Consider the following 57671-nt stretch of genomic DNA (forward strand, 5'->3'; position numbering starts at 1 on the left):
CGGGCGCGGGCGCAGCGGTCACACGGGGCGGCCGCGCCTGAGGCCAGCCGGTCGCCAGATGCCAGGCATGGCCCGCGCGCAGCACCGCCGCATCCGCGCCCGCCCGCCCGATGAGCTGCATCCCCATCGGCAGTCCCCCATCGCCGAAGCCCACGGGGACAGAGAGGGCGGGCAGGCTCGCAAGGCTCGCGGGGATGACCACCTCCATCCAGCGGTGATAGGTGTCCATCTGCCGCCCCGCCACGGTCTCCGGCCAGCGCCACTCCGCCGGGAAGGGCCAGACCTGCGCGGAGGGCAGCACCAGCAGGTCGAACCGCTCGAACAGCCGCGCCGCATGGGCATACCAGCGGCTGCGGACCACGCTGGCATCATAGGCGGCCACGGCGGAAAGGCCCGCGCCGCGCTCCACCTCCCAGATGGTTTCCGGCTTGGTCAGGCGGCGCTTTTCCGGGTCGCTGGCGAGCGCGGCCTTGCTTCCGGCCGAGAGCATGGCCCGAAGGGTGATCCACGAGTCCCACAGTTTCTCCGCCGGGAACGGCGGGGGAAGCGGCTCCACATGGGCACCCATCGCTTCCATCTGCCGCAGTGCCGCCTCGCACAGCGGCAGGATGCCGGGTTCCATGGCATAGGCCCCGCCCCAGTCGCCCAGCCAGCCGATACGAAGTCCGGCGATCCCCCCGTCCAGCGTCGCGGCCCAGTCGGCATTCGGGCGCGGGAAGGGCTTTTCCGGGTTCTCGCCCGCGATCACGGTCAGCAGGCGGGCCAGATCCTCCACGTCGCGCGCCATCGGCCCGTTGGTGGCGAGCGTGGAGAAGAACCCGTCCCCCTCCGCCTCATCCGCTACAAGGCCCCATGTCGGGCGGAAGCCATAGACGTTGCAGAAGGCCGCGGGGTTGCGCAGTGACCCCATCATGTCCGATCCGTCCGCCGCCCAGACCATGCGCGCCGCCAGCGCCGCCGCCGCACCGCCGGAGGATCCGCCCGCGCTGCGCGACAGGTCGTAGGGGTTCAGCGTCGTGCCGTGGACGGGGTTGAACGTATGGCTGCCCTGCCCCCATTCGGGCACGTTTGTCTTGCCGGTCAGGATCGCGCCCGCCGCCCGGATCCGCTGGGCAAGCAGCCCGTCCTTCACCGGAACATGCCTGGCATGGAGCGGTGAACCCCAGGTGGTGCGGATCCCTGCGGTGAGCGCCAGGTCCTTGATCGCGAAGGGAATACCATGAAGCCATCCCTGCGGCGGCGTATCGTCCAGCGCCCGTGCCTCCGCCATCAGCACCTCCGGCTCGCGGGGGGAGACGATGGCGTTCACGCTTCCGTTCACGCTGTCGAGTCGCGCCAGATAGGCCGCCATCACCTCGGAGGGTGCGACGGATCGCGCATGGATCAGCGCCGACAGGCGGGTGGCGGACAGTTCGGTAAGTTCCATGTCGATGCGATGCCTTCTCTTTTCGGTCGCGTGCCGTAGCCGGTGTCAGATGAGCCTGAATCCGCCGCGCCGTCCAGCCCGGCGACGCGAAGGCTCTGGCCATATACCGCTCGCTGCCGCGCGGGGGGGAAGCGGTCCCTCCTTGGGAGGCTGACGAAGTGGCATGCCGATGCGCGGTAAATCGGCCCGGAATGGCTGGATTTCCGGGTGGATTCTTCAGATTGCGAACGATTTCCCCTCCAACGCAGACCTGTAGGGCGGCGGTCGGGCCGCAGGGGGATCCGCATTCCCGCGCCGGAACGTGCCTTGCCGCCAGCGCGCGCAAGGGGAAATCTTTGACGGGTCGGAACAGCCGGACTCTATGCATTCCCCGCGTGCCAAGGCGAAGCCGACGGATGCCCCAAGGCATGGTCCGCGGAACAACTCCCCGAGCGCGAGGCGAAGCCTCCTCCTTCCGGGAAGGCTCCATGATCTGCGATATGCAGCGCCGTCATGCGCCGTCATGCAGCGCCGTCGCGCGAGTACGAAATCCCACGCGATGACCGAGGGTGGCCGCGTGCATCCTGATCTCTCGCACATGAAGGGGATACCGATACCGGCCCGCAGCTCGTGAGAGCAGCCCGCTCCATCCCCCGCGCGCGGGCCAAAGGGCCCAGGCGGTCGAGAACACCGCGTACGGGGTGAGAGCGCTCCATCCCCCGCGCGCGGGCCAAAGGGCCCGCCAGCTTGGGTTCACGACCCTGGCCTCCGCCATCCCCGCGCGTGCGGGTCAAAGCCATTGGAGATCCACCCCTCGCGCCTGTCCGTCGGCCATGCTCACGCGCGCGGCCAAACGCCAGACAGAAGATACGCTATCCATGCACGTCAGCCACCCCCCCGCGCGTACGGGCCGAACCGGATCGTGCCGCCAACGCCGCCAGCCAGAAGGCCCATCCCCACGCGTGCGGCCCAAGCTGCCTATGCCAGGATCTAATGCCGCGCGCTCCGGGCCATCCCCACGCGCGTGCGGCCCAAGCCGCGGCAGCGGGAGGACGGCCATGGATTTCGAAGCGCGCGCGGGCCAAGCGCTCCATGCGCTGGCGCCATTCCCGTAGCGGTGCCATCCCCACGAGCGTGCGGGCCAACCTCCGTATTCTGGCGGCTGGCGCCTTGTGATGGACCATCCCCCGCACGCGCGGACCAAGCCTATGAGGCATCCTTGGCGTTCCCATCCAAGAACCATCCCGCGCGCGGGCCACGAGGGACGTTTATGGGGTATTCCGGGTGCTTCCTGTTGAACCATCCCGCGCGCGGGCCAAGAGCATGCGCTGGGGCCATTGCTGCAGCGGCGCCATCCCCGCACGCGTGGCCAAAAGCTTTGACATCGCGTTCGGCCTATGGACCCGCAGATGTTCTCCCGGAGCGTATCACGCCCGCGGTGCAGCTTGGACGCCGCTTGTTCCAGAGCAAATGGTGGGTGAGCGGCATGTCAGGTACTCCGGCATGTCCTTCTACCGGGAATGCCGGAGTACCTGACACGGTCGCCACCACAGCAAGGGATTCGCCCATACCGCGCGGCTGGCAGCCGGTTATCGCGATGGATGCCGTCAGGCCGTGGCAGCCGTATCCACGTCGCCCTTGTAGGAGTCTTTCAGGCTGGCGAGGTTCAGCAGCATCGTTGCTGCGGGCGCCGTCGTCCCGGGGCGGTAGATGGAGGAGCGGACCCACATGCTTTCCGTCCTGCGGCTGCCCGACAGGGCGACCACCTCCCGCGCGACCTCCAGAGGCTCGCCCACGAAGATCGGGCCGTCGAGCAGCCGGATCTCCTGATCCGCGAACAGGCCGATGGCGGGGCCGCGCACCGGGAAGGGATCCTGCTTGTTGGTGTAGCAGAACAGCACGCTCAACATCTCGAAAGGGATCACCGCCTCGCGCCAGGTCCCGACGGCACCCCGGTAGGCCGGCGACGGTTCGGTGATGCGGGACAGCTTCTCGGCCAGGCTGAACGGGTAGAGATGGCCCATGTTCTGATCGAAGCCCATGGAAATGGGGCGGCGGGGCGTCTGCATCCCCACCCGCACATCGGCGAGGATCCGCGCGCCCTCCAGCGGCGGCAGCGTCGCCATCCGTTCCTCCAGCGCCGAAACCGGATGATCGGGGCCGACGGAGAGGCTGCCGCGCAGAATCTCCGTCCCGTCCTCCCGCTCCATGCGGATCTCGGCCTTGTCGGGCGCGACCTGCCGCGCCATGGCGCGGAGCCGGTCACCCTCGAACGCGGGGTTGCGGAAATGGGCGGAGATACAGCCCGACGCCAGCCAGCGGTCTCCGAACAGGCGCACGGCCAGCGGGTCGAACTGGCTGAAATGGGTCGGCCCCTCGATCGTGCCGCCCTTGAAGCCCAGTGTCTGCGCCGCGCGGTCATCGTGGATGGAGGCGTGGCCGTCATAGTTCTGGGCAGAGAGCATCTGGACAGGCGCGCGAAGCGGCCCTGTCAGCCAACCATCGGTTTCGGTCAGTGGGGTGGGAAAGAGGCTGGTCATCTCATCTCCTTGCAAGGGTTGCGCGGCGGCTGGTCTGGAGCTGTCCGCTGGCAGGACTGGGGCGGGAGGCCGCGTCTCGGGCCGGGCGCCATGGAGAGATCGCTCCCCCTCCGGTTTCCGTGGGGCCGACATACCGGCGCGCCGCCTTTCCCAATGTCGGAGGCAGGGGCTCCGGGCGGTCGTGTCCCGCAGATCGAAGCACGGCCGCGAAGTGAGGCGGCTTCCGCAGGCAAAGGCTCCGGTCAGACGTTGAACGGCACAGGGGATGGCGGAGCGCGCTCACCTCCTGCCGCAGCCGGACACGCCCTTTCAGACTGGCATACCCTTTCAGGCTGGCACACCCGTTGAGACCGGCGTGCCCCTTCAGACTGGCGTGCCCCTTCGGACTGCCACGCCCCTTCACCGGGTCGCGGTCGCTCGACAGTTGACGCAGAGACCCGCCACGGCTCCATCGCCCGCCGGGCGCGAGCACCGGCATCGCCAGAGCCGCCATCAAGATCCGGCGGGTTCGGGCATGGGCAGGAACTGGGGCAGATCGGTCTTGCGGACCTTGCCCGTCGGCGTGAGCGGCAGGGCGGCGATCACCACGATCTCCGGCACCTTGTAGGCCGCGATACGCTCGCCCAGCCAGCCCGCAAGCTCCGCGGCAGAAACGCGGCCCCGGTGCTCCTCCTTCAGTTCGACGAAGGCCACGGGCACCTGGCCCTTCTCCGCATCGTCGCGCCCGATGACGCCGCTGCCGACGACGGCGGGGTGCTTGCCCAGCAGGCCCTCGATCTCCACGGGGAAGATGCTCATGCCCTTGACCTTCAGCATCTCCTTGCGGCGGCCGAGGTAGTGCAGGAACCCCGCGCTGTCGATCACCCCGATATCGCCGCTGTGCAGCCATCCGCCCCGCAGCGCGGCAGCGCTCTCCTCCGGCTTGTTCCAGTAGCCCTTGAGCAGCGCGGGTGTCCGCACGACGATCTCCCCCTCCGTATCCGGCGGCAGGATCTCCCCGGTGTCGAAGTCGCAGATCTTGAACTCCGTCCCCGGTATCGGCAGACCGACGAACACCGGCTGCGCCTTCAGATCGTAGTCGTCGTCCTGCATGCCGGTGGTGAAGGTGTTGGAGGTATGCGTCTCCGTCATCCCCCAGCTCGATTCCGCGAGCGTCGTGCCGGTCAGCTCACGCCAGCGCTGGCGGTAGTCCACGTTCAGCTTCTTGACGAAGGAGGTGACACGCAGGCGTTTCAGGCAGGACAGGTCGAACTCCCCGAAGCGGGGGTGGTCCATCAGCTCCACCGCGCCATCGACCATCATCGCCATGCTGGTCACCCGGTAGCGGTCCACCGCCTGCATCACACCCAGCGGATCCCAACGTGACAGCAGCACCAGAGGCCGCCCGGTCACTGCCGGAAACACCAGCGCCGCATTCTCCCCCGCGATCCAGAATTCGGGGAAGTAGCTCAGGAAGATCAGTGTCCGGTCGCCCGCCATGGCGACGGACCAGTTGGCGGCACCGGTATAGAGCATGTCGCGCTGTGTGTGGACGCAGCCCTTGGGCATGCCCGTCGTCCCGCCCGTATAGTTGAGCGCCGCGACCCCATCCAGATCCGCGCCGCCGACACGCTCCTTCGGGGCGGAGCGGACGGCGGGCAGGAACGGCTCCGCTCCTGCCATCGGCGCGGGCGGCTGGCGCACGAAGCCCGGCACGTTGAAGGCGGGTTCCTCCGGGACCAGCTCCGAGAGGCTGGTGGCGAACACCTTGCGCAGCCGGGTTTCCGCCCGCACCTCATCGACGACGGGCAGCAGGGTATCTTGCGCGACGATCACCTCCGCGCCGGAATCGTTGAGGTGGTAGGCAAGCTCATAGCCCTTGGAGAGCGGGCTGATCGGCACATGCGCCGCACCGAGCTTCAGGATGCCGAAGAACGCGATGTGGAACTGCGGACAGTTGGGCAGGAAGACCGCCACCCTGTCGCCCTTGCCGATGCCAAGGCCCTTGAGAAGATTGGCGAACCCCTCGCTCAGCCGGTCCAGCTCGCCCCAGGTGATCTCCGTCCCGTAGTAGATGAGCGCGGTCTCCGCCGCCTGCGTATCGCCCCAGTGGCGCAGATAGTCGGAAAGCGGCCGTTCCCCCAGCGGATAGGTGATTTCGGCGGGTATGTCCTTCGGCCACGACTTCGCCCGTCGCGCGGCCAGATCGGCCAGATATCCGGTTTCGTCTATCGTTGTGCTTGGCATCTCATTTCCCTTGTTCGGGCGCACGGTTCGGCTGGATGGTGGCAGCTCCCGCGTCACGGCGGGTCCGTGCGTCAACTCATGCGGGGGGCCGGAGGGCCGCCCGCCCCCTCCTCCCGCGCGTCTCACTGCTCGCGGGATGTCGGATCCAGCGCCTCGCGCAGCGACTCGCCGAGAGCGTTGAACGCCAGCGCGGTCACGAGGATGGCGATGCCCGGCGCATACATCTGGGCGGGTGCGATCTCCATGTAGAGATAGGCGCGCGCCAGCATGGAGCCCCAGCTCGAATCCGGCGGCTGCATGCCGAGGCCGAGGAAGCTCAGGCTTGCTTCCGCCAGCAGCGCCACGGCCATCAGCATGGTCATCTGCACGATCACCGGCTGGATCGCGTTGGGCAGGATGTGATGAAGCAGGATGCGCGGGGTGGATGCCCCGAAGCAGCGCGCGGCGTCCACATACAGCTCCTGCCGGAGCACCAGCGTCCGCGCCCGGACGAGCCGTGCAAGCTGCGGCGCAAAGACGATCCCCACGGAGATCATCGCATTGGTTAGCCCGATGCCGAGCGCGCCCGTCACCGCGATGGCGAGCACGATGGACGGGAAGGACAGGAAGGTGTCGATCACCCGGCTGATGATCGTATCCGTCCAGCCGCCCGCATAGCCCGCGATCAGCCCGATCGGGATCCCCAGCAGCGCGGCGACACCGACCGCAAGGAAAGAGGCATAGATGGAGGCGGAAGCGCCATAGACCAGCCGGCTGAAGATGTCGCGGCCAAGGTCGTCGGTGCCGAGCAGATGCGTCATGCTCGCCGGCTCCAGAATGGCCATGTAGTCCTGCGCCGTCGGATCGTAGGGCGCGATCCAGCGGGCCAGCAACGCCGCCCCCACGATGATCGCCAGCGCGATTGCCGACAGCAGCGTCCGGGTGTCGTGGCGCAGCCAGTTCCATACCGGCTTCCACCGGGTTTCCTGCCGCATCGGAGTGGTGGAAATATCGGTCATTTCTGGCTGATCCTCGGATCGAGAACGCTATAGAGCATGTCGGTGACGAGGTTCACGAGGATCACCGTCACCACCATCACGAGCACGATGCCCTGCACGACCGGGAAATCCCGCTGCAGCGCCGCATTGACGATGGAATTGCCCATGCCGGGGATGGCGAACACCACCTCCACCACCACCGTGGCGGCGAGCGTGCGGTTGATGAGCAGGCTGATCACGGTCAGCAGGTTGACGCTGACGTTGCGCAGACCGTGCTTCCACAGGATCACCGCCGGGGACAGGCCCTTGGCATGGAGGGTGCGGACATATTGCGAGGACAGGATCTCCGTCAGGGAGCTGCGAAGCTGACGGGACACCTCGGCGATCCCGCTGGAGGCGAGCGCCAGCGCCGGCAGCGTCGAATACCAGATCGCCTGCCAGATGTTGTCGAGCGGCGAGACAAAGCCCGTCGCCGGGAACCACATCCGGTTCAGGGCGAAGGTCGCGACGAAGATCATCGCGATCCAGAAGTTCGGCAGCGCGATCCCGATGGAGGACAGCGTCATCACGAACCCGTCCAGCCGCGAGCGCGGGCGGCTCGCCGCGAGAATGCCGAGCGGCACCCCGACCAGGATGGACACGACGACGGCGTAAAGCACGATGAACAGCGTGTTCGGGAACACGCGCTTCACCGTTTCCAGCACCGCCTCGCCCGACAGGAGGGAGTTCGAAAGATCCCCCGTCACCGCATGGCCGAGCCAGGACAGGTATTGCACGATGAACGGCCGGTCGAGGCCGTAGAGCGTGCGGATCTCCTCGATCCGTTCCTGGGTGGCGTTCTCACCGGCGAGGGTGATGGCCACGTCGCCGGGCAGGAGCTTCATCAGCGTGAACACCATGAAGGTGGCGAGGATGAGCACCGGAATGGATTGCAGGAGCCGGTTGACGATGATCCTGCGGTGGACCTTGGTCAGCATGGGCGACCTCCGCTGTTGGGCCGCATGTCGGGATCACCCGACACGCGTGACCGCGTTGAACTTCGGCTTGCCGAGCAGGTTGGCGGTGAAGTTTTCCACGCCCTCGGCGTAGGCATCGACCTCGTAGCGGACGGTGAGCGGGATGGAGATGGCGGACTCCGCCCCGAGCTTCTGCGCCGTGGCAAGGGCGGCCTTCCGCTCCGCCTGATCGGCGGTGGCGCGGCTGGCGGCGATGGCGGCGTCGAACCCGTCGGGAGCCGCGACCTTGCCGGTGTTGAAGTAGGAATTCTGCGAAAAGACGAGGTCATAGGACATGCTCGGGTCCGGGCGCCCCGTCCAGGCGGAGAGCAGCGCGTCCCCGATCTTCTCCGGCCCGAAGAAGCGCCCGGAGGCTTCCGCGATCGGCGCGTTGGTGAACCGCCCCTTCACGCCGATCCGGGCAAGCTGGCTCATGATGACCTCCTGCCGCTGCACGGAGGCCTGATCGGGATAGCCGCGGAAATCGAGTTCCAGCCCGGAGACACCCGCCTCCTTCATCAACGCCGCGGCCCTGTCCGGGTCATGGGCGTTGAGGGTCTGAGGCTCCGCCGAATAGGCCCAGTGCGTCTTGGGCAGAAAACCATAGGCCGCCTCGCCCACACCGGCCTGCGTGGCCAGCAGGAAGGCATCCCGGTCGATGGCGAGGCTCAGCGCCTGCCGCACGCGGGGGTCCTGCAACGGCCCGCGCCCGGCGTTGAGATAGATGTTGTAGATATAGAGCGTCGGCGTTTCCATCAGCGTCAGGTTGGGCGTGCGCTTGATGATGGGGATCTGGCGCTCCGAAAGCTGGTAGCAGATCTGCGCCTGCCCCGACTGAACGGCGCGGAGCCGGGTGGTCGGTTCGGGCACCACCAGCAGTTCGATCTTGGCCACGCCGGGCGCGCCCTGCCGCCAGTAGCCGGAATAGGCCTCGCCCGCGACCCGCTCGCCATCGGTCCAGCCAGTGAATTTCCACGGACCCGCACCCACGGGCGCGCGGTCCACGCGGCCCCCCTCGGCTTCGCTGAGCGCCTTGGGGGAAATCATCATGCCCGCACGGTCCGACAGGATGAGCGGCAGCGCGCTGTCGGGCTCCTTGAGGTGCAGCGTCACCTGCAGCGGGCCGGTCACTTCCACGCTCTCCACCGTTTCCAGATCGGCGCGGATGTTGGAAACCTGCGCCTCCCTGCTGCGGTCGAGGTTGAGCTTCACTGCCTCGGCATCGAGCGGCGTGCCGTCGTGAAAGGTCACGCCCTCCTGAAGGTCCAGCACCAGCGTCTTCGGGTCGGTGAAGGTGAAGGCCCGCGCGAGCCCGGGAACAGGCTCCAGCGTGTCGGGCGTCCAGTCGATCAGCGTGTCGTAGAAGTTGAACAGGAACACGTGATCGGAGCCGGAGCCGCCCGTCGCGGGATCAAGGCTCGACGGGTTGGCATTCGCGGCCACCGTCAGCGTGCCGGTCGTCGCTGCCCGCAAGCCCCCCGGCAGACCGATGGCGCCTATGGCCGCCGCGGCGCCCATGCCGATCAGGATCTGACGGCGGCGCATGTCGGGAAGCAGCCGGGCGATGTTGCGGCGTTCCTCAGTGGTGAAGTTCATAGGACACCCTCCCCGGTCTCCTCCGGCCGCGCTCAGGCGGCACCGTTTGACTCTGGCCCGCCGCCTTCAGGCGGCGACCGTGAAATCGAGTTCGCCCGCGAAATGGCAGGCGACGAAATGTCCGGGCCGCATTTCCCGCCATTCGGGCACTTCCGCCGTGCAGCGCTCCGCCGCGAAGGGGCAGCGCGTGCGGAAGCGGCACCCGCTGGGCGGCGAAATGGGGCTGGGGATTTCCCCCTTGAGCTGCATCCGGCGCGAGGTGCGCATCGCGGCGGGCAGCGGCTCCGGCTCGGCCGAAAGCAGCGCGGCGGTATAGGGGTGAAGGGGCCGGTGGATGACATCCTCCGTATTCCCCAGCTCCATGAACCGGCCCAGATAGGTGACCGCGATCCTGTCGCTCACATGGGCGACAACAGAAATATCATGCGCGATGAAGGCGAAGGACAGGCCAAGGTCGCGCTGCAACGTGTTGAACAGGTTCAGAATCTCGCCCCGGATCGACACGTCCAGCGCGGCCACCACCTCATCGCAGACGACGAATTTCGGCTCCAGCGGCAGGATGCGGGCAATGTTCACCCGCTGCTTCTGCCCGCCCGAAAGCTGATGGGGATAGCGCTCGGCGAGATCGGCGCGAAGCCCCGCGCGGTCGAGCGACTCCATGGCCTTGCGCCGCATCTCCTCCCGGCTCATCCCGCCCTTGATGACCATCGGTTCCATCAGGCTTTCAAGGATGGTCTTGCGCGGGTTGAGCGACGCGTTCGGATCCTGGAAGATGATCTGATAGCGCCGCCGCCGCTCCCGGTATTCCCTGCGCGACAGGCGGCGGAGATCGTCGCCTTCATAGAGGATATCGCCCTCCGTCGGCTCGAGCAGTCCGGCCAGCGCCCTGCCGATGGTGGTCTTGCCGGAGCCGGATTCGCCTATGATCCCGAAGGTCTCCCCCGCGAGAACGGAGAAATCGACCCCGTCCACCGCCTTCACCGTTTCCGTGCCGCCGTTGACGGGGAAGCGGATGCGCAGGTTGCGGACCTCGATCACCGCGTCCCGTGCCGCTGTCATGGTGGTGTCCCTCATGCGACGGCTCCTTCCAGGTCGAGATCGCGCTGCCGCCAGCAGCGGGCCATCCGGTCCGGGCCGGACGGCTCCAGCGTCTGCGGCCGCTCGCATCCGGCGCGGGCAAAGTCGCAGCGCGCGCGGAAACGGCATCCCTCCGGCATCTGCGCGGGGGCAGGCACGCGGCCCGGGATGAACGCCAGTTCCCCCCGCTTCTGATTCAGCCGCGGCAGCGACCGCAGCAGCCCCGAGGTATAGGGATGGCGCGGTTTCAGCAGCACGTCATCGACGGGCGCATCCTCCACTATCTGTCCGGCATACATCGTCAGCATCCGGGTGCAGGTCTCGGCCACCACGCCAAGATCATGGGTGATGAACAGCAGCGCCGTCCCGGCCTCCTCGCTCAGGCGGCACAGCAGGTCCATGATCTGCGCCTGAATGGTCACGTCCAGCGCGGTCGTCGGCTCATCGGCGATGAGGAGTTTCGGACGGCAGATCAGCGCCATCGCGATCATCGCCCGCTGGCGCATACCCCCGGAAAGCTGGTGCGGATATTCGTCATACCGCCGCTCCGGCGCAGGGATTCCCACGTCGCGGAGCGCGTCGATCGCCGCGGTGCGCGCATCCGCCCGGCTCGCGTCGCGGTGGAGGCGGTACGCCTCGCTGATCTGGTCGCCGATGGTGAAAACCGGATCGAGCGCGCTCATCGGTTCCTGAAAGATCATCGCCATGCGGTTGCCGCGCATCTGCCGCAGTCGGCGGGGCGGCATGGTCAGGACGTCCTCTCCCTCGAACATGATGCGGCCACCCAACCGGGAGGTGCGGGGCAGCAGGCGCAACAGCGACAGGCCGGTCACGGACTTGCCGCAGCCGCTTTCCCCCACCAGCCCCACGCGTTCGCCGCGTTGTATGGTGAACGAAACGTCCTTGGTGATCTGCACGGCGCCAAAGGCGATGCTCGCCCCCTCGACGCTCAGCAGCGGTGTATCCGCTTCCTTGCCGGTAACCGGACGCGCCGCGGCATCGGGCTGCGCATAGGCAATGGTCATGATCCCCCTCCCCTGCAATCGCGACCGCGGATCAGTGCCGTCCGGCCGAGGGCCGGCCTGCTCCGGGTATTTGCCGGAGGCGGCAGATGTCGCAGCGGTCGTTGCATGGCAATCCTCCCCGACGGCGCGCGCCCTCCCCGGCGCATACCGTGTCAGCTGACAGAAACACCCGGATCGTCAACTGTCAACAACATACCTATCAGTAACCTGTCATTTGTCAGGATTCCGCCTGGAACGAAGAAAGGGGGCGATTGCTCACCCCCTTTTTCATGCCGTCGCCACTGTCTGATCGATGCTCTAGACGGCCTCGAACCGCCGGGTTGCCGCAAGACGGGCAAGGGCGCCATCCCGGCTTTCCTCCAGAATGATGCGCAGCCGGGCTTCCGCCGTCAGCGTGTCCCCTGCCGCGATTGCCTCCCAGACAGCGGCCATCTGCGCCGCCCGACGCTCCCGGGCCGCGGTGGTGGCGTAGTCGAGCGGCTTGCGCCAGATCGTTGTCCAGAGCGTCTGCTCATTCATTTCGCGCATGAGCTGCACCACGAGGTCGTTGCCGCTCGCCCTGGAGATCGCGTGGACAGCGCGCGTCATTCCGAACCCGAAGGTCAGGTGCGTGCTTTCCTCATCGGCCGCGATGAGGGCCAAATCCTCAATGCGCGCGCGGACTCTCTCCAGCGCCTCCTCCTCCCTGTCCCGCTCCCCCAAGGTGCGGACGGCAAGGCAGGACAGCGCCATGCGCACGTTGAACAGATCGGTGATGGAGGCGAGAGAGATCGGCAGCACATGGGCGCCGCGCCGCGGCGTGATGTCGATGAGACGCCGTTTCTGCAGGATGCGGAAAGCCTCCCGCACCGGGCCGCGGCTGACGCCGAACTGCTCCGCCACCTGCTGTTCCACCATCCGCTGTCCGGCGGTGAAACGACCGTCCACGATCATCACGCCGCAGGTATCGGCGATCTGCTCGGGGATGGTCTTCGGGCTTCTCAGAAGCGTCAAGGTCATGGTGGATCATCTCCGCAGGCCGAAAGGCGGATGCATCGCACCCGCCTTTCAGAAGCATCAACAGATCGCGCCTCAAGTCAATTGCCAATTGTCAACAATTGGCAGCGTGGCAGCCGCCCGGCCTACCAGGTATCGACGAAGGGCCGCTTGCGCCCCGAGAGCGGCGGGCGCAGCTTCACCGAACGCAGTCCTGCGAGGATCCATTCCCGCGTCTCCACCGGGTCGATCACCGCGTCGATCTCCAAGCTGGAGGCGACGGAGATCGCCTTCCCCTGCTCCCGGTATTCCTCAAGCAGCCTGTCGTAGAGGCGCTGTTTCTCCTCGGGGTCGGTCACCTCATCAAGCTCGCGCCGGAAGCCCAGCCGCACGGCGCCTTCCAGCCCCATCGGGCCGAACTCCCCGGTGGGCCAGGAGACGGTGAAGAAGTTGTCGTAGGTGCCGCCGCCCGCCATGCTCATCGCGCCCAGCCCGTAGAACTTGCGCAGCACGACGGTGAACAGCGGCACGGTGATCGAACGGCCCGTCACATACATCCGGCAGACATGCCGCACGAGCGCGGTCTTTTCCGCCTCCGGCCCCACCATGAAGCCCGGTGAATCGCAAAGCGACACCAGCGGGATATCGAACGCGTCGCAAAGCTGCATGAAGCGTGAGGCCTTGTCCGACGCATCCGCGTCAATGGCGCCGCCCAGATGCTTGGGATTGTTGGCGATCACGCCGAAGGGCTTGCCCTCGATGCGGATGAAGGCGGTGACGATGCCCACGCCGAACTCGCGGCGCAGTTCCAGCACGGAGCCCACGTCGGCGATGGTTTCCAGCGCGTCGCGGACCTCATACACGCGCAGGCGGTTCTCCGGCACGACATGGCGCAGGCGGCGCTGGTCGGGGGCCTCCCACTCCGCGATATCCCCCTGGAAATAGGAGAGATACTGGCGCACGACGCGGCAGGCCTCCGCCTCGTCCTTCACGCGAATATCGACGACGCCGTTCGCGGTCTGCACGTCGATCGGGCCGATCGCCTCGGGCGGATAGACGCCAAGGCCGCCGCCCTCGATCATCGCCGGACCGGCCATGCCGATATTGCTCGTCTCATCCGCGATGATCACGTCGCAGCAGCCCAGCAGCGCGGCGTTCCCGGCAAAGCACCGCCCGGACACCACGCCGACCAGCGGCACCTGCCCGCTCAGCCCGGCGAAACGGGAGAAGGTGCCGTTGGAAATCCCGGCGTAGGTCGCGCGCTCCGTGTCGCCCGGGCGCCCGCCGCCGCCTTCTGCGAACAGCACGACGGGCAGGTTCCACTGCTGCGCCACATGCAGGATGCGGTCGAGCTTGCGGTGATGCCGCTGCCCCTGCGTTCCGGCCAGCACGGTATAGTCGCCGACCGCAAAGGCGCACCGCGCGCGGTCCGCGCCGAAGGCACCGCCGTTGACCGTGCCGAGGCCGGTCAGCATGCCGTCCCCGGTCGTGTTGCGGATCAGATCGTCGAGCGGGCGGCGTTGCCGCTGTGCGGCGATGGCAAGCTCCCCGTATTCCACGAAGGTGTCCGGGTCGCAGATCTGCGCGATGTTCTCCCGCGCGGTCTGCTTGCCCTGACGGTGCCGCTTGGCCACCGCGTCGGGGCGGTTCTCGTCCCGGCCGAAGGCGCGGCGCTGCTCCATCTCCGCCAGATCGTCGCGGATATGGTCGAGGTCGAGCGCCGCATCCTTTGCCTGTTCCTCTGCCCCGCCGTCCGCCGGCTCAAGGGCGAGGAGCATTTCGCCGAACATCACCGTCTGGCCCGCACCTGCGCCCACCGCCACGACACGCGCCGCGCAGGGGGAGGACACCACATGCTCCATCTTCATCGCTTCGAGGATGGCGAGCTGCTGGCCCGCCCGGACCTCGTCGCCTTCCTTCACATCCATGGAGACCACGGTGGACTGCATGGGCGCGCGCACCGGCTCCGCCCCTTCAAGCACAAGCTCCGGCGTCCGCGCCGTGGCGGCGGCGGCATCCGCTGCATCTGCCACCGGCACGTAGGCTTCCGCCGCCTGCGCGAGTTCGGCCGCATGCGCTTCGATGAAGCGCGTGGTCACCGCGTTGGCCTGCACCTCCGGCCGCGCGATCAGCGCGCGCAGCCAGGGGATGTTCGTCTCAACCCCGTCGATACGGAATTCGGCCAGCGCCCGATCCGCCTTGCGGAGCGCGACGGACAGATCCGTCGCCGTGGTATGGACGATGACCTTGGCCAGCAGGCTGTCATAGCTGGCCGATGTCCGGTAGCCCGCCCGCGCAAAGCCATCCACGCGCACGCCCGGCCCGCTCGGCGGTTCATAGCGGGAGATGACGCCCCCCGTGGGCAGCGCGCCGCCCGTGGCATCCATATGCTCCATGTTGACCCGCGCCTGCACCGCATAGCCGCGGGGGCGCAGCCCCTCCTGCGAGATGCCGAGGGAGGCCAGCGTCCGCCCGCCCGCGATGCCCAGTTGCAGCGCGACGAGATCCTGTCCGAAGACTTCCTCCGTCACGGTGTGTTCGACCTGGATGCGCGGGTTGGCCTCAATGAAGAACAGCCGCTCTCCCGGCCCCTCGCCCATCAGGAACTCGAACGTGCCGAGGGAGCGGTAATCGACGCTCCGGGCCAGTTTCAGCGCCCGCTCCGCCAGCGTCTCCCGCTCCGCGGCGGAGAGCGACGGGCTGGGCGCCATTTCCAGCACCTTCTGATGGCGGCGTTGCAGGGTGCATTCCCGTTCGCCAAGCTGAACGCAGGCGCCGGTGCCGTCGCCGAGGATCTGCACCTCGATATGCCGCGCGGCGGGCAGGAACTGCTCCACATAGACGTTCGGATCGCCAAAGGCCGCCTCCGCCTCCGACCGGCAGCGTTGCCAGGCCTCCGCCACATCTTCCGCCCGCTGGACGATGCGCATGCCGCGCCCGCCGCCACCGGCGATGGCCTTGATGAGCATGGCCGCGCCTGCGGGGAGCGCCGCGAAGAAGCTCTGCGCCTCCTCGAGCGACGTGGCCCCCAGCGTGCCTTCCAGCACCGGCACGCCCACTTCGCGCGCCCGCGCCTTGGCCGCGATCTTGTCGCCCAGCAGCGCGAGCGCCTCCGGCGTCGGCCCGACGAAACGGATGCCTGCCGCGTTCACCCGGCGGGCGAATTCCGCGTTCTCGGCCAGAAAACCGTAGCCCGGATGGATCGCGTCCGCGCCCGCCTGCTCCGCCGCCGCGATCACCGCGTCCATGTCGAGATAGGCGCGCACGCCGGTGCCCGGAAGCGCCACGCTCTCATCCGCGCCGCGCACATGCAGGCTCTCGCGGTCATCGGGCGCATAGACGGCCACGGTCACGATGCCCAGCTCCGCCGCGGTGCGGAAGATGCGCAGCGCGATCTCCCCCCGGTTGGCGACGAGCAGCTTGCGGACGGGGGTCACGGGCATCATGCGGGCACCTGAAGATTTATGGTCATGGTCGGCTTCCTCGAAATGGCTGGTGGTCCCGGTTCGCCGGAGCGCCGGGGTGCGGGAGCAGGTCGCTTCCGGTCGGGGGCCGTGGCCTCATCCGACCGGGACGTTAAGCCCGGTGATCCTCATGTAACCCCCCTGTCTTCCCCCTGTCAGCCGTTCGCGCGGGGGCCATTCAGCCTCCACCGAGAATTACTGACACTTGTCAGGTTAGTCTTTGCCCCCCTGTCGGTCAAGCTGTAAACCGGACGCCGGCAACAAATGGCTTGCGAGGCTGACATTTGTCAGCTTACCGTGGCGCCGGGCATCATGGTGGTCCATGACGGAAGCCATGACGTGATACATGACGGGAGCCGCGGGCCGGAGGAGGGCCGCCCTCCCTGCCCGTGGCGGGCTGACAGGGGGAGGAACCGGATGGACAGGTCTGCAGGGATCGGGCCGCTCGCAGGGATCACCGTGGTGGAGACGGGACCGGGCGTGGCGGGCGCATGGTGCGGACGGCTGCTCGCCAGCCTTGGGGCGGAGGTGACGGTACTGCCCCCATCCGGCGGCGACCCCCTTGCCGCGCGGGAGGAGATCCCGGGCGACGCGGCCACCCGCGGCCTCGTTCACGAGTGGCTGATGGCGGGCAAGCGCCTGGGCAAAAGCACGGGCGAAAACACGGGCGAAAACACGGGCACCGGCAATCGCACCAGCACTGGCACTGGCACCAGCACTGGCGCGGGCCGCAGTACGGGCCGCGCCACGGGCACTGCCACCGGCGACAGCACGGACACGCCCACCCCCATGCCCGCTGACACGCAGCTTGGCACGCCTCCTGCTCAACCGGACCTTCTCATCATCGGGGAGGATCATCGTGGCACGCCTTCCGTGACGCCCACACGGGGCACGGTGCGGCTTTCATGGTTCGGCGCGTCCGGCCCCTATGCGGCGTGGCAGGGCACGGATCTGGTGGTGCAGGCGCTTTCCGGCGTCCTCTACCCGACAGGGCCGCAGGATGGCGCACCCCGCCCGCTGGGCGATCTGCACTCCGCCCTGCTGGGCGGTGTTGCCGGGGCTGCGGCGGCGCTGACGGCGCTGCTGGCCAGGGGGCCCGCCCTGACCCTGGATGTCAGCATTCTGGAAACCGCGCTGCTGCTCGGGGAGTTGCAGGTCGCGGATGTGGACTACTACGGGCGTGCGGTGCCGCGCGCGGGGATCAACCGCTTCTCCCCCACCTGCCCGCTCAGCATCCACCGCTGCCGGGAGGGATGGCTCGGCGTCACGCTCATCACGCCGCAGCAGTGGGACGCGTTCTGCCGGATGATCGGGCGGGCCGATCTGGCCGAGAACCCGGATTTCGCGACCACCACGCTCCGCGAGCAGCGCGCGGATGCGGTGGAGGCCGCCATCGATGCGGCGCTTCCCGCGCAAACGGCGCAGGAGTGGGCGGAGGAGGCGCGGCGGCTCCGCATCCCCGCCGTGGTGGTGCCGGATGCGGCGGGCATCCTTGCCAACCCGGTGTTCGCGGAACGCGGGGCGGTGGCCCCGGTACGTGTGAGGGACAGGGTGCTCGACGCCCCCGCCTCCCCGCTCCATGTCGCCGCGCCGCAGGGAGAGGGGCAGGCCCCGCCGCCCCGCTCCACGGCCGAGGCGCCGCTCGCAGGTCTGCGGATCGCGGATTTCTCCATGGGCTGGGCCGGGCCGCTCGCGACCCGCATCCTTGCCGATCTGGGGGCGGAGGTCATCAAGATCGAGGCGGGCCGCTACCCGGACTGGTGGCGCGCGACGCAATGGACACCGGAGGCCATTGCCGCCCGTCAGTTCGAGAAAAGCCACCGGTTCGCCGCGATGAACCGCGGCAAGCGGAGCGTCAGCTTCGACCTGACCACGCCGGAGGGCGCCGATCTCGCCCGCCGGCTGGTCGCCGAAAGCGATGCGGTGGTGGAGAACCATGCCGCTGGCGTCATCGCGCGGCTCGGTCTGGGGTGGGAGGTGCTGTCCGAGGGGCGCGACGATCTGGTCATGCTGTCGATGTCCGCCTTCGGCACCGGCAACCCGCTGTCCGACACGCGGGCCTACGGCTCCACGCTGGAGCAGGCGTCGGGCCTGCCGAGCTTCCGGGGAGAGCCGGGGGAGCCGCCGGTGCTTGGCCATGTCGCCTATGGCGATCCGGTCGGCGGGCTTTACGGGGCGGTGGCGCTGCTGGCCGCGCTCCATCATCGGCAGCGGACGGGACGGGGCCAGTGGCTGAACCTGAGCCAGGTGGAGTTCCTGCTGCCGTTTGCCGCGGCCCCCGTGCTGACCCGTTCGGCCACGGGGCGGGAGCCGCCGCGGCCCGGCAACGGCCATGTGTCGCTGGCGCTCCACGGGCTTTATCCCGCCGCAGGCGACCGCTGGATCGCGATTGCCGCCGACGAGGGGCAGCGGCGCGCGCTCTCCCGGCTGACCGGTCTGGCGGAAGCGACGCTGGCGGCTACCCTCTCCGCATGGACGGCGCGGCAGGAGGCGGAGCGTCTTGCCGCGGCGCTTCAGGCCGCAGGCATTCCCGCCGCGCCCGTCCGCACCCCGGAGGAGGCGATGGCGGACCCGCATCTCGCCCTGTCCGGCAGCTACCACGACACCGAGCGTCCGCATCTCGGCCGGCAACGTCAGGCGGGCCTGCCCTTCCTGATCGACGGGCGGCGGATGCCCTTCCGCGGCACCGCGCCGCTGCTGGGGGGCGATACCGAAGCCGTGATGCGGGATATCCTCGGCGAGGGCCGCGCCCTCTACCATTCCGCGCTGGACCGGGGCATCGTGAGCCTCGAACCCACCACATTGCGAGGCGCCCATGGCTGACATCCCCTCCCTCACCGACCGTCTGATCCCGTTGCAGGGAGCGGAGAACGTGCGCGACCTTGGCGGCTATGCCCTGGCCGGGGGCGGGACGACGCAATGGCGGCGGGTGCTGCGCGGCGACGGGCTGCACGGGCTGACGCCCGGGGATCTTCTCAGCCTGCACGATCTGGGCGTGCGCAGTGTCATCGACCTGCGCGGCCCGGCGGAGCTTGCCCGCCAGCCCAGCCCCTATGCGGCGCGGGCCAGTACCGCCGTCAATACCTCCGCCAATACCTCCGACGGTATCAGCTATGCCAACGTCCCGCTGTTCGAAAAGCTCTCGCCCATCGACATGGCGGTTTCCGAGGGGAGCTACACCCTTCTGGGCCGCTATCTGGAGGCCATAGACCAGTGCGGCACCCGGATCGCGGAAGTCCTCACCCGCATCGCCGTGGCGGAGCCGGGCGTGGTTCTGTTCCATTGCACCGTCGGCAAGGACCGCACTGGCCTGATCGCCGGCCTGCTCCTGTCGCTCGCCGGGGCGGCGCCGGACACGGTGGTGGAGGATTACGCCCTGACCGAGCGCATTGCCGGCCCCTTGCTCGCGGGGTTCCGGGTGGCCGCGCTGGAACGAGGGCTGCCGCCCGCGCATGTGGACGAACTGCTCTCCTCGCCGCCCGCGGCGATGGCGGGCGTGCTCGCTCACATCGACGCGCGGTATGGGGGCATCGCCGCCTATCTCACCGCCAATGGCGTGGACGCCGCCATGCAGGAGCGCCTGAAGGAGCGGCTGACACGCTGATCCCTCTTGCGCGCCGGGAATGTCTGATCTAGGTCAGGTAAAATTACCGGACCAAGGTCAGACAAATGCCGTCAGCCGTCGCCCGCATCCGCCGCTTCCATCGGGCGGTGACCCGTGAAACCGGGGCGCTGGATACCTCCTTTCTGGGCCGTGGACGGCCTCTCGGCCCCGCGCGGGTGCTGAACGCCATCGGTCAGGGGAGGGAGGAGATCGGGGAGATCCGCAGCTATCTCAACCTGGATTCCGGCCTGATGAGCCGCCTGCTCCGTCAGCTGGAGGCAGAGGGCCTGCTGGAGACCCTGCCGGATCCGGCCGATTCCCGCCGCCGCCTCGCCCGGCTGACGGAGGCGGGACAGCGCGAATATGCGGCCTATGAGGCGCTGTCGGACAGGCAGGCGGCGGAGATCCTCTCCCGCCACCCCAGACCGCAGGCATTGCTCGCGGCCATGGACCTCGTGGCCTCCGCGCTGGGACGTGACAGCATCACCCTTGCCGAAGTCTCCCCCCGCGACCCGCGCGCGGTGCATTGCCTGCAGTCCTATTACACGGAGCTGGGCCAGCGGCTCGCACAGGGGTTTGACGTGACCCTCTCCGCCGACCCGGAGGCGCGCGACATGGAGCCGCCGCGCGGCACGTTCCTCATCGCGCTGTCGGACGGTCTGCCGGTCGCCTGCGGGGGCGTGAAGGGGACCGACAAGGGCTATGCGGAGGTGAAGCGCGTCTGGACGGATCCCTCTGCCCGCGGCCTCGGCCTCTCCCGGCGGATGATGGCGGCGCTGGAGGAGCGCGCCCGTGCGCTTGGCATCCTTACCCTCCGGCTCGACAGCAACAGCGCGCTGCACGAGGCGATCGCCCTCTACCGTTCCAGCGGCTGGACGGAGATAGATCGCTTCAACGACGACCCCTATCCAGATCATTTCTTTGAGAAAACCCTGCGCGATTCCTGAACGCTACCGCTCCGCTTGGAAAGCGCCGCACGTTTCCACCGCTCCGGCATCCTCCCGCCGAACATTTTCGGAGGCCCGGGGCGTGCCGCTTGCCCGCCATCACTCGGCCAGATAGCCGCGCAGCGTATCGACGAATTGCAGCGTCGGGCGTTCCTGCACCCGCGCGCGCCGCGTCACCAGCATGAGGACATTGGGCCGCATCGCCGGGTCCAGCAGCGGAACATGGATGAGCCGCCCCTCCGCCACATCCATCGCCACGTCGAAGGCGCTCAGAAACGCGATGGCCTCGCCCGCCGCCGCGATCTCCCGCATGAAGTCGATGGAGTTGGACTGAAACTGCGGGCGGAAGCTCAGGTTCGCTCGCAGGAGCGCGTCGCGGATCGTACGATGCATGACCATCGTCTCATCCGCCAGAACGAGCGGATAGCCCGCACAGTCGCCCGGGCGGAGCCGTTCGGCACGGGCCAGCGGATGCTCCGGCGCCACCACCGCGCCCAGAGGCGCGTCATATCGGTTGAGCACGGCGAGCTGCGGATCGTCCGGCAGGTTGTAACCCAGCCCCAGATCCGCCTCCCCCTCCACCACGGCGCGCACGATGCCGGGGATGAAGGTCACGCCGCATTCGATCCGCACCCGCGCGAAGCGGGTGGCGAACTCCCGCACCGCAGCGGCGACAAGCCCGCTCGCCAGCCCGTTCATGGTGACGAGCCGCACCTCCCCGCCGCGCATCTCGCGCATGTCCTCCAGCCGTGATTCGAGCGCGCGGTAACCCCGGAGCGTCTGCCGGACATGGGTGAGCAGCGCCTCCCCCGCGGCGGTAAGCTTCATCCCCCGCGGCAGGCGCTGAAAAAGCTGCACGTCCAGCATCTCCTCCAGCTGGAGGATCTGGCGGTTCACGGCGGTCGGCGAAACATTCAGCCGTTCCGCGGCCTTGCGGATGGATCCTGCCCGCGCGACCTCATCCAGATAGCTCAACAAACGCCCGTGCAGCATGAATGCCCCCTGTCCGGGACGCTAGGCAGCACCGCACGGAGCGTCAACCAAATGTTTACAGGCATGGCAGATCTTGCTGCTTTTCCTCAGCGCTTTCGGGCCGCATAGCTCAGGTAACAAAAAACACGATCCAACAGAGAGACCGCCATGACCCGCCATTTCCGCCCCGTCCTGGGCGCGCTCCTGCTCTCCGCCGCCACGCCCGCCCTTGCGGGCGAGCCCTTCACCTTCATGACCTCATGGTTCGCGCAGGCGGAACATGGCGGCTTCTATCAGGCGCTGGCCACCGGTCTTTACGAAAAGGCGGGGCTGGACGTGACGATCCGCATGGGCGGGCCGCAGGTGAATTCGATGCAGCTTCTGCTGGCGGGAGAGGCGGATGCCTATTCGGGCTTCGATTTCCAGATCCTGAACGGCGTGTCGCAAGGCCTGCCGCTGGTGGCCGTGGCCGCGGTGTTCCAGCACGACATGAACGGCCTCGTCACGCATCCCGACGTGACCGCGCTCGACCAGATCGGCGACCGGACGGTGATGATGGCGACGTCCGCCCGCACCGCCTGGTGGCCGTGGCTGAAGGCGAAATACGACCTCTCCGACGATCAGGTGAAGCCCTACACGTTCAATATCCAGCCCTTCGTTGCAGACAGCCATGCGGTGCAGCAGGGTTTCGCCTCCTCCGAACCCTACGGGCTGACGCAGCTCGGCATCTCCTACAACTTCCTGCCCTTCTATGCAGAGGGCTACCCGCCCTATGGCGGCACCATCACCACCCGGCATGATGTGCTGGAGAAGCGGGAGGATGCGCTCCGCCGCTTCGTCCGGGCCTCCATGGAGGGCTGGAAGAGCTACCTCGCCGACCCGGCCCCCGGCAATGCGCTGATCCGGGCGGCCAATCCGAAGATGACGGAGGATCAGCTCGACTTCGCCGTGTCCCATCTGCGGGAGATGAACACGGTCGGGATGGAGGATGCGGCGCGCCACGGCATCGGCACGATGAACCCCGACCGCTGGAAGGCGAGCTACGACTACATGGTCGGCGCGGATCTGCTGCCCGCGGCCACGGACTGGCAATCCGCCTTCACCACGCGGATCATCGACGAGATCAACGTCCTGCCGAGCCAGTGAGGGAGGGTCCGATGCAACCCGCCCATACGCACACCGCCAAGAAGGCCCGGATCGCGCCGCTGCGGCGTGGACGAGCCGCGAAGGCCCCGGCTGCGGCCGGCCTGTCGCTCAGGGCCATGCCGACCGTCCCGGCCCCCCTTTCCCGCGCCTGGTCCCGGCCCTTGCCCGCCGTGCGGGCGTGCCCGTCGGCCCGTCGCCCGGCAAAAGCCCGGCCACGACCCGTGCCAGCCAACCGCAATCCCCGCGCCTGCCGCCGGGAAGACGCCTGCCTGCGAGGGATGCCATGATCGCCGCCATGCCGAAGCCGCCCGTCACCTCCATCCACCCTGAAAGCGCCCAACCGGTCATCGAAGTGCTCTCGGCCGAAAAGAGCTTCGGCACGCGGCGCGTCCTCTCCCCCATCGACCTCACCGTGCATGAGGGGGAGGTCGTGACGCTGATCGGCCCCTCCGGCTGCGGGAAATCGACGCTGTTGAGCCTGATGGCCCATCTGGCGGAGCCGACGGACGGGCGCATCGCCTGGTGGCGCGGCGGCTATGACCGGGTGGGGCAGCCCGGATGCAACCTCGGCATCGTGTTTCAGGATGCGACGCTGCTGCCCTGGGCGCGGGTCATCGACAATGTGCGCCTGCCGCTCGACCTTGCCCATGTGCCCAAGGCCGAAGGCAATGCGCGCGCGCAGGCCGCGCTGGAGCGGGTGGGGCTGAAAGGGTGCGAACGTCTCCACCCCCGCCAGATTTCCGGCGGCATGAAGATGCGCGTCTCCATCGCCCGCGCGCTGGTGGCGGAGCCGGATGCGCTGCTGATGGACGAGCCCTTCGGTGCGCTCGACGAATTCACCCGCAACCGGCTCGACAGCGACCTGCTGGCCCTGCGGGCGGAGCGGAACCTGTCGCTCGTCTTCGTCACCCATTCGATCTACGAGGCGGTGTTCCTGTCCTCCCGCGTTGTCGTCATGGCGGCCAATCCCGGCCGCATCCATGCCGAACTGACCATCGACGAACCCTTCCCGCGGGCGGAGAGCTTCCGTGTCTCCACCCGCTTCGCCGAATACTGCGCCGAACTCACCCGCCTGCTGGGCGAGGCGTCCGGGCTGGACCCGGCTGGAGACGTGACATGCCGCTGATGAAGAACGAAGTCTTCCTGCGCATCGCCGGTCCGCTGCTCGTGGGCCTCCTGATCGTGGCTGTCTGGGAGCTGGCCTGCCGCCTCTGGGCCGTGCCGGTCTATATCTTCCCCAAGCCCACCGATGTCGCGGCGAGCCTTGTGGATCAGGCGCCCGTGCTGTTCGCCGCGCTGTGGACGACGCTGAGGATCACGCTCATCGCCTTTCTCTGCGCGGTGGTGGCGGGGGTGCTGCTCGCCGTGCTGTTCGTGCAGAGCCGGTTTCTGGAGATCTCCCTCTTTCCCTATGCGGTGCTGCTTCAGGTCACGCCGATCGCGGCGATCTCTCCGCTCATCATCATCCTGGTGAAGAACACGGAGGCGGCGCTGATCCTCTGCGCCTCCATCGTGGCGCTGTTCCCGATCATCTCCAACACCACGCTGGGGCTGAAATCGGTGGATCAGGGGCTGGAGAACCTGTTCCGCGTCAACCGCGCGAGCAAGTGGCAGACGCTCACCCGGCTGAAGATCCCCGCGGCGCTGCCCTATGTCTTCGGCGGGTTCCGCATCTCCATCGGGCTGGCGCTGATCGGCGCGGTGGTGGGGGAGTTCGTGGCGGGCACCGGAGGATCCGGCGCGGGGCTGGCGTATCAGATCATGCTCGCGGGGTTCCAGCTCGACATCCCGCTGATGTTCGCGGCGCTGCTGCTCATCACGGTCACGGGAGTGCTGCTTTTCATGACGATGGTGGGCGTCTCCCGCCTCGTCCTCGGCAGCTGGCACGAAAGCGCCCGCTGACCGCACGACCCTTTCTCAAGTCAACTGAACGCCTCGGGGCGCGCGTGCGCGTGCGTGCGCTCGGCCCCGCCATGCCAAAGGACAAGCCATGAACCTCGATGCCTTCCAGTCCGAACTCCACGACATTCCGCAGACCACCGATACGCTGACGGTCAAGCGCAAGAGCCGCGACATGACCACCGCCTTCTCGCCCATCATGCGCGATGAGTTGAAGGACCGCTTTGCCGACATGGTGATCAGCCCCCGCACGAAGGACGATGTGATTCGCATCGCCCGCGCCGCCGCGCGTCACAGGGTGCCGCTGATGCCGCGCGGGGCGGGCACCTGCAACTGGGGCCAGGGCATCCCGCTGGCGGGCGGCGCGGTGCTGGACATGACCGGGCTGAACCGGCTCGTGCGGCATGAGGGCCATACCGTGCGGGTGGAGCCGGGCATGATCTGCCATGACATCGACCGCGCCACGCAACCCAAGGGGCAGGAGCTGCGGATGCACCCCTCCACCCGCTATTCCACCATCGGCGGCTTCGTCGGCGGCGGGCATGTCGGCCTCGGCTCCTGCACCTGGGGCATCCTGCGCGATCTGGGCAACATCCAGCGGGTGGAGGTGATCTCCGTGGAGGAGGAGCCGCGGGTGGTGGAGCTGAAGGGGGCGGATGTGAACCGCGTCCACCACGCTTACGGCTCCAACGGCATCATCACGGAACTCGAATTCCCGCTGGCCCCCGCCTATGGCTGGACGGAAGCCATCGTCGATTTCGCCGATTTCCTGCGCGCCTGCGACTTCGGCATCACGCTGAACCGCACCGATGGCATCGTGCCGAAGATGGTGGCGATGAACGAATGGCGTTACGCGAAACTCTTCACCCAGACCGGCCTTGGCGGCATCCTGCGCGACGGGCGCCATACCGTCCATGTGATGATCGCAACCCCGTTCCTGGAGGCATTCGAGAGCCTCGCGGCCGATTTCGGCGGCACCATCGTTTACTCCGGGCCGGAGGGTCAGGGGCCGTTCGGCAAGCCGCTTTACGAATATTCCTTCGGCCATGCGCGGATGAATGCGATCAAGGTGGACCCGACCTTTGTCGCCAATATCGGCGTCTTCCCGCATGACCGGCTGATGGGCTCCATCGCCGCCTGCCATGAGAAGTTCCACGACCTCGGGCCCATGCGCTTCGACATGAAGCGGATGGACGGGCATCTGACCGCGCAGGGCTCGCCGCTCTTCCACTATGAGGGGCCGGAGCAGATGGCCCGCGTCATCGAGATGATGCAGGAGGAGGGCGTCGCCGCCGCCAACACCCACACCATGCATGTGAAGGAAAACGGCATGAAGCCGGTGGATGACGCGGAACTGGCCTTCAAGGCGGAGATGGACCCGTGGAACCTGATGAACCCCGGCAAGATCACCGCCGCGCAATCTGATGTGAAGGGCAAGGGCGTGGCCCTGCCCACTTCCGGCTGGAGCTACCGCCGGGCCTAGCAGGCCGCTGAAAAGGCCGTCAGGTCTGCGCTGAGCCGGAAATCGTTCGCAATCCAACGAAATCCAGCCGGGAATTTGCGCACCCTGAACCATTCCGGGGCAGATTTCCCGATTTTCGGAGCACAAGCATGAGACGCCGGAATAGCAGCCTGTCGAACCCCCGCGGGCTTCGCGCGTGGCACCCGACCTGCCGCCCTCACGGCCCGGCCTTGTGCAAAGTCACCAACGGCCACGGCATGACCCTCAAAGGGATCCTGCCGCCGGTGCGGAACAGACGGGCGCTCCTCCCGGCGGTACCGGATGACCCTCCGCCCGGCCGGCCGGTGCAAACTGCCCACCCGGCTTCCGGCCTGGCAGACCCTGCCCCCGTCATGGGGCCAAAGCAATGAACCCGCGCCCTTCCGGCGCGGGCCTGTCCCCGACCACGTCCTGAAAACGGTGAGCCTGCCATGACCTCCTTCCTCCGTCCCGGCCTTGCGCCCCGGCTGATCCGCAACGCGCGCCTTCCCGTGAGCCTGGTGGAGGGGGCACGCCTCTCCCCCGACCGGGAGGGGCTGGCGCTGGCCGATCTCCTGCTCGACGGGGGCCGCATCGCCGCGATCCGGCCCGCCGGGGAGGAGCCGACGGGCGATGGCATCGACATGCGCGGCGGGCAGGTCTGGCCGCTGTTCGTCGATCTGCATACCCATCTGGACAAGGGGCATATCTGGAACCGCGCGCCCAATACCGACGGCACCCATGCCACGGCCGCCCGCACCGTGGCGGAGGACCGCAAGGCCCACTGGCGGCGCGACGACGTGGCGCGGCGGTTCGACTTCGGCCTCCGCTGCGCCCATGCCCACGGCACCGGAGCGATCCGCACCCATCTGGACAGCTATGAGCCGGAGCAGGCGGCCACCTCCTTTGCCGTCTTCCGCGACATGGCCGCCGAATGGCGCGGGCGGATGGTGCTGCAACCCGTGGTCATGGCGCGGCTCGACCACTATGCCGGCGCGCGGGGGCGGGAGCTGCTGCGGCTCGCGGCGGAGACGGGCGGCGCGCTCGGCGGGATCCTGAAGATGGACGCGCCGACGCCGGAGGGCGTGGATGCGGGTCTCGACCGGCTGATGACCCTCGCAGAGGCGGAGGGGCTGGATATCGACCTGCATATCGACGAGACGGACGACCCTGCCTCCGGCCAGCTCGAACGTCTGGCGGAGGCGGTGATGCGCAACCGTTTCCGCGGGCGGGTCACGGCGGGACACTGCTGTTCGCTGTCGATGCAGAGCGATGCGGAGGCCGCCCGCGTCATCGGCAAGGTGGCCGAAGCGGGCATTGCCATCGTGACGCTGCCGATGGTCAATCTCTACCTTCAGGGCCGCACGCCCGCCTGCTCGCCCGCCCGCACGCCGCAGTGGCGGGGCCTGACGCGGGTGCATGAACTCTCGGCCGCGGGGGTGACCGTCGCGGCGGCCTCCGACAACTGCCGCGATCCGTTCTTTGCCTATGGCGACCATGACGTGATGGAGGTGTTCCGCGAATTCACCCGCATCGCCCATCTCGACCTCGCCTATGGTGACTGGGTGGGGTCGGTCACGCGGAACCCGGCGCGGATCATGGGGGTGGCACAGGGGCGCATCGCGACCGGAATGACCGCCGACCTGATCCTGTTCCGCGGCCGGGGGATGAGCGAGCTGCTCGCCCGCCCGCAGTCCGACCGCGCCGTGCTGCGGCAGGGGCGTGTGGTTGAAACCACCCTGCCCGATCACGCGGAACTGGACTGTCTGAGCGAACCGCAACCCGTGTGACAGGTGAGATGCGAAGTGCTCCCCCGACATCGGGACGACCGCAGCCAGCCCCAGCCCCGGTTCCGTGGCCCCTCGCGGGGACACCGCCACGCTGAACCGCCGCCCGTATGAACCGCCCGCCCATATGAGCCGCCTGTCCGTATGGAAACCGCCTGCCCGTGTAAAACCGCCCGCCCGAACCAGATCCGAGGAGGACCGCCGATGCTGATGACACCCCCCGCCGCGCTTGCGCTGCGGCTGACCTTCGTGACGCCGGACGGCCCGCGTGCCGTCACCGCCCGTCCCGGCACGACACTGATGGAGGCCGCGCGGGACGCGGGACTTCCGGGTATCGTCGCGGAATGCGGCGGGGCCTGTGTCTGTGCGACCTGCCATGTTCATGTCGCGCCGGAATGGCAGGCGGTGACCGGCACGCCCTCGGCGACGGAGGCGGAGATGCTGGATTTCGCGGTGGATGCCGATGAGACCTCCCGCCTGTCCTGCCAGATCCGGCTGACGGCGCGGATGGACGGTCTCACCGTGCGCGTGCCGGAGCGTCAGGCATGAGCGGGCTGACACTGGAGCAGGCGGACCGGCTGGCCAGTCATGCCCTTGCCGAAGGACGCAGGCGGGGGTTTGCGCCGCTCGCCGTCGCGGTGCTGGATCAGGGCGGCAACACGATCGTCGCCAAGCGGGGCGACGGCGCGGGCCATCTTCGCATCGCCATCGCGGAGGGAAAGGCGTGGGGGGCGCTTGGCCTCGGCCTCAACACGCGGGACATCGCGGCGCTGTCACGCCAGATCCCGCAGTTCGTGGCCGCTCTCGCCGCGACATCGGGCGGGCGGGTTCTGCCCTCTCCCGGTGGAGTGATCCTGCGGGCGGGGGAGGAGGTTCTGGGCGCCATTGGCCTGTCGGGCGATACCGGCGACAATGACGAGATCTGCGCCCTCGCCGCGCTGGAGGCCGAAGGGCTGACGCCCCAGCCCGCCCGGTTCTAACAGGCTGCTGAAAAAGTCCTGAAGTGTCATGACTATGCGCCGGAGATCGGAAATCGGCCCGGAAACGCCCGGAAGTATATGGATTTCCGGCTGAATTTCGTCAGATGGCGAAGGATTTCCGATCCAACACAGGCCCAAAAGCCTTTTTCAGCAGCCTGCTAAGCGGGACGCCCCCCGCCCGGCACTGCGCGCGGGGGGCGCGCCCGGACCTGTTCGGAGGCTGCCTTGACCGCCTCCTGCCCACAGCCTAGCATCCCCTGACGTCCGTCCGGGCGTCCGGCGCGGAGCGAGGTGCCGGAGGGGGAGAGAGGGAGGATCGGCTTGCAGGGCAAGGCGATGACGGCCGCAGAGGCCCGCGAGTTCACCTGGAACATTCCGGCAAGGTTCAACATCGGCGCGGCGGTCTGCGACCATTGGGCCGCGCGCGATCCCGCCCGCACCGCCATCCTGGAGGTCGGGGAGGACGGCACGGCAACGGCGCATGACTATACCGGCCTGCTTGCCCGGAGCGCCCGGCTGTCCCACGCGCTCGCCCGTCGCGGCATCGCCCTCCACCGGCCGGGAGAGGCGGGCGACCGGGTGGGCGTGCTGCTGCCGCAGTCACTGGAAACCGCGCTGGCCCATATCGCTGTGATGCGGATGGGCGGCGTGTCGCTGCCGCTTTTCACGCTGTTCGGGCCGGAGGCGCTTCTGCACCGGCTGCGCGACTCGGGCGCGCGGGCGGTGGTGACCAATGCCACCGGGCTGGGCCTGCTGGCGGGGATCGTCGGGGAGCTGCCGGACCTGCGTCTTGTGCTCTGCAAGGACAAGCCGGCGGACGCCTCCCTTCCCGGGGTGGAGGTGGTGGATTTCGATGCCGCCTGCACGGGAGAGCCGGACAGCTATCCCGCCGCCGACACGGGCGCGGATGATCCCGCCGTCATCATCTATACTTCCGGCACCACCGGCAGTCCCAAGGGGGCGCTGCATGCCCATCGCGTCCTGCTCGGCCACCTGCCGGGGGTGGAGGTGAGCCACAACCTGTTCCCGCAGCCGGGCGACCGGATCTGGACGCCAGCGGACTGGGCATGGATCGGCGGCCTGCTGGATGTGCTGATGCCGGGGCTTTACCACGGGGTGACGGTGGTTGCCTGCCGCTTCCGCAAGTTCACCGCGCAGGCCGCCTTCGATCTGATGCGAAACCACGGCATCCGAAACACGTTCCTGCCCCCCACAGCGCTGAAACTGATGCGGCTGGAGGCGCCGCCCGCGGGGCTCGCGCTGCGCTCCGTGGCAAGCGGGGGTGAGCCGCTCGGCGCCGAGCTGCTGGACTGGGGGCGGCAGGTCTTCGGCACGACCATCAACGAATTCTACGGCCAGACGGAATGCAACATGACCGTCTCCTGCTGCATCGGAATGGAGGAGCCGCTACCCGGCGCCATGGGCCGCGCCGCGCCGGGTCACATCGTGGCGGTGATCGAGGGCAAGACCGGGGCCGCCCTACCCGTGGGGGAGGAAGGCGATATCGCCGTCCGCGCCCCGGATCCGGTGATGTTCCTCGGCTATTGGCGCAACCCGGAGGCTACGGCACGGAAGTTCGTGGACGGGCCGGAAGGCACGGGGCGCTGGCTGCTCACCGGCGACAGGGGCAGGCAGTTGCCGGACGGCCGGTTCGTCTTTGTCGGGCGGGATGACGACGTGATCTCCTCCGCCGGTTACCGGATCGGACCGGCGGAGATAGAGGACTGCCTGCTCACCCACCCCGCCGTGCATCTGGCCGGCGTGGTCGGCCAGCCGGACGCGGTGCGGGGCCATATCGTTGCGGCCTTCGTCACGCTGGCGGAGGGGCACGTGCCCTCTCCCGCGCTGGCGGAGGAGATCGCGCGGCATGTGGGCCAGAGGCTCGCCGCCTATGAATATCCCCGGCGCGTGCATTTCATCGACGACATGCCGATGACCACGACCGGCAAGATCATCCGTGCGGACCTCCGCCAGCGGGCGGAGCGGCTGGCGGCGGAGGAGCGGCAGCCCGTCTGAGGAGACCCGCCGTCTGATGCGACGGTTAGCAGGTGGCTGAAAAAGGCTTTCTGGCCCGTGTTGGAACCCGGCCTGTGTTGGAGCCCGGCGCGTGTTGGAACGGAAATCCTTTCCGTGGCGTCAAGGCTCAGGCCGTGCAGGCTCTGCAGAACCAGCATGCGGAACTTCAGCACCACGTCCGTTGACGGACGCCCGCCCTTCGCGCCAGCCCGACCACCGGCGGCGCGCTCGAGGATCGGACGGAACATCTCGAAGTCCAACGTCGTCGAAGTCTACCGTCGCGCTCAGGACTTCAAAGCCGATCTTCGACGCTCCAAAATCCCAACGGCCGCGACATGCCAAATCCCCAACCAATCCACTCCTGTCAGTGAATCACGACCCCACCGTCAAGGCGAGAAGTTTCCGGAGCCGTCCTGCTCATTACCGCGCTGACGCGAAGGGGATGTCGCCGTGGCGGAGACTTTCCCCACATTGCTGAAGAGCGCCCCGAAACCGCAAGTTTTAGCTCGGAACCGGACCGATTTTCCGGCTTTCAATGCAAGCTGGGTCGATGTCCGGCTTTTTCAGCAGCTTGTTGGAGGCGGCGGTCTTGCGCCGGAGCTGCCGACTGAACTGACGACGGGGCCGCATTCGGGGCGGCGGTCGGGGCGGCAGACCGGCGCGGTGCTTGAAAGCCGTGTCCTGACAGGCTGCTGAAGAAGTTATGAAGTCTCATGCCTGGACCTGGAAATCCAAAAATCGGCGCCGGTACGCACCGAAATCTCTGGATTTCGGGCTGGCTTTTGTCAGATGGCGAAGGACATCGCCTCCAAGCCTTTACAGCAGCCTGCCAGTTCCCCTGCGTTGCCGATCTTCATGCGCCTGCCGTATGGGACATCGGACCATGCACTGAAAGCTCGGCGAAACAGCCTGCGACCGGACGGTTTGGCACGAGCGCAGGCTTTCCCCTTCCGCAGTCCGATTGAGCCGTCCCGGCAGAGGCGAGCCGGGGTTCAGCGGGTCATGGTTTCCTGACGCAAGCGCCAGAACATTGCAGCCCGGCCCGCCCCGCCGCCCGAGGCGCCGCGGGCCGCACGGCAGCCGCATGGGTGACTTGGCTCCGGCCTGCGGGGAATCAGCGCGCGGTGGCCCAGCCACGGCCGGTGGCGATCTGGAGGCTCGTCCAGTCATTCGCGAGCGTCCGCACGGAAGAGGCCACAGAAAGCTGCGCATCCCCCATGGACCGTTCGGAATCCAGAAAATCGAGGAAGCTGGTCGTCCCCACCTCATAGGTCTCCCGGGAGAGATCGCGGGCGCGGGCATAGGCCTCAGCGGTGCGGCCGAGGGCCGCCACCTGACGGCGATCGCGTGAGACGGCGGCCTGCGCGGCCTGCACATCCTCCACCGCGGCCAGAACCGTGCCCCGCCAGCCCAGTTCCGCCTGCTTGGCGGCAGAGACGGCGGCATCGCGGTTGGCGCGAAGCAGCGGCTGGTTCAACACCGGCAGGCTGACGGAGGGGCCGAAGCTCCAGCTATGGGAACTGCCTGCCGTGACATTGCCCGACAGGTTGACGGAGGGATAGAGGTCTGCCGTGCTGACCCCCACCGCCGCCACGGCCGCCGCAAGGCTGCGCTCGGCGGATCGCACATCGGGACGGTTGCGCAGGATGTCGGCGGGAACGCCGGTCGCGTCGTTGCCGCGCGGGCGGGGTTGCGCCGCGCCGCGCTCCATCTCCGTCATCAGCGGCTGGGCCGGTTCGGCCAGCAGCGTCGCCAGCGCATAGACGGCGATGTAGAACCCCTTCTCCAGCGAGGGGAGGTTGGCGCGGGTGGATTCCAGCAGCGCCTGCGCCTGCAACAGCTGAAGCTGCGTGCCGCTGCCAAGATCGAACTGCCGCTGCACAAGGCTCGCCGTCTCCTGCCGCGCGGAGACGAGGTTGCGCGTGATGGCCAGCGCCTCCTGATAATACCGCGCGTCGATATAGTTGCCGACGAGGCTGGAGAGGAAGGCGAGCCGCGCCGTGCCCACATCGAACTCCGCCGCGTCGAACTCCGCCCGCGCCCGCTCCAGCCCGCGCCGCTTGCCGCCGAAGATATCCACGACGAGGCTCGCCGCAGCCGACCCGGAGCCGTCGGTGCTGATGTTTCCGCTGGGCGAGCTCGACCGGCTGTAATCGCCCGAAACGCTGCCGGAGACGAGCGCCGCCCCCCCGGAGGCCCGGACGGCGGCACCGGCGGCATTGATCCGCTCCACGGCGGTCTGAATGTCCAGGTTCTGCGCCAATCCCCGCGTCACCAGCGCGTCGAGCCGCTGATCCCCGAAGGAAGTCCACCACCTGTCGAGCGCGACATCCCCCACGCTGGCGGCGCCCGCATCCTCCGCAAAGCCCGCCTGAAGCCCGATTTCCGGCTGCCGGTAATCCGGGCCGACAGAGCAGGCGGAAGCGAGGAGAAGGAAGCTCAGGGACAGTCGTTTCACGTCAGCGCTCGTTCGTTATGATGCAACCATGCCGGGTTTGTCCGCTTGCGCGCACAAGTCGTGGCAAGCGGTCGCACGAACCGGCAAAGAGTGCAACGGCGCACAGATCATCTTCCGTCGCGGAATTTTCGAGCATCAGTGCAGAGCGGCTATTGCCCGCCGACGGCGCGCGCCACCCATGGCACGGCCTCCGCCAGAACACTGCTCATCGCGCGGTCAAAGGCGGCGACGACGGGGAGCGCCGTCGTGTCCTCTGCGGGGACCGCGCTCGTGAAGCGGCGGCTGGCCAGCAGCCGTCCGTCGGAATTGCGCACGACGCTGAGGTTGAGCGTGACCACCGCCTCGGCGGGTGCGGCGCTTCCGGGCGTGAGGCGGGCCTGGAAATCCGCGATGTCGGTCATCAGCGTATAGGCAGGCAGCGGACCGGAGGAGGCGGAGGTCACATAGCCGAGCCTGCCGCTGTCGGACAGGGAACGGGTCAGGAGTTCGCGCACCAATCCGGGTGCCGTATCGGCCCAGCGGGCGTTCGGCAGCAGGGTGATCTGCACGGGGCCGGGCTTCATGACGACGCGGTCCGTGCTGATCACTGCGGGGGCAGAGGCCTCCGCCACGAACAGCGACCGGGAGGAGGTCCGCACGCCGCCCTGCACCGGAAGGGTCTGGAGCGTATAGGTATCGAGCGGTCGCGTGGCATTGCCGAGCGACGACAGCGGGCTGCAGCCGGCAACCGCCAGCGCCGCGACAAGGGGGATCAGCGGAAGGCGCATCGTTCTATCTCCTGAAATCCGGTGCCGAGGGGGTGAGCAGGAAACGCGCCGGATCCCGCTGAAGCTGCGCGGCGATACGGTCGAGCTTGACGACAAGCGCCTGTGCCTCCGCGAAGAAGCGCGAGATCTGCGGCAGGCCCTGCGACGTGAATTGCCCCAGCGGCGCGCCGCTCTGCCGCACTACATTGTCTATGTTGCGGACAGTTGTGCGCACATCCGTAAGTACTGCCTTCATGTCGGCGCTTATCCCGGGGATATCGTTCGATATTCCTTCGACCGCCGTGCTGATCCGGGCGGCGGAGGCGCGGATATCATCGGCTGCCGGGCCGACATCCGCGTCCATCACGCGGTTGGCGCTGGTGAAGGTGCCCTCGGCGGCGGCGAGTGTGCGTTCCGCCGAAGCGATGGCCGGGTCTAGCGTGTCGAGCGTGCGGCTGACGCGCGCAAACGCCTCTGTCGCCGTATTGAGCGTGTGGGACGCATCCTCCGCCAGCGGGCCGAGATTGTCACCGAAGCGGCCGATCTGGCCGCTCATCCCCGTGACCGTCGTATTCACCGTGGAGATGGCCTGCCGCAGCTCCTGCATGACCTGCGGCAAGTCCTGCGTGGTGGCCTGCTGCACGGCGGTGACGCTTTCCTCCGCGCCGGCAAGGGTCCGACGGGCATCCGCGACCAGCGCCGCGCCATCGCCGGAGACGAGGGTGTTCACGCTCGCCGCTGCGTCGTTCACAGTGCTCAGCGCCTGCGTGGCCTCCGCCACCGCGCCGTCCAGCGCGGCAAGCGTCGTGCGAAGCTCGACCAGCCGCTCCGTCGCCTGATTGGCCGTGTCGCCATAGGCGGCGACCACGGGAGGGATCTGGCGGCCCGCATCGTCGGCCAGTGTCTTGACGGTATCCATCGTCTCGCGCAGGCGCACGGCGGCGGCGGTGAGGTCGTTGCGGATCAGCCCGTCCGCCGCGGTCGCCGCGTCGTTCACGGTCTTGAGCGTTCCATCGGCGGTCGCAAGGGTGGTGCGCGCCTGATCGAAGGCGCCGCTCATGGACGTCATTGTCGTCTCCGCCTCCCCCAGCGCTGTCTGCAGCGAATCCGCCAGAGGGCCGAGCCGGTCGGTGAAGGTGGAAATCTCCCCGGTGGCGGAGGAGACCGCGTTGGAAATGTTCGAGAAATCGCCGATCGCCTGCTGAAATGCGCCCGAAGCCGATTCCACATTGGCGAGGATCTGGGTCACATGCTGCTGGTTTTCCGGGCTGACGATGCCCTGCACCTGCTTGATGAGGCTCAGCGCCTCGGCCACGAGGTCCGGCGCGTCCTCCGCCAGCGATTCGACGATGGAGCGCTCCGCCTGGATCTCCGGGGTGCCGGACTGCGTCTCGCGCAGAAGCGGCTTGGAGGGGTCCCCCGGAGAGAGGGAGACGAAGGACGTCCCCGTCACGCCCTGCGCGCGAAGCTGCGCCGTCGCATCCTCCCGCACCGGCGTGTCGGCGGCGACCTCCACCTGCACCCGCACCCGCCCGTCCGGGTCGAGCGCGAGAGAGGCAACCTGCCCCACGGACACCCCGCTCAGACGCACGTCGGAGGAGCGGCTGAGGCCGGAGACGCTGTCGAACACGATTTCGTAGTAGGCATACTGACGATTGACCTGAAACTTCGCGAGCCACAGGAAGAACCCCAGACCCGCCACGATGAGGGCGAGTGTCACGGTTCCGATCAGCAGGTAATTGGCGCGGGTTTCCATGCCCTCTCCTTACTCCGACGTCGACATCGCGGCTCTGGCGCGGGGTCCGTGGAAATACTTCTTCACCCAGGGGTGATCGACTTTCAGCATGTCCTCCATGGTGCCGGTCACCAACACCTTCTTTTCCGCCAGCACCGCCACCCGGTCACAGATGGCGTGCAGACTGTCGAGGTCATGCGTGACCATGAACACCGTCAGGCCGAGCGATTCCTTCAGCTGCTTGATGAGTTCGTCGAACTCGGTCGCGCCGATCGGATCCAGCCCCGCTGTCGGCTCGTCGAGAAAGACGATGTCGGGATCGAGGGCGAGGGCGCGCGCCAGACCGGCGCGCTTCTGCATCCCCCCGGACAGTTCGGACGGGTATTTCGCGCAGGCGTTTGCCGGCAGCCCCGACATCGCCACCTTCAGCCGTGCGAGCTCCGGGCGGAGGTCGGCGGAGATATGCGCCATTTCCCGCATCGGGGTTTCCACATTCTCCTGCACGGTCATGGAGGAAAAGAGCGCGCCCTGCTGAAACAGCACCCCCCAGCGGCGGCTGATGGCCTCCCGTTCCGCCTCCGTGGCATTCAGCACATCGGTGCCGAACACCTTGATCGTCCCCGCCGCCGGCCGGTTCAGGCCGACGATGGAGCGCAGCAGCACCGACTTGCCCGTGCCGGAACCGCCGACGATGCCCAGCACCTCTCCCCGATAGACATCGAGATCCAGACCGTCATGCACGACCTGACTGCCGAACTTGTTCACGAGGCCGCGCACCTCGATCACCACCTCGCGTCCGGTATCCTGCGCCATTCAGACTCCCACCGTGGCAAAGAAGATGGCGAACAGCGCGTCAACGAGGATCACCAGAAAGATCGCAAGCACCACGGAGGCCGATGTCAGCCGGCCGAGGCTCTCTGCGTCGCCGCCCACCTTCAGCCCGTTCTTGCAGCCGATGAGGGCGATGATGACCGCAAAGAAAGGCGCCTTGATGAGCCCGACGAGATAGTGCCAGACCCCGATCGCGTCGTAGAGACGGGCGATGAACATGCCCGGCGAAATGTCGAGCGATATCCACGCCATCAACCCGCCGCCCAGCAGCCCCGCGAAATCCGCGACCACCGTCAGCAGCGGCAGCATGATGAACAGCGCCAGCACCCGCGGCAGCACCAGCATCTGGATGGGATCGAGCCCCAGCACCCGCATCGCGTCGATCTCCTCGCGCATCTTCATCGTGCCGATGGACGCGGTGAAAGCGGAGCCGGAGCGCCCCGCCACGATGATCGCGGTGAGCAGGATGCCGAGTTCGCGGAGCACCGCGACGGCGATGAGATCGACAACGAAGATCTCCGCCCCGAACTGTCGCAGCAGCACCGAGCCCATATAGGCCAGCACCACCCCTATCAGGAAGGACATGAGCGCCGCGATCGGGGCGGCGTCCAGGCCGGCCTGCTGCATCTGCGACACGAGCGCCGCGATCCTGAGCTGCTTCGGGCGCAGGATGTCGCTCCACAGCCGTGCGAGGACGGCACCCAGAAGATAGACGAGCTCCAGCGTGCCGTTCCACGCATTGACGACCGCGCGGCCCACGCCCTCCAGCCAGACGCGGGCGCCGCGCGGAACCTCCTCGGGCGGGGCGGTCTTGTCCATCGCCGCGCCTACCGTGTCCATCAGCGCGCGCCGCGGCTCGTCCAGCCCCTCGAACCGCAGTTCGACCTTCTCCGCCTTCAGCCGCCGCTGCAGCGAGACCAGCGCCCAGGCGCCCGCCGTATCCAGCTTCTCCACGCCGGAGACATCGACGACGACCGGCCCCGACCCGCCGATGGTTTTAAGCTGGTCGCGGAGCGCCTCCACCCCTGCCACGCGGAAATCGCCCGACAGCGTGGCCCGCGTGCCGCCGCCGGTGTCCTCCATCGTTACCGTCGCTTCGGCCACGCGCTGCTCCGCCGTTCTTTCCGCCGAGAGAAGCATGCGGCGCGTTGCGAGGCAACATGTGCCCTGGTCCCGGCCAGTCGCGCCGTGGCTTTGGGGCACCTTATTTCCGACCGGAACCGCACGATTTCCGGCCGGAACCGCACGGGCGGTTAACCTTCCGGCAAACCTTCGCCGCTAGTCTCACATCGTCAGAGTGGGTTGGCGGGAGGAAGTGGACGGATGACGGATCACCCCTTTTCTCTGCGGGACATGAGGCCAGCGATGCTGCTGGCCGCCCTGGGCCTTCCTGCGCTGGCGGCCGCGTCCCTGTGGCCGGGCGTGCCGGGACAGTATGTGGTCTTCGGCCCCCCCTGGGCCGGGCGGGGGGAAGTCCTCCGCATCGTGGGCGAATCGGGCGGAGCGCTGATCGAGCTGGGTGGCGTGGGCAATCTCATCATCGCGGGCTCCGCTTCGCCGTCCTTTCCCGCAGCGGCGCGGAAAGCAGGCGCCTGGCTTGTCCTGCCCGCACCGCGACCGGCGGGCTGCTTCACGTCGGAGGAGACGAAATGAACCAGGAACTCGATGCCCTCCGTCGCCGTTTCGGACGGTTTCTCATTCCGCTCCTCTGGGCGCATGTACCGCTTCTGGCGGTGATCGCACAGATGACCGGGCGTTCGGTGATTCAGGCTCTGGGGGCGGGCGTCCTCATCGCGGGGGCCTATCACCTGACCTGGCACCGCCACGGGATCGCGCCGCCGACGCGCTATCTCTCCGCCGTGGCGCTGGTGGCGGAGCCTGCGGTGATCCTCGCGCTGCTGAACGGCCATTCCTGGCAGATGGACGGGCACATGTATTTCTTCGCCATGCTCGCCCTGACCATCGCCTGGTTCGATGAGCGCGCCACGCTCGCGGCGGCTCTGGTCACCGGGTTGCATCATCTCCTTTTGCTGGTTCTGCTGCCGGGGCTGGTGTTTCCGAGCGATGCGCATCTGGCGCGCGTGTTGCTTCATGCCGCCATCGTCGCATTCCAGACGGGCGTTCTTGTGTGGCTGATCCGCATGGTCGTCTTCCGTTTCCACCGGGTCCGGCAGCTTCACGCGGAACTCAGCGTCGCGAATGACCGGCTGACGGAGCGCAGGCAGGAGGCGGAGGCCGCGAACCAGTCCAAGGGCCTGTTCCTTGCCAACATGAGCCACGAGATCCGCACGCCCATGAACGCCATTCTGGGGTTTTGCCACCTGCTTCAGCGCGGCACACTGACAAACCGGCAGGATGAGCATGTCCGCAAGATCAGCGACGCCGGGGAAACGCTGCTCCGCGTCATCAACGACATTCTCGACTACTCCAAGAACGAGGCCGGCCGGCTCTCGCTCGAAGAGCGGCCGTTCGACATCCGCAAGGTGATCGAGGCGCAGGTGCAGATGATGGGGGCGGAGGCCGACATCAAGGGCGTCGCCCTGCACCTCCGGCTGGGGCACGACCTGCCCCATGTCGTCGTCGGCGACGCCCATCGCTTCGGGCAGGTGTTGCTGAACCTCATCGGCAACGCGGTGAAGTTCTCCAGCGGCGGCACGGTCACCGTTTCCGCGCGTCTCACCTCGGCGGCCAATGACCGCGCGACGGTTGAGGTTTCCGTCAGCGATACCGGGATCGGCATGACGACCGATCAGCAGGCGAAACTTTTCTCACCCTTCGCGCAGGCCGACAGTTCCACCACCCGCCGTTTCGGCGGGACAGGACTTGGCCTCGCCATCTGCCGCCAGATCGTGGAAACCATGGGCGGCGGCATCTCGGTGCAGAGCGAGCCCGGCCGCGGCAGCACGTTCGTCGCCACCGTCACATTCGGTCTGGCACAGGACGCGCCACTGATCCCCTGTGAGCGGCTGCGCAGCCTCCGCGTGCTCCTGGTCGATGACAATCCCGCGGCCCGGCAACTGCTGGCGGAATTCTTCACCGGCTGGGGGGTCGAGGCCGATCTGGTCGCCTCCGGGTCGGAAGCCGTGGCCGCCGTGGCTGCCGCGGCCGGAACAGCCAGCCCGTACGACCTGCTGCTGCTCGACTGGAAGATGCCCGGGATGGACGGGATGGATACGGTCAACGCGCTGAAGGCGCTGGCCCTGCCGAAGCTGCCTGCCATCGTGGTCGTCACGGCCTATGGCGCCGATACTTTCGCCGGGGAGCACGGGGTGGAACAGATCGCCGCCTTTCTCGCCAAACCCGTCGATCCTCAGGCGATGATGACCACCCTGTCGCGTCTGTTCCCGGAAGAGCGGCGAGAGGCGGTCCGGGCGCCCATGGTTTCCGAGCGGCTTCAGGGGGCGCGGGTGCTGCTGGTTGAGGACAATGACATCAACCGGGAGATCGCGACGGCGCTTCTGGCAGATGCCGGGCTTCGTATCGACACCGCCGCCAACGGCAGGATCGCGGTCGAGCGCGTGACCGCACAGGGCGGCAGCTATGCCGCGGTGCTCATGGATGTGCAGATGCCGGAAATGGACGGGCTTGCCGCGACCCGCGCCATCCGCGCCCTGCCCGCCTTTTCGGGTCTGCCGATCATCGCGATGACCGCCCATGCCCATGAACATGAGCGACAGCGTTGTTTCGACGCCGGAATGGACGACCATATCGCGAAGCCCGTGGATCCGGCCCTCCTGGTCCAGACGCTCGACCGGTGGCTGAAACCCGGGGTGATCGAGGCCCTGCAGACTGCGGCTGCCGCAAGCGGGCCTCCGATAGATATCGCCGCCGCGCTTCTGCGGGTGAGCGGCAAGCGCGACCTGCTTCGTCGCCTGCTCCAGCACTTTGCAGCGGCCTATGCGTCCGCCCCGAACGATATTGCGGGGCTGCTGCATCTTCAGCAACCGGCAGAAGCGCGGCGGCTGGCGCACGCCCTTCGGGGCGACGCGGCCACGATAGAAGCGGCGGCTGTGCGCGACATCGCGAGCGAGGTGGAGGACATGCTGGACCGCGGCACGGAGGGGGAGGCGATGGCCCGGCTCCCGGCGCTGGAGCAGGCCCTTCTGCCAGTGCTCGCCGCAGTCAGGGCGCTGACCGAGTCACCGCCAGATGGCGACGCGGTAAAGGTCACGCGCTTTGGTTGAAGCGTGCCTCCGCTCTGCGGTCCGCATGATCCAACCTGCCCGGAAATGGAGCAAGTCCCACAAAACCTGCGGCGCCGCGCTGCCATGTGCATGTTCGTGATGGACCGGAAAAACCATACATCGTAATGTTTGGAGGATTTTATTTTCAGCAACCATTTGCAACAGGTCCGACGCTTTCTGCGACCGGCCAGATGACGAGGATGAGTTATCGTGAGATTGTCCGGTCGATTGGCAGGGGCTCTGCGCCCGATGGGTGGCTCTCTGCGCCTGCGTGGTGCCATGGTCCTGTTGCTCGCGATGTCCGCGGGCCCTCTCTCTGCCGAGCCGGAAGCCTATCGGCTGGGCCCCGGGGATGAAATCGCGCTCACAATCCTGCAGCGGGGAGATGCGAACGGCACCTATGTCGTGCAGGATGACGGCGCAATATCCCTCCCGGGCGTCGGGCTTGTGTCGGCGGAAGGGCTGACGCTCCGGGATTTCGAGGCCGTCGTGACATCAAAGGCGGCGGAGACGGTGCGAGACCCCTCCGTTGCCATTCAGATCGTCCAGCGCCGGCCGTTTTACATCGCCGGAGCCGTTTCGCAGCCCGGCGGCTATCCGCATCGCGCCAAGCTGACGGTCATGCAGGCGGTTGCCCTTGCCGGCGGTTTCGGGCGGCGGCTGGAGTCCGGCGACCCGCTGAACGAAATAGTCATCGGCACGCGCGCCGAGCAGGCCCATGCCGATGCGGCGCTGCAGAGGGGCGCCCTTCTCATCCGCACCGCCCGGTTGAACGCCGAGCTGGCGGGTGATCATGATTTCGACATCACCGCGTCCGAGGCCGGTCTGAGCGATGCCGCCGCCGCGCCGCTTCTGGAAAAGGAGCGCCAGCTCCTCTCCACCCGTCTTGGCCAGAAGGAACGGCAGATCGAGATCTTGCGATCCAACAGCGCGGCGCGACAGGAGGAAATGGCCGCCCATGACGCCCGGATCGCCCAGCAGACATCCATGCTGGACGAACTCTCTGGCGAACTGGCCAAACTGCGCGACGCGCGGGACCGCGGCATGGTCACGTCGGAGCGCGTGAACGACATCATGCGGGAAGAAGACAATACCCGCGGCAACCAGATGCAGAGCAACATCCTGCGCAACCAGTCCCGCGTTGCGGTGATCGAACTCGAGGAGCGGATGGTTGATATCGAGGCCGGATTCCGGGAATCCCTGCTGACGGAGTTGCGCGATACGGAAACCCAACTGCGCAGCTTGAGCAATTCATTGCGTGCGGAAGGTGCGCTGATGGAGGCGACGGGCAGCAACACTCTTTCCAATAGCGAAACAATCGGGCAGTATGACTTCAGCATCATACGCGGCGACGCGCCCGTTATCGGCCCGATTGGACTGACGACACGGGTCGAGCCGGGGGATGTGCTCATGGTCGCACGAAGGAGCGTCAGTCAATAGACCCATCGCGTTTCCGGGGCTGGAGGAACCTGATCGTGGGGGGAATTTCCCGAAATGATGGAGGCATCCTTGCCCGAAACCAAACAGGCGAAGCCGCTACCCGATCACGCCGTGCAGTTCACGGACATGCAGCAGGAAGAAGCGGCAGAAAAGGCGCCGCCTCTTCCCGATCTTTTCCTGCATGACATCGCCAAGATCACGCCACCCGCAGAGGTGGAGGTCGCAGCGGGCAGCGGGGAGAGCCTGTCAGCCCCTGAGGCGGTGGTGATGGCAAAGGCGCTGCCCACTGCCTCACCCGCCACAATCTACATAGATCCGACGGCGGCCGCGTCGGGAGATGGCAGCGTGGAGGCTCCATTTCGGAGCTGGCATGAGGTGACCTGGCAGGACGGCACCACCTATCTCCAGAAGGCGGGCACGGCCTGGGAGGGGAATATCATCGTCTCGGGCGGCGATATCTCCATCGGCAGTTATGGCAGCGGAGCGGCCACCCTTCTGGGAAGCGTCGTGTTCGAAGGCGCGACGGGCGGTGGGTTGGCAGGGTTCGACATCAGGGGCAGCGACTATGCGGGTGTCACGCTCACCGCAGGCGCGCGCGGGGTGACGATCAGCGACAACACCATCACCGGAAATGCAGGCGGCATCTGGTTCTCGCAGAATTCGGGCGGCGACAATGTGATCACGGGCAACAGCGTCTCGGGAAATCTGGGCGTCGGCATCGCGCTGGATCGCGTGGCGACGACCGCAGGACATGGCAACCGGATCGAAGGAAATACCGTATCCTTCAACGGCAGCCACGGGATAGACGTCTATGCGAACAATACGCTGGTTGACGGGAATACGGTATTTGGCAACGGGCGTTTGATTGAGGGGGCATCCGGCATCCACGTCTATGCCCGCGCGCTTTCGGAGGGGCTGGGGCGGGACAATGTGATCTCCGGCAATGTCTCCTACGGCAATCTGGACAGCGGCGGGAATGACGGTATCGGCATTCTTCTGGATCATTACACCAGCGGCAATCGTGTCGAAAACAACTTCGCCTTTTCCAACGACGGCGCGGGCATCAGTATTCACGGCGCGGCGGGAAATACGGTGGCGGGCAACACGCTGTTCGGCAATCTGCTGGATCGGAGCGATAGCCATACCGTCGTGGCGGAGTTGCTGATCAACAGCAATCCCGCGCTTGGCAACAAGCTCACCCATGACAACGTGATTACGGACAACACGGTTCTTTCCGATCATTCCCAAGGGTTTGCGCTTTATGTGGATGTGGAATCCGCACCGCTGAACAATGCATTCGACGGCAATCTGTGGCAAAGTCACATGGGGCCGCTGGTGCAGGACGGCACCCTCACCCTCGCTACGGCGGAGGCGCTTTCCGGCTCGGCGCGGCATGGGGAGGATCGGGCCGAGGGCTTTACCCTCGCCGCGGCCCCGGTTGGCGAGATGGAGCATGATCTCAACGGTCTGCAACTGATCCTCGACGGCCGCCCCGCGGAGTTGGAGGGGTGGGACAGCACCGTCGGGCTGGTGGGCGACTGGCTGCTTGCCTAGGAGGCGCGCCGCGCGGCCCCCTGACCTGCCGCATGACCGATGGCGGCCAACAGACCCTCTGCCGATTTCTCCCATGTGAAACGGGAGAGGTGACGTGCGATCGCATCCGTGGCAGGGGGCGCGGCATCGGCCAGCGCCTCGTCCAGCAGATGGGCAAGGCGCTGCCGGGCATCCGCGGCCTCGGGGTCAAAATACCGGGCGAAGGGGCCTGCGACCTCCGGGATCGCGGTGGCCCTGCTGGCGACGACCGGCAGGCCGAGAGACAGCGCCTCCACCAGCGGGATGCCGAACCCCTCCCCCCTGCTCGGATAGGCCAGCACCCCGGCGCGGCGATACCACCCGGCGAGCACCTCGTCCGAGGCATCGGGCAAAAAGGCGATGTCGCTCCGCCCCTCCATCCGCGCGATCACACCGTCGCTGCCGAAATCGGGACGACCGATGACGATGAGCCGCCTGTCGGGCGTCGTCATCAGGTCAAGCGCGTCGAGGAGCAGGCCGAGGTTCTTGCGCGGCTCGATGCGCCCGACGAAAAGCACCGTCCTGCCGTCGCCCGCGCGCCCGCCCCGGAAGGACGGCGCGCCGTTCGGCGCGAGGAACACCCGCCCTGCCGACAGCGCGTACCGGCGGGCGATCTCATCCCGCGTCCAGTCGGAGACCGTGAGCAGCGCCGCCGCCCGCCGCGCCCCGCCGCGGACCAGCGTCTGCAGGCGTTTGCGCATAAGGGGGGGGAAGAATTCCGGGTGGCTCTCGAACAGCAGATCGTGAAGGACGAGGATCTGCCGTTCGCGATAGACGGGCGGTCCATGATATTGGAACAGGTGGAAATCCGCCTCTCCCGTCGCGATCACGCGGGGCCAGTAGATCCCGAGCCGCGCGATGCTCCGGCGATAGGGTATGGGGCGAAACTCGACGTTTGGCAGAGCGGCGAGCAGGCCGAGCGAGGCGCTGTCATGGGCATGCAGCAGCCAGCGGATCTCCGGTGCCGCAGGAATGGCGCGGGCCAGCGTTTCCCGCAGCCATGTCCGGCTCCCCTGCGGCTTGCCGTCCAGCACATGCGCGTCCACGGCGATGCGAAGCGGTCTCATGCCTGGACCGCACCCAGGGCGGTGGGGGTGATATCGAGCAGCGAAAGCGCGGCATCCTTCACCGCAAGTCCCCGGGCCGGCGAGTCGGGGCGGAGACGAAACCCCTCCTGCCCCGGCTGGTCGATATCGTAGAAACGCGGGTCGGCCACACGGTCAACCCCGCCGGTAAAGCCCGCCCACACCTCTGCCGAACTGCCCCGCCAACGCCGGGGCGCCCAGAAAAATGCCTCTCCGCCCGCAGTGTTGTAAACGAGGTTGTTGCCGATCCGCTGGGGCATGGAACCTGCGGTCGCCTCCACCCAAAGCGCGGTCGTCTCTCTCCGTGTGGCAACGCAGATGTTGCTTTCGATCCGGTTGCCGGAGGGGCGGGCCATGCGCCGGGTGTAGTCGGAGGAGAGCGTGATCTCCGCCGGATAGGCATGGGTCCTGCCCGGATCGCGCATGTTGCCGACGACGGTGTTGTTGACCACCACCGTCCGCGAGGCATCATAGAGATTAATCCCCGCCCCGTCGTTTCCGTAGCAGATGTTGAAGGCGATCAGATTGTCGTCGCACCACTGATCGGCCTGAATTCCGTTGCCGTCCTGCGCCTCCACCTCCCGCGTGTCGGAGCAGATGTTGAAGGCGATGACATTGTTCTTGCCATGATCATCCTCCGGCGCACGGCAGAAGGTATGGATCCCGGAGCAGCCGGCGCTCCTCTGTCCGCTGCGGCGGACCGCGTTATGGGTCACGATGTAATGGCTGCCATGGATTTCCATGCCATGAATGCCGGTATCGAGGATTTCATTGCGTTGAATCCACGTCTCCCGCCCCGGTGCTGCGTTCAGGGCGTCGATGGCAATGCCCATCGTCCGGCAGCATTCGAGCCGATTGCCGATCAGCCGGTGCCCCGCCCCCGCCCCGTTGCCGATCCAGATGCCGAGCGCGGTATCCTGCAGCAGACAGCCCTCCACGGTCACCGCCTCCGCCCCTTGTTGCAGGACGATGGCCGAATGTTCCGTGCCCGTCATCGTGACATCGCGGAGGATGGTGTGGCGCGCGCCGTCAAGGTGGATGGGCTGGGTGAAACGGGCGCTGCCGGGGGTTTCCGCGCGGATCAGGATGTGCCGGTCCGCGGTTCCCCTGGCCGGGATGACGAGCGGCATGTCGTAGCGCCCGGCCCGGATCACCACCTCCGCGCCGGGCGGCAGGCTGGCCCATGGCACCTCGCCCGGCCGGTCGGTGACGATGACCTCGCCCGCGCCCGCCCGGAGCGGCGTCAGGAGCGGCAGCGTGGCCAGCGCCAGCAGCGCGCGGCGGGAGAGCGCGAGGCTCACGAAGCCACCCGCGACAGCTCATCCCTGATGGCGCGGCGCTTGCGGAACTGAAAGACCTTGCGCCAGATCGCGCGGGACAGGCCGGGGGCGAGGGGACTCACCTGCTCCGCCAGCCGCAGCGCTGCGGCATCCCCGAACGTGGCGAAGGCGGCATCTCCCAGCCGGTGGCGGAAGGCGGGGGGCAGCGTCTCCGGTCCGACCATGCCGAGCGCGCCGAGCACCGGGGCAAGGTCGGGCGCCTTCTTCCACCACAGCGCCAGCGCCGTCCCCTCCCGCTCCGCGATACGGAGGAACTGCGTCTCGTCCAGCGAATGCCAGTGATAGCCCAGGGCCTCCGGCGCGTAGAGCAGCCGCAGCCCGTGCGGCGCAAGACGCTGGCCGAGTTCGATATCCTCGTGCCAGCGCAGCGCTTCGTCAAACCGGCCATGACGGGCGAGAAACGCGGCCTTGACCGACAGGTTGCAGGTGAAGAACGCGGTCCAGTCCACTTCCTCCCGCCCGGCGAGCGGCGCGAAGGACGCGTCATGATGCAGCGGCGAAAGCGGATTGGCGGCGAAATCGGGGTGGATGGTCATGCAGCCCAGCACGGCCACCTTCTCCTCCGGGTAGCGGTCGTGGAGCGCCAGATGGCGGGCGAGCAGGTCAGGCTCCGCGATCGTATCGTCGTTCAGAAACAGGACGACAGGCGCGCGGGCTTCAGACAACCCGCGATTGCGGGCCGCGTTCGCGCCTGACTGATTCTGCCTGATGCAGGTGATTCGACTTCCGGCGTATTTTGTTACCAGCGGTTGAATCTCTTCCGGTGAACCATCATCAATAACCAGAACCTCGAATTTAGCATTCTGCAAAACCTGTTTGCGCAATGCATCGAGACATCGTTCCAATGCATCCTTTCGGTTGTAGGTCGGGATAATAACTGAAATCGCGGGTTGTTCCATTTCCCGGAAACCCTCTCCTGCACAGGCGATCCTCAATAGGATCAAATAATACATGCAAATGTTTGCTTGACAAGTCGGCCCGCCGGTCGTGAATTGTTAATAAGATATCCATAACCCATTTATCACCCGCTACAACCAGGCATTGATAATGCCATTAAGTTTCGCAGGATAATAAATTTACGATCACTCTGTGGAGTAATTACCTAAGAGAGTCTCACCCTGAAATTCAATCAGATCAGCTGTAATGAAAATTAAGCCGTAAAGACTACAGACCATCCGCGCTGTACCGCCCGCTTTCCTGTCGATGGACAGGGAAGTGCATTGAAAATTTGTTGCGAAGGATTTTCCCATGGATATGAGCGGCATCCACGCCAAGCAGAAACCGGCGATCTTCGGAAGCGCTCCCATTCGGGAACGGGGATCCTTCATTGTCTTTGGCAAGCCCGACATAGGGCAGGAAGAAATCGACAGCGTGGGGGCGGTGATTTCCAGCCTCTGGATCGGCGCCGGTCCCGAAACACGGCGGTTCGAGGAATCCTTTGCGAATTACATCGGCGCTTCCGGCGCGGTGGCGGTGAATTCCGCGACGGCGGCACTGCATCTGGCGATGCAGGTTCTCGACCTGGAGCCGGGAGATGAGGTCATCACCACCGCCATGACCTTTTGCGCCACGGTGAGCGCCATTCTCCATGCCGGGGCGACGCCCGTGCTCTGCGACTGCGACCCGGAGACCGGCAACATCCTGCCCGAGCAGATCGCCGCCCGCATCACCCCGCGCACCCGGGCCATCATCGTCGTCCACATGTACGGGCGGATCTGCGACATGGGGCCGATCATGGCCATCGCCGATGCCGCCGGCCTGCCGGTGGTGGAGGATTGCGCCCACGCTGTGGAGACCACATGGCGCGGCGCTCATGCGGGCACCATCGGGGCGATAAGCTGCTTCAGCTTCTACGCCAACAAGACGCTCACCACGGGAGAGGGCGGCATGTTCGTCGCGCGTGATCCGGCGCTCATGGAGCGGGCACGCATGCTGAGCCTGCACGGGTTGAGCCGCGATGCGTGGAAGCGGTTTTCGGCGGCCGGATACCAGCATTACGACGTGCCGGAGGTCGGCTGGAAATACAACATGAACGACATCGCCGCAGCCATCGGCCGGGTCCAGCTCGCCGGGGTGGAGCGGCGGTTGCGCCGGCGGGAGGAGATCGTCGCCCACTACCGGGCCGCGCTGATGGGCCTGCCCATCGACCTGCCGCCCCTGCCCGACCCGTCATCCCGCCATGCCTACCATCTCTTCGCCGTGCAGATCCGGCCCGGAGAGCTGAGCATCGATCGGGATGGCGTGCTGAACGCCATTCAGGCGGAGAATGTCGGCGTGGGCGTGCATTACCGGGGCGTGCATCTGCTGAGCGGCTTCCGCTCGGCGAAGGTCATCGGCTGGCAGGACCTGCCGAACGCGGATCGGGTGAGCGAGCGCACCCGGTCGCTGCCGCTTTCCAGCGCGATGACGGATGAAGAAGTCGAAGCCGCCTGCATCGCCGTGCGGCGCGTTCTGGAGTGGTTCTCATGCTGACATTCCGGCCTCTCCGATCAGGCCAGCCCCTGCGCGTCGCCGTCGTCTCCACCATCTATCGCGCGACGCCGCCCAACGGCTACGGCGGGATCGAGCGGGTGGTTCACGAATACTGCGAAGAGTTGATCCGGCAGGGCCATGACGTGACTCTGTTCGCCCGCGAGGGCAGCCGGAGCAGCGGCAGGCTCATCCCGATCCCCGCACCCGGGCGGGAGCTGACCGGCGTGAACAAGGCCGCCGACAGGCTGAGCGAGGAGCCGCTCTACGAGATCATGAAGGCCACGCTGGAGGCAGACCCGGTGGACGTGATCCACGACTGGTCGTTCGAGAACCTCTATGTCCTCCGGCATCCCGAGCGGTTCCCCTTCCTGATCTCGAGCTGCATCCCGGTGGGGCCGGATTACCAGCGCCCCAACATCGTCGCCGCAGGGCGCGGGCATGCCGAAGCGATCGGCGGCGGGATGCCGCATGTGAACTATGGCGTCGATCTCAGCCGCTACCGTTTCGTGCGGCAAAAGACGGCGCCCATCGTGCATATCGCCAAGGTCGCCCCCTACAAGGCGCAGCATGAGGCCATTCTCGCCGCGCTGCGGGCGGGCGTGCCGCTCGACATCTACGGGGTGCCGGAGCACCGGCTCTATTACTCCGCCGTGGTGCGCCCGCTGACCATGCTGGGCCGCGGGATCAGCTGGAAGGGGGAGACGAACGACCTCCCCGCCGTGCTGGGCGCGGCGCGGGCGCTGGTCCAGACGCCGCGCTGGATGGATGCGCTGCCGATGGTGGTGATCCAGGCGCTGGCCTGCGGGACGCCGGTGATCGCCTATCGCTCCGGCGGGCTGCCCGAGCAGATCGACCACGGCGTTTCGGGGTTCCTCGTCGATGGAACGAAGGATCTGGCGGAGGCGATGCGCAACGTCGGCCAGCTCGACCCCGCGGCCTGCCGCCGCTGGGCGGAGGAGCGGTTCGACGTGGCCCGCATGGCGCGGGACTACGTGCACCTGTTCGAGCGGGTGCGCGAGGGCGAGGCATGGATCGGCGGCCCCGCCGTTCCGGGCGGCCGCGTGCAACGCGCCGGACAGGCGGAGGCGGTATGAGCCGCGACGCCCGCGAATACCGCCGCAACCTTGCCGCCCAGGCTCTGGGCCGGTTTCTCTATGTTGCGGGCGGCGCGGGCATCCTGATCGCGGCCAGCCATGTGATGAGCCTCGCCGATGTGGGCACCTATGCGCTTGGCGTGGGGTTTCTGGCCATCGTGTGGTCCTTTGCCGATCTGGGAACTACGGCAGCGCTCGGTACGCTGCTGACCGCCACACCCGCGGCGGAGCAGGGGAATATGCTGGGCAGCTTCGTGGCGCTTCGTCTGGCGATTTCCCTTGTCGCGGGGCTTGTGGGGGCAGGGGCAACCTATCTGTTCCTGCCCCCCTCGCTCTGGACGGTGATGACGCTCGCCTGTCTGCTGACCCCGCTTCTGGGCGCCCGCTTCTTCGAGCCCGTGTTTCAGGTGGGCGGGCAGCCGCAGTATTCGCGTCTGGCCGGATATCTCTATGTGGCGGTGCTGGTGTCCACCGCGGCGCCGGTGCTGTGGCTCGCGCCCGGACGGCCGGACCTGCTGATCGGGGCGCATATGCTGGCGGGGCTGGCCTATGCCGGGCTGGGGCTCGCGCTCTGCTGGCGGCTGATGGGCGTCGGCTTCGGGCGCGTGGCGGAACATGCGCTGCCGATCCTGCGCATCGCGGGGCCGCTCGGCCTTTCCGGCCTGCTCGCCATGTTGAACCTGCGGCTGGCGATTGCCGTGCTGCAATGGCTGCGCGGACCGGAGGATCTGGCGATCTTCTTTGCCGCGCAACGGTTTCTGGAGCTTGGCGCGGCCTTGGTGGCCACGGCGATCACGCCGATGTTCGTCATCTTCACGCGGTTGCAGCAGGACGGCGCCGTTACCGGCGCGGCACAGCGGGCGCTGGCGCTGGCGCTGGCCTTCGGCCTTCCGGTCGTGCTGGCGGCGCCGTTGCTCTCCGGGCCGGTGGTCGGCCTGATCTACGGCCCCGCCTTTGCGGCAAGCGCCCCCGTCGCGGCGATCCTGTCGATGCAGCTCGCGCTGACCGCCATCGGCATGGCGCTGCTGCCGGTGATCGTGGCCATCGGGCGGCAGGGCATGCTGATCCCGGCGGCGGCGGCGGCGCTGGCGGTGAACCTGGTGCTCTGTCCGCTGCTCGTGTCCCGCCTCGGGCCGCAGGGCGCGGCGTGGAGCGCGGTTGCCGCGGAGGCGGTCATCGCCGGGGTGCCGCTCATCGTCGTCCGCGCACGGGTGGAGGGGCTGCTCGCCCGCCGCCTCATCCTCTGGGTGTTGTTCGCCGGGGCCGCCATGACGGTCACCATGCTCGCCCTCCGCCCTTTGTCGGAGACGCTGGGCGGCGTCGCGGGTCTGGCGGTCTATGCCCTCATCATCCTGTTCTCCGGCCTTCTGCGCGCCGGAGAGGTTCGCAATCCCCTTCAGCCCCTGCAAGCGCGGTGATCCAGATGACACCCCCTCCCCGCTCCCCCGCATTGCCCTCCGCCTCCGACCGGCCGCTGACGCTCGCGGAACTCGCCACGATGATCCGGCAACGCTGGCGGCTGATCCTCATGGTCGCGGCGGTGGCCGCGGTCACGGCGCTCGGCTACCTGATGATGACCGGCCCGGCCTATGTCGCCTCCACCAAGATGCTGGTGAAGGTCGGGCGGGAAAAGTTCAGCGCGCTTCAGGTGGCACAGGTGCCCCAGCAGAACGTGATCTTTCAGGAACGCCCCCAGAGCATCAACAACGAGATCGAGATCCTGCGCGATCCGACACTCACCCATGAGGTCTTTGCCGATCTTCAGGCCAAGCAGGCAGAGCTTGCCGCGCATGACACGGCTGCCTCCTCCTTCGTCGGGCGGCTGCTGGGCGGAGTAGCGGGCGTCGTGAAGACGGCGGTGGGCAGCCTTCGCACGATGCTCGGTCTCGGGGCCGGGAAGCACCCGGAGGAGAAGATCGCGCAGGCCTACATGGATGCGTTCAACGTCAATTACATCAAGGAAACCGACATCATCCAGGCGGAGTTCGCCTGGGACGATCCGCGGTTCGCGGCCTATGCGCTGCAGCGTTATCTCGACGCCTATCAGGCGCGGCACGTGGCCATCCATTCCTCCACCGCATCCGCCGATTTCTACCGCGATCAGGTGACGCTCGCCGAACGGGATCTGCGGGGGGCGGAGGATGCCTTCTCGGCCTTCCAGCGCAGCTCCGACATGAGCCGGCTCGACGTGGAGCGCGACCTCGCCCTGACCGCCATTTCCGAGATGGAGAAGGACCGTGACAGGCTCCAGGCGGAGATGGAGGACCTGCGCCAGACCCGCGCGCAGGTGAACGCGGATTTCAAAGACGGGGCGGAATGGGTCGAAACCCCCGCCATGCTGAACGCGACCCCGCTGACGGCGCTCGACGAAAGCTATGTCGCCGCCTCCACGGAGCGGAGCCGCCTTGCCAGCCGTTATTCGGACGATGCCCGTGAAGTCCGTGAGGTGACAGAGGAGATCGCGGGTCTGAGGGAGCGCAAGCACGACACGCTCAACCGGCAGATCGACGGCCTCCTGCGTTCCAGCGGCGAGCGGATGGCGCAGGTCGAAGCCCGCATCGCCGATCGCCGCACGGCATTGCAACGGATCAACGAGGGCGCGCTGCAATTCGAGTCGCTGGGCCAGAACGTCACCCGTCAGCGGGAACGGCTGGAGGAGTATCAGCGCCAGTACGAACGCCTGCGCATGAACGAGGCGCTGGACCGGCTGAACGTCACCTCCACCGCGCAGTTCGGGTCAGTGACCGTGCCGGTGGAGCCTGCCGCGCCGAAACGCTCGCTCGTGCTGGCCATCGGGGGGATATTCGGCCTGCTGGCAGGCACGGCGCTCGCCATTTTCCTTGGCCTGACCGACCGTCGCCTGCGCCGCCCCGGCGATGTCGAACGTCGCCTTGGCCTTCCCGTGGTCGCAACCGTTCCGAGGTTGTCATGAACGCGCCCTCCCTCCCCCTTGCCCTTTACGACACCTCTCCCGGCGCTGCTCGGCTGCGAGCCGCTGCGGGACATGCCCGCGGGCTTGCCGGGGCGCTCATCGCCCGGCAGGCGCGGCGGGTGGAGGAACGGCCGGTCACCGTCGCGATCACCGCGCTGACGCCGGGCGCCGGTGTCACCACCTTCGCCACCGGGCTTGCCGCAGCGCTGCATGCCGAATTCCGCGCCCGCGCCCTGTTGGTGGAGGCCAACCTGCGCCGGCCCGCCGTGGAGGGGCTGCTCGCCCTGCCCCGCCGCCCCGGCCTCGCGCAGCTGCTCACCGGCCGCCTTCCGCTGGCAGAGGCGCTGCAACTGCCGAACGATCTGCGCCCGCCCGTCATCTCCGCCGGGTTGGAGGAGACGCAGGACGCAGCCGCGCTCCTCCATCCCCGGCGGCTGGAGACGCTGATAGACGGGGCGACCGGGCGGTTCGATTTCCTTCTGCTCGACTGTCCGCCGATCGGAACGGCGCCGGACATGCTGCTGATCGGTCAGAAGGCGGACGAGATATACCTTGTGGTCGATGCGGGCCAAAGCACCAGTGATGCCGTGATGGCCGCTGCCGACGCGCTGGCGACGGTGGGCGCGCGGATCGACGGGCTGATCCTCAACCGGGTCGCGCGATGAGCCTCGCAGCCCCCCTCCGCCCGCGCGCCGCGACGCTGCTGCCCGCTCTCCTGCCAGCCCTTCTGGCTGGCGTGGCGACGGGCGTGCTGACGATGGTGCTGATCTTTGCGCCGACGAAGATCTTCGTCGCGGGCGGGCTGGCCTTCGGCTGCCTGGCGGGGTTTCTGGGGCTGATCGCCATTGGTCAGGCCGAGCGGTGGATGCTGCTGCTCCTGGCGTTCGGCCTGCCGCTCGCCGTGTCCTTCACGCTGTTTCTGCATGTGAATACGGTGGGGCATTACGTCGAGAATGTCGGCGGCGCGGCGGGCGTCACCATCACGCTGAGCTTTCTTGCCGCCCTGACCGTTCTTGGCCTGCGGCTGCTGGCGGGGCGGAGCCTTAGGATGCCGGTGCTGGTCATGCTGCCGTGGCTGGCCTATGCGGCCGCGGGCGTGCTGAGCCTGCTGAAAGCGCCCGATCCGGCGCTGGTCTGGTTCGAGATCCTGCGGCTGTCGATGCTTCTGCTGCTGATGGTGACGGTGGCGAACATCACACCGGACCGGCTGTGGTTCTTCCTGCAGGCGCTGGCCGTGACGATGATCTTTCAGGCGCTGATCTCCATCGCGCAGGGGGTGGGCGGCACCGGGCTGGGTCTGGGCTTTCTGGGCGATCAGGGGGTGGCCATCGAATCCGTTGCCTTCGAGGCCAAGGTCCGCTCCACCGGCACGCTCGGCAATCCCAACATGCTGGCCTACTTCTATGAGCTGCTGTTGCCGCTGCTGTTCGGAGCGTGGCTGATGGCACGGGGGCTGGGCAACCACGTGCTGTTCGGTCTGGCAGTCACGCTGGGGCTGGCCGGGTTGGCGCTCAGCCTGTCGCGCGGCGGTTGGCTCGCCATGGGGTTGCTGCTGCCGATAGAGGCATGGCTCCTCGCCCGGCACCGTTTCCTGACGCCGCGCGGGCTGGCGGTCATCGGCACGGGCCTGTTCCTGACGCTCGTCATGGTCGGCCTGTTCGGGGGCCAGGCGATGGAGCGGATGTTCGGCGATGACGGCGGCAGCCTCTCTCACCGCTCGACGATGAACCATGCGGCATGGCAGGTATTCATGAACTCGCCATTTATCGGCCAGGGTCTGAACAATTTCGCACCCGCTTTCGCCCGATTGGACAAAACCGGTGCGACAGGGCTTTTCGGTCCCGTTAATCACGTCGTTCACAACATGTATCTTTTCGCCGCAGTAGAAGTCGGGATCATCGGGTTTGCCGGGTTTCTGGGAATATTCGGGATCGGCATCTATCTTGGAATTCGCGGCTTCCGTAAATACCGGTCTCCCCTCAGCCGTTCCATAGCCCTTGGCGTTGCATTCGGCCTTGTCGCCCATCTGCTTCACGGCACCATCGACCCGGGTTTTCGCCTGAGCCTTCCGGTTTCACAGGTCATCGCCGTGCTTCTGGGGCTTCTCCAGGCAGCATTTCTGAACGAACGGTCGTTTCTTTCAGAACCCAACGCCATTCAGGCGGAGGAGTGGTTAACTCGCCCTCCGCGATTGCTCGGAGCCGAAAGGCACCCATTGAGATGAAAACCCATTCAAGAATTCTACCGGCAGTTTCATATGCCCGGATCCAATACAACGCTGGGGAGGATGGAAATGACATCACAGACACTCTCATATCTTTCCCCTTCGCAGCATAAGCCGCAGGTTTCGATCGTGATCGTCGCTTGGAACGGCCGCGATTACCTGCGGCATTGCCTGCAACTCGCATCATTCGATTCACCTGAAGTGTCGCGCGAGATCATCGTGATCGACAACGGATCAACCGATGGCGCGCCGGAAATGGTCGCCGCCGAGTTCCCCGATGTGCATCTGGTGAAAACCGGGGAGAACCTTGGTTTTGCCGGGGGGAACAACCGCGGTTTCGCTCTGGCGCGGGCGGAGACGGTGCTGCTGCTGAACCCGGATGCCTTCCTGGAGACGCCCGGCACCCTCGCGCGGCTGCTCCGCCATCTGGAGGCGCATCCCGGAACGGGCGCCGTGGGCTGCCGGCTGACCTATCCCGACGGACGCCATCAGGTCGGCGACGGCGGTCACGCGCCCCGGCCGGCTGCAGTGCTGGTCCATGCGCTTGGTCTGGGGCGGTTTGTGCCGGGGGCGCGGGGCCTGTTCCTCTCTCCCCGGCGCGGCACTGCGCCCCGGCAGGTGGACTGGCTGAGCGGGGCGCTGATCCTCGTACGCGCCGATGTCATCCGACAGGTGGGCGGGCTGGACGCCGGCTTCTTCATGTATGCCGAGGATGTGGAATGGGGCTGCCGGATGCGCCGCGCGGGGTGGCAGGTCGCCTATCTGCCCGACCTTTCCGCCGTGCATGTTCAGGGCGGCACGCAGGAGGGGGCGGATATCTCCACCACCTGGCTCGACGCGCTGGGGCGGCTCTACCTGCGGGAAAACCCGCGCGGCTTCACGCCCTTCCGCCTGGGCTACGGCGCGGGGTTCTCGCTCCGATCGGCAGCTTACGGGGCTGCGGGCCTTCTTCGCCGCGATCCCCGTCTCCGACGAAAGGCCGGGATCATGCGCCGCTACGCCGCCCATGTGCTGACGATGCGACGACCCGATCCTTCGCCACCCGCAGCGCGATCCCTGCCGATCGCCAGTTCAAACCCCGAAGAGCACGGCGTTTCCCATGGCTAACGATTTTTCCAGACGGCCCGTCGTCCTTCCGCTGAACACGCCCGCCGGGCTTCGCGACGCGGAAGGCAAGCCGCCGCATCTCGCCATTCTTGGTACGCGCGGCATTCCCGCCTGGCACGGCGGGTTCGAGACCTTCGCGCAGGAGCTGGCACCCTGGCTCGTGGAACAGGGCTGGCGCGTGGATGTCTATTGTCAGGACGAGACCGGCGACGGTGCCTCCGAATGGCGGGGCGTGCGGCTGATCCAGCTTCCGGTCCGCCGCAAGGGGTCGCTCGGCTCCATCGAGTTTGACTGGATCTCCGCCCGGCATGCCGTGAAGGGGGCGCCGCTGGTGCTCACGCTCGGCTACAACACCGCGCTGATCGGGCTGCTCTACCGGCTGGGCGGCGTGCGGAACGTCATCAACATGGACGGGCTGGAATGGAAGCGGACCAAGTGGTCCTGGCCCGTCCGCCAGTGGTTCCGCCTGAACGAGCGTGCGGCGGTGATGCTGGGCAACCACCTTGTCGCCGACCACCCCGCCATCGCGAAGCGGCTGTCGGGCATGACGGATCCATCCCGCATCACCATGATCCCCTATGGCGCGGAAAGTCTGCCGGAGGCCGACCCGGCACCGCTCACGGCCTTTGGCCTGGAGCCGGAGAAGTTCATGCTTTCCATCGCGCGGGTGGAGCGGGAAAATCAGACATTGCAGATCGTGCGCGGCTTTTCCGCGCGGCCGCGGGGAGTGAAGCTCGCCGTGGCCGGGGGGCTGGAACCCGGCAACAGCTATCATGACGCGGTGCGCGCCGCCGCCAGCCCGGAGGTGGTGTTCCTCGGCCCGGTGTTCCAGAAGGAGGCGGTCGCCGCGCTCCGCGTGCATACGCTCGCCCATATCCACGGCCATACCGTGGGCGGGACGAACCCCTCGCTGGTCGAAGCGCTCGGCGCCGGGTGTCCGGTCATCGCGCATCGCAACCTGTTCAACGGCTGGGTCGCGGGGGAGGAGCAGCGGTTCTTCTCGGATGTGGAGGAGCTGGACCATCATATCACCGCGCTGATCGAAACGCCCCCGATGCGCGCGGCCATGTCTGCCGCCGCGCGGGCGCGCCATGCCGAGCGTTTCACATGGGAGCCGGTGCTGCGCGCCTATCAGGCGATGCTTGTCCAGCAATATCCCGTGCCGCTGCTGGGGGCCGAGCGGGAACTCTCGCTTCCGCCGATGCCGGACGGGGAACTGGCGTTGGCCGGCGGGCCTGCGCTTCACGCCCGCAACGCTGGATGAAAGGTGCGCCATGATCCGCTTTCCCGGCCTTTCGCTGCTGACCTCCATCCGGGGGCCTTTCGCCTTCATCGTCGTC

43 protein-coding genes (1 of these 43 running past the window's edge) are annotated in these 57671 nt (G+C 67.5%); 24 read left to right on the forward strand and 19 right to left on the reverse strand.

Going from position 1 to position 57671, the window contains the following annotated elements; all coding sequences use genetic code 11:
• The 10 genes from CDV49_RS13575 to CDV49_RS13620 form a co-directional block, all read right to left on the reverse strand.
• Positions 1–1426: amidase (locus CDV49_RS13575; RefSeq protein WP_143413176.1), on the reverse strand; the 1426-nt coding region annotated here is incomplete at its 3' end.
• A 1586-nt stretch (positions 1427–3012) separates the two neighbouring features.
• Complete coding sequence (locus CDV49_RS13580) at positions 3013–3945, reverse strand: hypothetical protein (protein WP_088215972.1); 933 nt, start codon at positions 3943–3945, stop codon at positions 3013–3015.
• A gap of 492 nt (positions 3946–4437) precedes the next feature.
• Positions 4438–6171 (reverse strand): AMP-binding protein, encoded by a 1734-nt coding sequence (locus CDV49_RS13585; protein ID WP_088215973.1) that lies wholly within the window; start codon positions 6169–6171, stop codon positions 4438–4440.
• Between the two features lie 122 nt (positions 6172–6293).
• A complete protein-coding gene (locus CDV49_RS13590; RefSeq protein WP_088215974.1) occupies positions 6294–7169 on the reverse strand; it encodes an ABC transporter permease in 876 nt (291 codons plus the stop codon).
• A complete protein-coding gene (locus CDV49_RS13595) occupies positions 7166–8125 on the reverse strand; it encodes an ABC transporter permease (RefSeq protein ID WP_088215975.1) in 960 nt (319 codons plus the stop codon). The genes CDV49_RS13590 and CDV49_RS13595 overlap by 4 nt, the downstream gene beginning before the upstream one ends.
• Before the next feature lie 33 nt (positions 8126–8158).
• Positions 8159–9739 carry an ABC transporter substrate-binding protein gene (locus CDV49_RS13600; protein ID WP_088215976.1) on the reverse strand — a complete coding sequence of 527 codons (1581 nt, stop codon included), beginning with the start codon at positions 9737–9739 and terminating at the stop codon, positions 8159–8161.
• A gap of 66 nt (positions 9740–9805) precedes the next feature.
• Entirely contained in the window at positions 9806–10813 is a 1008-nt protein-coding gene (locus tag CDV49_RS13605; protein WP_088215977.1) for an ABC transporter ATP-binding protein, read from the reverse strand.
• Positions 10810–11841, reverse strand: a complete 1032-nt coding sequence (locus CDV49_RS13610; protein WP_088215978.1) for an ABC transporter ATP-binding protein — start codon at positions 11839–11841, stop codon at positions 10810–10812. Before CDV49_RS13610 ends, CDV49_RS13605 begins: the two co-directional genes overlap by 4 nt.
• Before the next feature lie 297 nt (positions 11842–12138).
• Positions 12139–12840: a GntR family transcriptional regulator gene (locus CDV49_RS13615; RefSeq protein WP_088215979.1), complete on the reverse strand. Its 702-nt coding sequence runs from the start codon at positions 12838–12840 to the stop codon at positions 12139–12141.
• Positions 12841–12962: 122 nt separating this feature from the next.
• A complete protein-coding gene (locus CDV49_RS13620) occupies positions 12963–16262 on the reverse strand; it encodes a carboxyl transferase domain-containing protein (RefSeq protein ID WP_218821974.1) in 3300 nt (1099 codons plus the stop codon).
• Between the two features lie 435 nt (positions 16263–16697).
• Between CDV49_RS13620 and CDV49_RS21010 the strand changes: the two genes are divergently transcribed.
• The 3 genes from CDV49_RS21010 (at position 16698) to CDV49_RS13635 (ending at position 20831) form a co-directional block, all read left to right on the forward strand.
• Entirely contained in the window at positions 16698–19103 is a 2406-nt protein-coding gene (locus tag CDV49_RS21010; protein ID WP_179209209.1) for a CaiB/BaiF CoA-transferase family protein, read from the forward strand.
• Positions 19096–19884: a tyrosine-protein phosphatase gene (locus tag CDV49_RS13630; RefSeq protein WP_088215981.1), complete on the forward strand. Its 789-nt coding sequence runs from the start codon at positions 19096–19098 to the stop codon at positions 19882–19884. Before CDV49_RS21010 ends, CDV49_RS13630 begins: the two co-directional genes overlap by 8 nt.
• A gap of 65 nt (positions 19885–19949) precedes the next feature.
• Positions 19950–20831 (forward strand): bifunctional helix-turn-helix transcriptional regulator/GNAT family N-acetyltransferase, encoded by an 882-nt coding sequence (locus CDV49_RS13635; RefSeq protein WP_088215982.1) that lies wholly within the window; start codon positions 19950–19952, stop codon positions 20829–20831.
• Positions 20832–20930: 99 nt separating this feature from the next.
• Here CDV49_RS13635 and CDV49_RS13640 read toward each other — a convergent pair whose 3' ends face one another.
• Positions 20931–21824: a LysR family transcriptional regulator gene (locus tag CDV49_RS13640; RefSeq protein ID WP_088215983.1), complete on the reverse strand. Its 894-nt coding sequence runs from the start codon at positions 21822–21824 to the stop codon at positions 20931–20933.
• A 147-nt stretch (positions 21825–21971) separates the two neighbouring features.
• On the opposite strand from CDV49_RS13640, the gene CDV49_RS13645 reads away from it, so the two are divergent.
• The 8 genes from CDV49_RS13645 (at position 21972) to CDV49_RS13680 (ending at position 31111) form a co-directional block, all read left to right on the forward strand.
• Positions 21972–22949, forward strand: coding sequence for an ABC transporter substrate-binding protein (locus CDV49_RS13645; protein WP_088215984.1), 978 nt, complete (start codon positions 21972–21974; stop codon positions 22947–22949).
• A gap of 283 nt (positions 22950–23232) precedes the next feature.
• Positions 23233–24075, forward strand: coding sequence for an ABC transporter ATP-binding protein (locus CDV49_RS13650; protein ID WP_088215985.1), 843 nt, complete (start codon positions 23233–23235; stop codon positions 24073–24075).
• Positions 24066–24851 (forward strand): ABC transporter permease, encoded by a 786-nt coding sequence (locus tag CDV49_RS13655; RefSeq protein ID WP_218821975.1) that lies wholly within the window; start codon positions 24066–24068, stop codon positions 24849–24851. Before CDV49_RS13650 ends, CDV49_RS13655 begins: the two co-directional genes overlap by 10 nt.
• An 88-nt stretch (positions 24852–24939) precedes the next feature.
• Positions 24940–26331, forward strand: coding sequence for an FAD-binding oxidoreductase (locus CDV49_RS13660; RefSeq protein WP_088215986.1), 1392 nt, complete (start codon positions 24940–24942; stop codon positions 26329–26331).
• A gap of 449 nt (positions 26332–26780) precedes the next feature.
• Positions 26781–28118, forward strand: coding sequence for a cytosine deaminase (locus CDV49_RS13665; RefSeq protein ID WP_088215987.1), 1338 nt, complete (start codon positions 26781–26783; stop codon positions 28116–28118).
• Between the two features lie 201 nt (positions 28119–28319).
• Entirely contained in the window at positions 28320–28664 is a 345-nt protein-coding gene (locus CDV49_RS13670) for a 2Fe-2S iron-sulfur cluster-binding protein (RefSeq protein WP_373447805.1), read from the forward strand.
• The gene (locus CDV49_RS13675; protein WP_088215988.1) at positions 28661–29095 is read left to right on the forward strand and encodes a GlcG/HbpS family heme-binding protein; all 435 of its coding nucleotides are present in this window, start codon (positions 28661–28663) and stop codon (positions 29093–29095) included. Before CDV49_RS13670 ends, CDV49_RS13675 begins: the two co-directional genes overlap by 4 nt.
• Before the next feature lie 336 nt (positions 29096–29431).
• The gene (locus CDV49_RS13680) at positions 29432–31111 is read left to right on the forward strand and encodes an AMP-binding protein (RefSeq protein WP_088216095.1); all 1680 of its coding nucleotides are present in this window, start codon (positions 29432–29434) and stop codon (positions 31109–31111) included.
• 1114 nt (positions 31112–32225) lie between these two features.
• Here CDV49_RS13680 and CDV49_RS13690 read toward each other — a convergent pair.
• The 5 genes from CDV49_RS13690 to CDV49_RS13710 form a co-directional block, all read right to left on the reverse strand.
• Positions 32226–33569: an efflux transporter outer membrane subunit gene (locus CDV49_RS13690; protein WP_088215990.1), complete on the reverse strand. Its 1344-nt coding sequence runs from the start codon at positions 33567–33569 to the stop codon at positions 32226–32228.
• A gap of 149 nt (positions 33570–33718) precedes the next feature.
• A complete protein-coding gene (locus CDV49_RS13695) occupies positions 33719–34336 on the reverse strand; it encodes an ABC-type transport auxiliary lipoprotein family protein (RefSeq protein ID WP_088215991.1) in 618 nt (205 codons plus the stop codon).
• Positions 34337–34340: 4 nt separating this feature from the next.
• The gene (locus CDV49_RS13700) at positions 34341–36071 is read right to left on the reverse strand and encodes an MlaD family protein (RefSeq protein WP_088215992.1); all 1731 of its coding nucleotides are present in this window, start codon (positions 36069–36071) and stop codon (positions 34341–34343) included.
• Positions 36072–36080: 9 nt separating this feature from the next.
• Positions 36081–36863, reverse strand: a complete 783-nt coding sequence (locus CDV49_RS13705) for an ABC transporter ATP-binding protein (protein WP_088215993.1) — start codon at positions 36861–36863, stop codon at positions 36081–36083.
• Entirely contained in the window at positions 36864–37985 is a 1122-nt protein-coding gene (locus tag CDV49_RS13710; RefSeq protein WP_256947345.1) for an ABC transporter permease, read from the reverse strand. It abuts the gene before it with no gap.
• Between the two features lie 219 nt (positions 37986–38204).
• Between CDV49_RS13710 and CDV49_RS20510 the strand changes: the two genes are divergently transcribed.
• The 4 genes from CDV49_RS20510 (at position 38205) to CDV49_RS13725 (ending at position 44059) form a co-directional block, all read left to right on the forward strand.
• A complete protein-coding gene (locus tag CDV49_RS20510; RefSeq protein WP_179209210.1) occupies positions 38205–38534 on the forward strand; it encodes a hypothetical protein in 330 nt (109 codons plus the stop codon).
• Positions 38531–41065 (forward strand): hybrid sensor histidine kinase/response regulator, encoded by a 2535-nt coding sequence (locus CDV49_RS13715; RefSeq protein WP_179209211.1) that lies wholly within the window; start codon positions 38531–38533, stop codon positions 41063–41065. Before CDV49_RS20510 ends, CDV49_RS13715 begins: the two co-directional genes overlap by 4 nt.
• A 249-nt stretch (positions 41066–41314) precedes the next feature.
• Positions 41315–42505 carry a polysaccharide biosynthesis/export family protein gene (locus CDV49_RS13720; protein ID WP_088215995.1) on the forward strand — a complete coding sequence of 397 codons (1191 nt, stop codon included), beginning with the start codon at positions 41315–41317 and terminating at the stop codon, positions 42503–42505.
• Between the two features lie 69 nt (positions 42506–42574).
• Positions 42575–44059: a right-handed parallel beta-helix repeat-containing protein gene (locus CDV49_RS13725; protein ID WP_179209212.1), complete on the forward strand. Its 1485-nt coding sequence runs from the start codon at positions 42575–42577 to the stop codon at positions 44057–44059.
• Here CDV49_RS13725 and CDV49_RS13730 read toward each other — a convergent pair.
• The 3 genes from CDV49_RS13730 to CDV49_RS13740 are packed head-to-tail and all read right to left on the reverse strand — an operon-like array spanning position 44056 to position 47455.
• On the reverse strand, positions 44056–45144 hold the full coding sequence (locus CDV49_RS13730) for a glycosyltransferase family 4 protein (RefSeq protein ID WP_088215997.1): 1089 nt from the start codon (positions 45142–45144) through the stop codon (positions 44056–44058). The two genes, CDV49_RS13725 and CDV49_RS13730, sit on opposite strands and share 4 nt — an antisense overlap.
• The gene (locus CDV49_RS13735; RefSeq protein WP_088215998.1) at positions 45141–46463 is read right to left on the reverse strand and encodes a right-handed parallel beta-helix repeat-containing protein; all 1323 of its coding nucleotides are present in this window, start codon (positions 46461–46463) and stop codon (positions 45141–45143) included. Before CDV49_RS13735 ends, CDV49_RS13730 begins: the two co-directional genes overlap by 4 nt.
• Positions 46460–47455 (reverse strand): glycosyltransferase family 2 protein, encoded by a 996-nt coding sequence (locus CDV49_RS13740; protein WP_306424950.1) that lies wholly within the window; start codon positions 47453–47455, stop codon positions 46460–46462. Before CDV49_RS13740 ends, CDV49_RS13735 begins: the two co-directional genes overlap by 4 nt.
• Before the next feature lie 295 nt (positions 47456–47750).
• Here CDV49_RS13740 and CDV49_RS13745 point away from each other — a divergent pair, with 295 nt between their 5' ends.
• From CDV49_RS13745 to CDV49_RS13785, 9 genes are all read left to right on the forward strand, one after another.
• A complete protein-coding gene (locus CDV49_RS13745) occupies positions 47751–48974 on the forward strand; it encodes a DegT/DnrJ/EryC1/StrS family aminotransferase (protein ID WP_218821976.1) in 1224 nt (407 codons plus the stop codon).
• Complete coding sequence (locus tag CDV49_RS13750) at positions 48968–50068, forward strand: glycosyltransferase (protein WP_088216000.1); 1101 nt, start codon at positions 48968–48970, stop codon at positions 50066–50068. Before CDV49_RS13745 ends, CDV49_RS13750 begins: the two co-directional genes overlap by 7 nt.
• Entirely contained in the window at positions 50065–51486 is a 1422-nt protein-coding gene (locus CDV49_RS13755) for a lipopolysaccharide biosynthesis protein (protein WP_179209213.1), read from the forward strand. Before CDV49_RS13750 ends, CDV49_RS13755 begins: the two co-directional genes overlap by 4 nt.
• A gap of 5 nt (positions 51487–51491) precedes the next feature.
• Positions 51492–53000, forward strand: coding sequence for a GumC family protein (locus CDV49_RS13760; RefSeq protein WP_143413177.1), 1509 nt, complete (start codon positions 51492–51494; stop codon positions 52998–53000).
• Complete coding sequence (locus CDV49_RS13765; protein WP_088216003.1) at positions 52997–53665, forward strand: tyrosine-protein kinase family protein; 669 nt, start codon at positions 52997–52999, stop codon at positions 53663–53665. The genes CDV49_RS13760 and CDV49_RS13765 overlap by 4 nt, the downstream gene beginning before the upstream one ends.
• Positions 53662–55224: an O-antigen ligase family protein gene (locus CDV49_RS13770; protein ID WP_088216004.1), complete on the forward strand. Its 1563-nt coding sequence runs from the start codon at positions 53662–53664 to the stop codon at positions 55222–55224. The genes CDV49_RS13765 and CDV49_RS13770 overlap by 4 nt, the downstream gene beginning before the upstream one ends.
• 69 nt (positions 55225–55293) lie before the next feature.
• The gene (locus CDV49_RS13775) at positions 55294–56331 is read left to right on the forward strand and encodes a glycosyltransferase family 2 protein (protein ID WP_088216005.1); all 1038 of its coding nucleotides are present in this window, start codon (positions 55294–55296) and stop codon (positions 56329–56331) included.
• The gene (locus tag CDV49_RS13780) at positions 56324–57595 is read left to right on the forward strand and encodes a DUF1972 domain-containing protein (protein ID WP_088216006.1); all 1272 of its coding nucleotides are present in this window, start codon (positions 56324–56326) and stop codon (positions 57593–57595) included. The genes CDV49_RS13775 and CDV49_RS13780 overlap by 8 nt, the downstream gene beginning before the upstream one ends.
• A 10-nt stretch (positions 57596–57605) precedes the next feature.
• Positions 57606–57671 carry the 5' end (the start) of an acyltransferase family protein gene (locus tag CDV49_RS13785; RefSeq protein ID WP_179209214.1) on the forward strand. It continues 1050 nt past the right edge of the window, so only the first 66 of its 1116 coding nucleotides appear in the window; it begins with the start codon at positions 57606–57608; its stop codon lies beyond the right edge, outside the window.

Source organism: Haematobacter genomosp. 1, assembly GCF_002196855.1.
Lineage (GTDB): Bacteria > Pseudomonadota > Alphaproteobacteria > Rhodobacterales > Rhodobacteraceae > Haematobacter.

Coding starts and splice junctions, on each gene's coding strand:
- CDV49_RS13645 (WP_088215984.1), top strand. CDS start 21,972: ATGACCCGCCATTTCCGCCCCGTCCTGGGCGCGCTCCTGCTCTCCGCC.
- CDV49_RS13760 (WP_143413177.1), top strand. CDS start 51,492: ATGACACCCCCTCCCCGCTCCCCCGCATTGCCCTCCGCCTCCGACCGG.
- CDV49_RS13730 (WP_088215997.1), bottom strand. CDS start 45,144: ATGAGACCGCTTCGCATCGCCGTGGACGCGCATGTGCTGGACGGCAAG.
- CDV49_RS13605 (WP_088215977.1), bottom strand. CDS start 10,813: ATGAGGGACACCACCATGACAGCGGCACGGGACGCGGTGATCGAGGTC.
- CDV49_RS21010 (WP_179209209.1), top strand. CDS start 16,698: ATGGACAGGTCTGCAGGGATCGGGCCGCTCGCAGGGATCACCGTGGTG.
- CDV49_RS13650 (WP_088215985.1), top strand. CDS start 23,233: ATGATCGCCGCCATGCCGAAGCCGCCCGTCACCTCCATCCACCCTGAA.
- CDV49_RS13715 (WP_179209211.1), top strand. CDS start 38,531: ATGAACCAGGAACTCGATGCCCTCCGTCGCCGTTTCGGACGGTTTCTC.
- CDV49_RS13765 (WP_088216003.1), top strand. CDS start 52,997: ATGAACGCGCCCTCCCTCCCCCTTGCCCTTTACGACACCTCTCCCGGC.
- CDV49_RS13580 (WP_088215972.1), bottom strand. CDS start 3,945: ATGACCAGCCTCTTTCCCACCCCACTGACCGAAACCGATGGTTGGCTG.
- CDV49_RS13595 (WP_088215975.1), bottom strand. CDS start 8,125: ATGCTGACCAAGGTCCACCGCAGGATCATCGTCAACCGGCTCCTGCAA.
- CDV49_RS13745 (WP_218821976.1), top strand. CDS start 47,751: ATGGATATGAGCGGCATCCACGCCAAGCAGAAACCGGCGATCTTCGGA.
- CDV49_RS13705 (WP_088215993.1), bottom strand. CDS start 36,863: ATGGCGCAGGATACCGGACGCGAGGTGGTGATCGAGGTGCGCGGCCTC.
- CDV49_RS13775 (WP_088216005.1), top strand. CDS start 55,294: ATGACATCACAGACACTCTCATATCTTTCCCCTTCGCAGCATAAGCCG.
- CDV49_RS20510 (WP_179209210.1), top strand. CDS start 38,205: ATGACGGATCACCCCTTTTCTCTGCGGGACATGAGGCCAGCGATGCTG.
- CDV49_RS13630 (WP_088215981.1), top strand. CDS start 19,096: ATGGCTGACATCCCCTCCCTCACCGACCGTCTGATCCCGTTGCAGGGA.
- CDV49_RS13780 (WP_088216006.1), top strand. CDS start 56,324: ATGGCTAACGATTTTTCCAGACGGCCCGTCGTCCTTCCGCTGAACACG.
- CDV49_RS13740 (WP_306424950.1), bottom strand. CDS start 47,455: ATGTATTATTTGATCCTATTGAGGATCGCCTGTGCAGGAGAGGGTTTC.
- CDV49_RS13750 (WP_088216000.1), top strand. CDS start 48,968: ATGCTGACATTCCGGCCTCTCCGATCAGGCCAGCCCCTGCGCGTCGCC.
- CDV49_RS13590 (WP_088215974.1), bottom strand. CDS start 7,169: ATGACCGATATTTCCACCACTCCGATGCGGCAGGAAACCCGGTGGAAG.
- CDV49_RS13610 (WP_088215978.1), bottom strand. CDS start 11,841: ATGACCATTGCCTATGCGCAGCCCGATGCCGCGGCGCGTCCGGTTACC.
- CDV49_RS13755 (WP_179209213.1), top strand. CDS start 50,065: ATGAGCCGCGACGCCCGCGAATACCGCCGCAACCTTGCCGCCCAGGCT.
- CDV49_RS13670 (WP_373447805.1), top strand. CDS start 28,320: ATGCTGATGACACCCCCCGCCGCGCTTGCGCTGCGGCTGACCTTCGTG.
- CDV49_RS13585 (WP_088215973.1), bottom strand. CDS start 6,171: ATGCCAAGCACAACGATAGACGAAACCGGATATCTGGCCGATCTGGCC.
- CDV49_RS13675 (WP_088215988.1), top strand. CDS start 28,661: ATGAGCGGGCTGACACTGGAGCAGGCGGACCGGCTGGCCAGTCATGCC.
- CDV49_RS13655 (WP_218821975.1), top strand. CDS start 24,066: ATGCCGCTGATGAAGAACGAAGTCTTCCTGCGCATCGCCGGTCCGCTG.
- CDV49_RS13660 (WP_088215986.1), top strand. CDS start 24,940: ATGAACCTCGATGCCTTCCAGTCCGAACTCCACGACATTCCGCAGACC.
- CDV49_RS13600 (WP_088215976.1), bottom strand. CDS start 9,739: ATGAACTTCACCACTGAGGAACGCCGCAACATCGCCCGGCTGCTTCCC.
- CDV49_RS13640 (WP_088215983.1), bottom strand. CDS start 21,824: ATGCTGCACGGGCGTTTGTTGAGCTATCTGGATGAGGTCGCGCGGGCA.
- CDV49_RS13770 (WP_088216004.1), top strand. CDS start 53,662: ATGAGCCTCGCAGCCCCCCTCCGCCCGCGCGCCGCGACGCTGCTGCCC.
- CDV49_RS13615 (WP_088215979.1), bottom strand. CDS start 12,840: ATGACCTTGACGCTTCTGAGAAGCCCGAAGACCATCCCCGAGCAGATC.
- CDV49_RS13680 (WP_088216095.1), top strand. CDS start 29,432: ATGACGGCCGCAGAGGCCCGCGAGTTCACCTGGAACATTCCGGCAAGG.
- CDV49_RS13665 (WP_088215987.1), top strand. CDS start 26,781: ATGACCTCCTTCCTCCGTCCCGGCCTTGCGCCCCGGCTGATCCGCAAC.
- CDV49_RS13695 (WP_088215991.1), bottom strand. CDS start 34,336: ATGCGCCTTCCGCTGATCCCCCTTGTCGCGGCGCTGGCGGTTGCCGGC.
- CDV49_RS13700 (WP_088215992.1), bottom strand. CDS start 36,071: ATGGAAACCCGCGCCAATTACCTGCTGATCGGAACCGTGACACTCGCC.
- CDV49_RS13635 (WP_088215982.1), top strand. CDS start 19,950: ATGCCGTCAGCCGTCGCCCGCATCCGCCGCTTCCATCGGGCGGTGACC.
- CDV49_RS13620 (WP_218821974.1), bottom strand. CDS start 16,262: ATGATGCCCGTGACCCCCGTCCGCAAGCTGCTCGTCGCCAACCGGGGG.
- CDV49_RS13720 (WP_088215995.1), top strand. CDS start 41,315: ATGGGTGGCTCTCTGCGCCTGCGTGGTGCCATGGTCCTGTTGCTCGCG.